The sequence below is a fragment of the Streptomyces lacaronensis genome, from assembly GCF_047337785.1.
GTDB lineage: Bacteria > Actinomycetota > Actinomycetes > Streptomycetales > Streptomycetaceae > Streptomyces > Streptomyces lycopersici.
Map to the genome: position 1 here is coordinate 1823484 of NZ_JBLHDK010000003.1, position 57671 is coordinate 1881154.

The following is a 57671-nucleotide window of genomic DNA, read 5'->3' on the forward strand; positions in this document are numbered from 1 at the left end:
CGAGGTCGGCGCGGGTGTGTGCCCGTACGTAGTTGTCGTCGTCGCTCTCGTCGAGGGAGGCGGCGAGCCGTACGGCGTCGTCCAGCAGCCCGACGACATGCGGGAAGGCGTCCCGGAAGAACCCGCTGATGCGCAGGGTGACATCGACACGCGGACGGCCCAGCTGGTCGAGGGGTACGGGTTCGAGTCCCGTCACCCGCCGCGAGGCGTCGTCCCACACCGGGCGGATGCCCAGCAGCCCCAGCGCCTCGGCCACATCGTCGCCGGAGGTGCGCATGGCGCTCGTCCCCCACAGCGAGAGGCCGACGGACTTCGGCCACTGACCGTCGTTGTCGGCGCGGTAGCGCTCCAGGAGCGAATCGGCGAGGGCCTGGCCGGTCTCCCAGGCCAGCCTGCTGGGCACGGCCTTGGGGTCGACGGAGTAGAAGTTGCGGCCGGTCGGCAGGACGTTGACCAGTCCGCGCAGCGGCGAGCCGGACGGCCCGGCCGGGACGAAACCGCCGTTCAGCGCGTGCACGGCGTGGTCGATCTCGTCCGTCGTGGCGGCCAGCCGGGGCACGACCTCGCGGGCGGCGAAGTCGAGGACCGCGGAGACCGCGGGGCGCTGCTCATCGGGCAGGGAGAGCACGGCCTTCTCGACGGCCTCCGGGGCCCATGCCGCGTCCTCCATCGCCTGGACCAGCGCACGGGCCCGCTCCTCGGCCTCGTCGGCACCGGTGCGGGTGGCGGCCGACTCGTCCAGGCCGAGCGCCTCGCGCAGACCGGGGAGCGCGGACGTACCGCCCCAGATCTGGCGGGCGCGGAGGATGGCCAGTACGAGGTTGACGCGCTCGGGGCCGGTCGGCGCGGCGCCCAGGACATGCAGTCCGTCGCGGATCTGGGCGTCCTTGACCTCGCACAGCCAGCCGTCGACATGCAGCAGGAAGTCGTCGAAGCCGTCGTCGTCCGGCCGCTGCTCCAGGCCCAGGTCGTGGTCGAGCCGGGCGGCCTGGATGAGGGTCCAGATCTGGGCGCGGATGGCGGGGAGCTTGGCCGGGTCCATCGCGGAGATGGCCGCGTACTCGTCCAGCAGCTGCTCCAGCCGCGCGATGTCGCCGTAGGAGTCGGCGCGGGCCATCGGCGGCACGAGGTGGTCGACCAGGGTGGCGTGGACTCGGCGCTTGGCCTGGGTGCCCTCGCCCGGGTCGTTGACCAGGAAGGGGTAGATCAGCGGCAGATCGCCGAGCGCGGCGTCGGGGCCGCAGGCGGCGGACAGTCCGGCGTTCTTGCCCGGCAGCCACTCCAGGTTGCCGTGTTTGCCCAGGTGGACCATGGCGTCGGCGCCGAAGCCGCCGTCCGTCCGCGCGGTGGCCATCCAGCGGTAGGCGGCCAGGTAGTGGTGCGAGGGCGGCAGATCGGGGTCGTGGTAGATGGCGATGGGGTTCTCACCGAAGCCACGCGGCGGCTGGATGACGACCAGGAGGTTGCCGCGGCGCAGCGCGGCCAGCACGATCTCGCCCTCGGGGTCGCGGCTGGTGTCCACGAACATCTCGCCGGGCGGTGGGCCCCAGTGCTCCTCGACCGCGTCCCGGAGCTCCTGCGGGAGCGTGGCGTACCAGCGGCGGTAGTCGGCGGCCGGGATGCGGACGGGGTTGCGGGCGAGCTGCTCCTCGGTGAGCCACTCCTGGTCATGGCCGCCCGCCTCGATGAGGGCGTAGATCAGCTCGTCGCCCTCGCCGGAGACCAGGCCCGGCAGCGCCTCCGGCCCTTCCTCGGGGCCCAGGTCGTAGCCTTCGGCGCGCAGCCGGCGCAGCAGGGCGACGGCGCTCGCGGGCGTGTCGAGCCCGACGGCGTTGCCGATCCGGGAGTGCTTGGTGGGGTAGGCGGAGAGGACGAGCGCGAGGCGCTTGTCGGCGGCGGGGATATGGCGGAGCCGGGCGTGTCGTACCGCGATTCCGGCGACGCGCGCGGCGCGCTCGGCGTCGGCGGCATAGACCGGCAGACCGTCCTCGTCCACCTCCTTGAACGAGAACGGCACGGTGATGAGCCGCCCGTCGAACTCGGGGACGGCGACCTGGGTCGCGGCGTCCAGCGGCGAAAGGCCCTCGTCGTTCTCCGCCCACGCGGCGCGCGGCGAGGTCAGGCACAGCGCCTGGAGTACGGGCACGTCGAGCGCGGTGAGCGCGCCCGCGTCCCACGCCTCGTCGTCGCCGCCCGCGGACGCCTCGGCGGGGCGGGTGCCACCGGCCGCGAGAACGGTGGTGACGATGGCGTCGGCCGCGCCGAGGGCCTCGATCAGCTCGGGTTCGGGGGCGCGCAGCGAGGCGACGAACAGCGGCAGCGGGCGGCCCCCGGCGTCCTCCACGGCGCGGCACAGGGCCTCCACGAAGGCGGTGTTGCCGCTCATGTGGTGGGCGCGGTAATAGAGCACCGCGATGGTCGGGGCGGCGGCGTCACCCGGGGCGGCCGCGTGGCCGGTGCGCTCCAGCGGACCCCAGGTGGGCGCGGGCGCGGGCGGTTCGAAGCCATGGCCGGTGAGCAGCACCGTGTCGGAGAGGAACCGGGCCAGCTGGTCCAGGTTGGCGGGCCCGCCGTGGGCGAGGTAGGCGTGGGCCTCGGCGGCGATGCCGACCGGGACCGTGGACGCCTCCATGAGCTGGGCGTCCGGGGCCTGTTCGCCGCTGAGGACCACGACGGGGAGGTCGCCCGCGAGCAGCGTGTCGAGCCCCTCCTGCCAGGCGCGGATGCCGCCGAGGAGCCGTACGACGACGAGTTCGACGCCGTCGAGCAGGCCGGGGAGGTCATCGAGGGCGAGGCGGGCCGGGTTGGCGAGGCGGTACGGCACCGGGCCCGTGGCGGCACGGGCGCTGAGCAGGTCGGTGTCGGACGTCGACAGCAGCAGAATCATGCGGCGCATGCCTTCCTCGGGGTCCGCGCCCCGGGCGGGTTGAAGACGGCGGCAGTTCCTGGCTCGCGCGTCCGCTGCCGTTCGGCAGCCGCCGCGCTCACAGTGGCGGGACCGCGCCGGATTTCCACCGGCTTCCTACCGTGAGTGCCGTCTTGTGTGTGTCGCGGGCCGGGACCGACCCACCGCTGAGCATAGTAAGCGTTGCTGACCTGCCACGGGGCGGCGCCTTCCGGCCTCCGTGGAGCCTGGCCGGGTCGGTGGGCCGGAGCGGATCGTCGGTATGCTCGCCGCCATGCCCCTCCCCCCGACAACCACCCCATCCGGGGACGAAACCCCCGTGCGCGGGCGCGATGACGCCTGTCCGGGCGCACTGCGGCTGCACCCGGCGGACGACGGTTCGCTGGCCCGGATCCGGGTGCCGGGTGGGCTGCTGACGGCCCGTCAGGCGCAGACACTGGGACGGGTGGCCGAGGAGCTGGGCGACGGGCGGCTGGACATCACCTCACGGGGCAACGCGCAGGTGCGCGGCCTGGCGGCGGGGTGCGGCGCGGAACTGGCGGCCCGGCTGCGGGCGGCCGGACTGCTTCCCTCGGACCGCCATGACCGGGTGCGCAACATCGTGGCGTCGCCGCTGTCCGGCCTGGACGGTGGTGGGCACGCCGATGTGGTGACGTGGGTACGGGAGTTGGACGGCGTGCTGTGCGACGAGGCATGCGTCGACACATTGGCGGGGCGCGGGGAATTGTCGGGCTTGTCGGGCAGGTTTCTGTTCGCGCTGGACGATGGGCGTGGCGATGTGGCCGCGTTGGACGCGGATGTGACATTGATCGCAACGCCAGGTGGTGGAGCGGTGCTGCGGGTCGGAGGGCCGCCGGCGGGTGCGGGGGTGGCGAGCGTCGCCGCGGGCGGGGCGGCCGCACGGGGTGATCTGTGGGTGCGGAGCGAGGACGCGGCGCGGGCGGCCGCGCTGGCCGCGGTGGAGTTCCTGGCGAGGGCACGGGAGAGCGGGACCCGGGCGTGGCGCATCCGGGAACTGCCCGGGCAACACGCCGTGACCGTCGATCGCTTGGCGGCCCGACTCGCCGACGCGGGCATCGACAGCGAGCCGCACCCGGGCGCGCCGGGCCCGCGCCCGCCGCAACCACCGCCCGCCCCCGGCCCGGTCCCCGGCCCGGACGGGCGCCACGCGCTGTCCGTCGCCCTCCCCCTGGGCCGGGTGAGCGCCGCGCAGTGGCGGCTGCTCACCGGGCTCGCCTCCCGGAGCGGGGCGGATGAGCTGCGTATGACACCCTGGCGCGGCGTGGTGCTCCCCGGATTCGCCCCGGACGACACGCGCGGCGCCTTGTCGGAACTGTCCGACGCGGGACTGGTGACCACGCCGGACTCGCCGTGGCTCGGGGTCGGCGCGTGTACGGGACGGCCCGGCTGCGCCAAGTCCCTGGCGGATGTGCGGGCCCACGCGACACGTATGGCCGCGGGCACGGCGCGCCAGGGCGCGCCCGATCCGCTGCCGGTGTACGTCTCCGGCTGTGAACGGCGCTGCGGCCACCCCGGGGGCCGCTGGGTGGACGCGCTGGCGACCGGCGACACGGACTATCGGGTCACCGTGCGCGGCGGCGCGAAGCGCGACGCGCCGGAGGCGGAGGACGGCGTGGAAGTGACAGCAGAGCAGTTGGCCGGCGCCGTTGCGGCGGCCCGTGGAACGACATGATCGAGGACACCGTGTTCGACTACGAGAAGGACGGGGCGGCCATCTACCGCGCGTCCTTTGCCACCATCCGCGCCGAGGCCGACCTCGGCGGGCTCCCCGCCGACGTCAGCCAGGTGGCGGTGCGGATGATCCACGCCTGCGGCATGGTCGACCTGGTCAAGGACCTCGCGTACACCCCCGGGGTGGTCTCCCGCGCCCGCGCCGCGCTGCGGTCCGGCGCGCCCGTGCTCTGCGACGCGCGCATGGTGGCCAGCGGGGTCACCCGCAAGCGGCTGCCCGCCGACAACGAGGTGATCTGCACCCTCTCGGACCCCGCCGTACCGGAGTTGGCGCGGCGCATGGGCACCACGCGCAGCGCCGCCGCGCTGGGGCTGTGGCGGGACCGGCTCGACGGGTCGGTGGTGGCGGTCGGCAACGCGCCCACGGCGCTGTTCCGGCTGCTGGAGATGATCGAAGAGGGAGGGGCGGGCGCGCCGCGCCCGGCCGCCGTGATCGGCGTGCCGGTGGGCTTCATCGGCGCGGCCGAGTCCAAGGAGGCGCTGGCCGGGCATCCGGCGGCGCTCGACCACCTGGTGGTGCACGGCCGGCGCGGCGGCAGCGCCATCGCCGCGGCCGCGATCAACGCGATAGCGAGCGAGGAAGAGTGAGCGAGCAGCAGACGGGCCGGCTCTACGGTGTGGGGCTCGGCCCCGGCGACCCCTCCCTGATGACCGTACGCGCCGTGGAGGTCATCGCCGCGGCCGACGTCATCGCGTACCACAGCGCCCGGCACGGGCGCAGCATCGCGCGCTCCATCGCCGAGCGCCATCTGCGGCCCGACCACGTCGAGGAGCGGCTGGTCTACCCGGTCACCACGGAGGCCACCGACCACCCGGGCGGCTATCGCGGCGCCATGGAGGAGTTCTACGCGGACGCGGCCGCCCGGCTCGCCGCGCATCTGGACGCGGGGCGCACGGTCGCGGTGCTCGCGGAGGGCGATCCGCTCTTCTACGGCTCGTACATGCACATGCACAAGCGGCTCGCCGACCGCTACCCCACCGAGGTCATCCCCGGTGTCACCTCGGTCAGCGCCGCGGCCGCCCGGCTCGGCACACCGCTGGTGGAGGGCGAGGAGGTGCTGACGGTCCTCCCCGGCACCCTGCCGGAGGAGGAGTTGACGGCCCGGCTGGCCACGGCGGACGCGGCGGCCGTGATGAAGCTCGGCCGGACCTTCCCGACGGTGCGCCGGGCGCTTGAGCGGTCGGGACGGCTCGCGGACGCGCGCTATGTGGAGCGCGCCACGATGAACGCGGAGCGGACCGCGCCGCTGGCCGAGGTCGACCCGGAGTCGGTGCCGTACTTCTCGATGGCGGTGCTGCCGAGCCGCGTGGACGCGCCGCGCGGTGACGACGGTGACGCGCCGAGCGGTGACGCCGGTGACGCGCCGCACGGTGACCGCGTAGACGCGCCGAGCGGTGCGTCGGGCCGCCCGGGTGAGGTCGTGGTCGTCGGCCTCGGCCCGGCCGGTCCGCTGTGGCTCACCCCCGAGGCGCGCGGCGAGCTGGCCGCCGCCGAGGATCTCGTCGGCTACACCACGTACCTGGACCGAGTGCCCGTACGGCCGGGCCAGCGGCGTCATGCCTCCGACAACAAGGTCGAGGCCGTACGCGCCGAGTTCGCCCTCGACCTCGCCCGGCGGGGTCGGCGTGTCGCCGTGGTCTCCTCGGGCGACCCGGGCGTGTTCGCCATGGCCACCGCCGTCCTGGAGGCCGCCTGCGAGGACCCCTACCGCGAGGTTCCGGTGCGGATCGTCCCCGGTATGACGGCGGCCCACGCGGCCGCCGCACGGGCCGGTGCCCCGCTCGGCCACGACTACGCGGTGATCTCCCTCTCCGACCGGCTCAAGCCCTGGGAGGTCATCGCCGAGCGGCTGCGCGCCGCCGCGGCGGCCGACCTGGTGCTCGCCCTCTACAACCCCGGCTCGCGCAGCCGTGTCTGGCAGGTGGGCAAGGCACGCGAACTCCTGCTGGAGCACCGCGCCCCCGACACGCCCGTGGTGCTGGGCCGCGACATCGGCGGCCCCGGGGAACGCGTGCGAATCGTCCGGCTGGCCGACCTCGACCCGGCCCAGGTCGACATGCGCACGATCCTCCTGGTGGGCTCCACCCAGACCCGCACGGTCCGCCGCGGCGACGGCACCGACATCGTCTGGACCCCGCGCCGCTACCCGGAGGCGTAACGCCCGGAGGGCTCCTGGCGCGGAGCACCCCGGCTCAGGCCAGTGTCGTCCGCAGCCAGGCGGCGGCTTCGGCGGGGGTTTCGGCCACCGGGACGCCCTGGGGGGCGGGTGGGCGGCGGATGATGACGACCGGGAGGGCGGCGGCGCGGGCCGCGGCGAGTTTGGGGGCGGTGGCGTGGGCGCCGCTGTCCTTGGTGACCAGCACCTCGACGCGATGGCGGCGCAGCAGCTCCGCCTCGCCCTCGAAAGTGAACGGGCCGCGGTCGAGGATCACCTCCATCCGGGGCGGGACTGGCGGCTCGGGCGCGTCGACCGAGCGGACCAGGAACCACTGCCCGGTCAGATGGGCGAAGGCGGCCAGGCCCATCCGTCCCGTGGTGAGGAAGATCCGCTCCCCCAGGCCGGGCAGCAGCCGCGCGGCCTCGGCCAGCGAGCCCGCCGAGTGCCAGCGGTCGCCCGGACCGGGTACCCAGCCGGGGCGGCGCAGGGCGAGCAGGGGAACATGGACGTCTGCGGCCGCCCGGGCCGCGTGGGAACTGATCGTGTCGGCGAAAGGATGGGTGGCGTCGATGACCGCGTCCACCTGGTGCTCGCGGAGCCAGCGGGCCATGCCCTCGGCGCCGCCGAACCCGCCGATCCGCACCTGCCCCACCGGCAGCCGCGGCGCGGCGACCCGGCCCGCGAGGGAACTGGTGACGCGCAGCGCGGGCGTGTCGGCGAGCTCCTCGGCGAGGCGGCGCGCCTCGGTGGTGCCGCCGAGGATGAGCACATGGCGCGCCGGTGCGCTGTTCATCGGGATCGGGTGCCTTTCGTCGTCCGTGCGCCCGTCATCGTATGCGCGGCGGCCCGCCCATGGCTGAGGCGGAGACGACGGCCAAGGCGACCGGGGGGCGGGGCGCGCAGCTGGAGCGGTCGGGGCTGCGGCACGGCTGGACCACCGGGGCGTGTGCCACCGCCGCGACCACGGCCGCGTACACCGCGCTGCTGGGCGCGGAGTTCCCCGATCCGGTGACCATCGAACTGCCCAAGGGACAGCGGCCCGCGTTCGCGCTCGCCGCCGAGGAGCTGACGGCGGACCGGGCCATGGCCGCGGTCGTCAAGGACGCGGGGGACGATCCGGATGTGACCCACGGCGCGCTGGTCAGGGCCACGGTACGGGGTCTGCCGCCCGGCAGCGGAGTGGTCTTCCGGGCCGGTCCGGGCGTCGGCACGGTGACCCGGCCCGGACTCCCGCTCGACGTGGGCGAACCGGCCATCAACCCCGTCCCGCGCCAGATGATGCGCGACCACATCGCCTCGGTCGCGGCCCGGCACGGCGGAACCGGCGACGTCGAGATCGAGATCTCGGTGGACCACGGCGAGGAGATCGCCCGCTCCACCTGGAATCCCCGTCTGGGCATCCTCGGCGGGCTGTCCATCCTCGGCACGACGGGCATCGTGGTGCCCTACTCCTGCTCGGCCTGGATCGACAGCATCCGGCGCGGGGTGGATGTCGCCCGCGCGGCGGGGCGCCGCCACGTCGCGGGCTGCACGGGCTCGACGTCCGAGAAGGTGGCGGTGGCCGTGCACGGGCTGCCGCAGGACGCGCTCCTGGACATGGGCGACTTCGCGGGCGCGGTCCTGAAGTATCTGCGCCGCCACCCGGTCGACCGGCTGACGGTCGCCGGCGGCTTCGCCAAGCTCTCCAAACTGGCCGCGGGCCATCTGGACCTGCACTCCTCCCGGTCCCAGGTGGACAAGGGCTTCCTCGCGGAACTGGCCCGCCGGGGAGGGGCCGACGAGGAGCTCACGGAGGCGGTGGCCACGGCCAACACCGGCCTGGAGACGGTACAGCTGTGCACCGCCCGAGGCGTCCCCCTCGGCGACTTGGTCGCGGCGGCGGCCCGCGACACGGCGCTCGGGGTGCTGCGCGGGGCGCCGGTGGCGGTGGACGTCATCTGCATCGACCGCGCCGGCACGATCGTGGGCCGCGCCGACCCGCGCGGCCCCGGGGGTGGCTGACCCCCGTACCCGGGCCCACCGCCCGCCGCCGGGGCGGGGCGCTCGTCGCCACCCGGGCCCACATGCCGCAGGGGCGCCGGTCGCGCTCACCCTGCGGGCCGTCGCGCGCGGTGTCGACGCCGTCGCCACTACGGACATGGCGCGCCGTGCGCAGTACGACACGCACGAAACCATGCACGGGTGCCCGCCGGGAGCGCGGGCCTCAGACGACGGGTGGGGAGCCGGGAGCGCAGGGGCGGGTTCTGGTCGGGGAGTAGAGGTGGCTGTCGGGGAATTGGGCGGCGGCCAGGGTTCGGCCGACGATGATGACCGCTGTGCGGACCACGCCTGCCGCCTTCACCTGGGGCGCGATGTCGTCCAGGGTGCCGCGCAGGACCAGTTCGTCGGGGCGGCTGGCCATGGCGACCACGGCGGCCGGGCAGTCGGCGCCGTAGTGCGGGAGGAGTTCGGCGACGACGCGGTCCACATAACGGGCGGCGAGGTGCAGGACGAGCAGGGCGCCGCTGCGGCCCAGAGTGGCCAGGTCCTCGCCGTCCGGCATGGGGGTGGCCTGCTGGGCGATGCGGGTGAGGATGACGGTCTGGCCGACGGTCGGGATCGTCAGTTCGCGCTTCAGCGCGGCGGCCGCGGCGGCGAAGGCGGGGACGCCCGGGACCACGTCGTACGGAACGCCGGCCGCGTCCAGGCGGCGCATCTGCTCGGCGACGGCGCTGAAGACCGACGGATCGCCGGAGTGGAGCCGGGCCACATCGTGGCCCGCCTCGTGGGCGGCGACCAGCTCGGCGGTGATCTGGTCCAGGTCGAGCTGGGCGGTGTCGACGAGGCGGGCGTCCGGCGGGCATTCGGCGAGGAGTTCACGGGGCACCAGGCTGCCCGCGTACAGACACACCTGGCAGCGGGACAGGGTCCGGGCGCCGCGCACCGTGATCAGGTCGGCGGCGCCGGGGCCCGCGCCGATGAAGTACACCGTCATCGTGTTTCTCCTTGTACGGCTTCGACGGATCCCTCGGGATCGGCGGCGTCCCCGCCAGGGCCTCGGGAAGCGAGCGGCTTGGTGGCGGACCACTGGGTGACCGGCATCGCCTGCCGCCAGCCGGTGAACGCCCCGACCGGGGCGGCGTGGGAGACGGCGAGGCGGACGAGGTCGCCGCCGTGGCGGCGGTACCAGTCGGCGAGCAGCGCCTCGGACTCCAGGGTCACGGTGTTGGCCACGATCCGGCCGCCCGGCGGCAGGGCCGCCCAGCACGCCTCCAGCACTCCGGGGGCGGTCAGGCCGCCACCGATGAACACCGCGTCGGGGGTGGGCAGTCCGGCCAGCGCGTCCGGGGCGGCGCCGGTGACGACGGTCAGACCGGGCACACCGAGCGCGGCGGCGTTGCGGCCGATGCGCTCGGCGCGCACCACGTCGCGTTCGACCGAGACCGCCCGGCAGGTGCGGTGGGCGCGCATCCACTCCACGGCGATGGAGCCCGAGCCGCCGCCGACGTCCCACAGCAGCTCCCCGGGGGCCGGGGCGAGCGCGGCGAGGGTGGCGGCCCGCACATGGCGCTTGGTCAGCTGGCCGTCGTGGTCGTACGCCGCGTCGGGCAGCCCCGGCGTGAGGGACAGCGGCCGGGCGCCGTCCGCCGGGGCGCAGTCGACGGCGATGACGTTGAGGGGGTCGCCGGGCGGGTGGGGCCACTCCTCGGCCGTACCCTCCACACGGCGCTCCCCCGCGCTCCCCAGCTGTTCCAGCACCCGCATCCGGCTCGGGCCGAAGCCGCGCTCCCCGAGCAACCCGGCCACCTCGGCGGGCGTGTCCGCGCCCGCGCTGAGCACGAGGAGCCGCCGTCCGGCGTACAGCTCACGGTTCAGCGTGGCCAGGGGGCGGCCGACGAGGCTGACCACCTCGGTCTCCTCCAGCGCCCAGCCGAGCCGCGCACAGGCCAGGGAGACGGACGACGGATGGGGCAGTACCCGCAGCCGCTCGGCGCCCAGCAGCTCGGCCAGGGTGCGGCCGATGCCGAAGAACATGGGGTCGCCGCTGGCCAGCACGGAGATCCGCCGCCCGGTGTGCGCGGCGAACAGCCCGGGAACGGCGGGGCGCAGCGGGGACGGCCAGGGCACCCGTTCACCGGGGCACTCCGGCGGCAACAGGCCCAGATGGCGCCGTCCGCCGATGACCACCTCGGCCGTGCGCAGCGCCTCGCGGGCGGCGGGGCCGAGCCCCTCCCAGCCGTCGGCGCCGATGCCGATGACGGTCACGGGGGGAGGCGGCGGCGGGCTCACGGTGGTCACTTTCGGGGTCGGGGACGGTTTCAGGGTCGGGGATGGTCCACGAAACTCTACTGACCTGCTACGACGCCCCCGCCCCCGGCTCCCGCTCCAGCCCGCGCTCCTCATGTTCCACGTTCCGCTCCGCCATCTGCTCCCGCTCCCGCTCGCGCTCCAGCTCGGCCAGCGCGAGCAGTTGCTCGACGGTCATGTCCTCGGGGATCGGCACCGGCGCCGGAGTCCGCAGCGGCGGCTGCCAGCCCTCGTCCGGGGCCCAGCGCCGTATGATCCGGGCCGGCGCCCCGGCCACCACGGCGTGGTCGGGCACCTCGCCCCGTACGACCGCGCCCGCCGCGACCACCACATTGCGGCCCAGCCGCGCCCCCGGCAGGATCACCGCGCCCGCGCCCAGCCAGCTGCCGGGGCCGATGTGGACGGGCGCGGAGCGTGGCCACTGACGGCCGATGGGCTGGTCAGGATCGTCGTAGGAGTGGTTGTCGCTGGTCACATAGACGTACGGGCCGCAGAAGACATCGTCGCCGAACTCCACGCTCACGGAGGCGATCACATGGCTGCCCCGGCCCAGCACCACGCCGTTGCCGATGCGCAGCACCGGTTCGGGGCCGAGGTCCACATCGGGCATCATGCCGGCGGTGAGGGTCACCTGCTCGCCGATGACGCAGTGCTCGCCGAGCTCGATCCACGGTTCGCCGAAGAGGGTGCCCTGGGGGAACGCCAGCCGGGTGCCGACGCCGATGCGGCCGAAGCGGTACGGGCCGGGGCGCTCGGCGGTCACCGCGCCGGCCCGCTGTACGGCGCGCCATCCACGGTGGACCAGACGGGAAGTGACACGTCCGCACCAGCCCCGCCAGGATGAGAACACGTTCTCCTTCTTCGGCATTCGCCCACCGTATCGACCCACCGGGAGAGCGTCCGCCTCACCCCGGCGTCCCGCGCCCGCTCCCCCGCCCCGGCGCCTCGCGCAGGACGCAGTCGCCGCACAACCCGCCGCCCGGCACCCGGTAGTAGAGACAGCAGGTGCGGCGCCGATAGCCGAGGGGCGCGGTGCTCAGGGCGCCGGCGTCGCTCAGCGGCGGGTGGTCGAGTTGGGCGCGCGCCAGCTCGACGGCCCGGTCCGCCGCCTCGGCGCGGCCGTGCGCCCGGCACCAGTCGTGCAGCACCCGCAGCGAACCGGCCAGTGCCGAGGCCGCGTTGCCCCACAGCAGCCGCCCCGAGACCCGGTACGCCCGCTCGACGGCGCGGTGCAGCGGCATCAGATGGACGAACGCCGCGGTGCCCAGCTGACCGGCGAGTCCTCCCGGTTCGCCCATCACGGTCGGCGCGCCGGGCCACCACAGGTCGTCGGGGGCGACACGCCCGGGGTTCCACCACAGCCGGTCGGGCCGGAGGTGGGGCACCGCGCCGGAGAGGGCCGCCGGGCCGAGCGCGAGCGACCACACCCGGGCGGCGAGCCCCTGGAAGACGAGCGAGGCCGCGACCCTCGGCTCATCGGTGCGCAGGCTCGCGGCGACCGCCTCGACACGGGCGCGCAGCACCGGTCCGGCGGCGCCCGTGCCGGTCAGCCGGTAGGCCTCACCGATCCGGGCGTACCCCTCCGCGCCCGGATCGCCGCCGCCGGTGCGCAGCGCGAAGAACGGCCCGACCCGCGCCGCGTCCGGCAGCGGCGCCTCATCCACCGTCGGCCGCGGCCTGAGACGCTCCACCGTCGGCCGGGCCCTGGAACGCCGCCAGCAGCCGGTCCGCCGCCAGCGTGGCCGTCAGCGCGCCCTCGCGGACCCGCTGCTCCAGCTCGGGCCCGAGCCGCCGCACCTCGGGGTGGGCGTGCAGCCGCGCGAGCAGCTGGTCGCGCACCATCGACCAGGTCCAGTCCACCTGCTGGTCGCGCCGCTTGGCGTGCAGCGCGCCCGTGGCCTCCAGCACCCGGCGGTGCTGCTCCAGACGCTCCCACACCACATCGAGCCCGGTGGACTCGCGGGCGCTACAGGTGAGCACCGGCGGGTTCCAGGGCGCGTCCGGCGGCTGCAACAGCCGCAGCGCGCCCGCCAGTTCACGGGCCGCCGACTTGGCGTCCCGCGCGTGCGGTCCGTCGGCCTTGTTGATGGTGACCACGTCCGCCAGCTCCAGAACGCCCTTCTTGATGCCCTGGAGCTGATCGCCGGTGCGGGCCAGGGAGAGCAGCAGGAAGGAGTCGACCATGTTGGCCACCGCGGTCTCGGACTGGCCCACGCCCACGGTCTCCACGAGCACCACGTCATGGCCCGCGGCCTCCATGACGACCATGGACTCGCGGGTGGCGCGGGCGACCCCGCCCAGCGTCCCGGCGCTGGGCGAGGGCCGTACGAAGGCGCCTGGATCGACCGCCAGCCGCTCCATCCGGGTCTTGTCGCCCAGGATGGAGCCGCCGGTGCGGGTCGACGAGGGGTCGACGGCCAGGACCGCGACCTTGTGGCCGACCCCGGTGAGCATGGTGCCCAGGGCGTCGATGAAGGTGGACTTGCCGACACCGGGCACCCCGCTGATGCCGATCCGCCGGGCCCCGCCGGTGTGCGGAAGCAGCTCGACCAGCAGCCGTTGTGCGAGGTCGTGGTGGTCGGGGCGGGTGGACTCGACGAGCGTGATCGCACGCGCGATATACGCGCGCTTGCCGTCGAGTACGCCCTTGGCGTACTCCTCGATGTCGATCGTCCGTGGCATTACAGCTCGTGGCCGAGGTCGGCGGCCAACTTCCGCACCAGGTCGTGGGCGGCGTCGGGGATGACCGTGCCCGGCAGGAAGACGGCGGCCGCGCCGGCCTCGTGCAGGGTCTGGACGTCCTGCGGCGGGATGACTCCGCCGACCACGATCGTGATGTCCTCGCGCCCCGCCTCGGCCAGCTGCTCGCGCAGCGCGGGCACCAGCGTGAGGTGCCCGGCCGCGAGCGACGACACGCCGACGATGTGCACATCGGCCTCCACCGCCTGCCGCGCGACCTCTTCGGGGGTCTGGAACAGCGGGCCGACGTCGACGTCGAAGCCCAGGTCGGCGAAGGCGGTGGCGATCACCTTCTGGCCGCGGTCATGCCCGTCCTGGCCCATCTTGGCGACCAGGATGCGCGGGCGGCGGCCCTCCTCGCGCTCGAACGCCTCGACCAGCGTGCGGGTGCGGTCCACGCCGGACGACGGTCCGGCCTCGTCTCGGTACACACCGGAGATCGTACGGATCTGGCCGGAGTGGCGGCCATAGACCTTCTCCAGTGCGTCGGAGATCTCGCCGACGGTGGCCTTGGCGCGGGCGGCGTCCACGGCCAGCGCCAGCAGATTGCCCTCCAGACCGGTGCCAGGACCGGATTCGGCGGCCGCGGTCAGGGCGCGCAGCGCGTCCTGGCAGACGGCCTCGTCGCGCTCGGCGCGCAGCCGCCGCAGCTTCTCGATCTGCTGGGCCCGCACCACGGAGTTGTCGACCGCGCGGACCTCGATCGCCTCATCGCTGTCCACCCGGTACTTGTTGACGCCGATCACCGGCTGGCGCCCGGAGTCGATGCGCGCCTGGGTGCGGGCCGCGGCCTCCTCGACGCGCAGCTTGGGGATGCCCGCGTCGATGGCCTTGGCCATGCCGCCGGCCGCCTCGACCTCCTCGATGTGCTGCCAGGCCCGCCGCGCCAGGTCGTACGTCAGCTTCTCGACGTACGCGCTGCCGCCCCACGGGTCGATGACCCGGGTGGTGCCCGACTCCTGCTGGAGCAGGATCTGGGTGTTGCGGGCGATGCGCGCGGAGAAGTCGGTGGGCAGCGCGAGCGCCTCGTCCAGGGCGTTGGTGTGCAGCGACTGGGTGTGGCCCTGGGTGGCGGCCATGGCCTCCACACAGGTGCGCGCCACATTGTTGTAGACGTCCTGGGCGGTCAGCGACCAGCCGGAGGTCTGCGAATGGGTGCGCAAGCTGAGCGACTTGGGGTTCTTCGGGTCGAACTGCTTGACCAGCTTGGCCCACAGCAGCCGCGCCGCCCGCAGCTTGGCGACCTCCATGAAGAAGTTCATGCCGATGGCCCAGAAGAACGACAGCCGGGGCGCGAAGGCGTCCACGTCCATCCCGGCGTCCATACCGGCCCGCAGGTACTCCACACCGTCGGCGAGGGTGTACGCCAGCTCCAGATCGGCCGTGGCCCCGGCCTCCTGGATGTGGTAGCCGGAGATGGAGATGGAGTTGTAGCGCGGCATCCGCTGCGAGGTGAAGGCGAAGATGTCGGAGATGATCCGCATCGACGGCTGCGGCGGATAGATGTAGGTGTTGCGGACCATGAACTCCTTGAGGATGTCGTTCTGAATGGTCCCGGCCAGCTTCTCGGGCGGTACGCCCTGTTCCTCGGCGGCCACGATGTAGAGCGCGAGCACGGGCAGCACCGCGCCGTTCATCGTCATCGACACGCTCATCCGGTCCAGCGGGATGCCGTCGAAGAGCTGCCGCATGTCGTAGATGGAGTCGATGGCCACGCCCGCCATGCCGACGTCACCGGTGACCCGGGGGTGGTCGCTGTCGTAGCCCCGGTGGGTGGGCAGGTCGAAGGCGACCGACAGGCCCTTCTGACCGGCCGCGAGGTTGCGGCGGTAGAAGGCGTTGGACTCCTCGGCGGTGGAGAAGCCCGCGTACTGCCGGATGGTCCAGGGCTGGTTGACGTACATGGTCGGGTACGGGCCGCGCAGATAGGGCGCGGCGCCGGGGTAGGTGCCCAGGAAGTCGACGCCCTCGAGGTCCTCGGCGGTGTAGAGCGGTTTGACCCCGATGCCCTCGGGGGTGTCCCACACCAGGTCCTCCACGCCCTTGCCCACGCCGTTCTGGAACGCGGCGGCCCAGTCACCGGAGCTGGGCACCGGGCCTTCGGCCGGTCCGTCCAGATCGACCGCCGAGAAGTCCGGGATCTTCCCGGGCTCCGTCGGAGAGCCCGTCATCACGCCACCCCCATGGTGTCCAGAGCCGAGGTGAGCACCTCGACCGCGTCGCAGCCCGCGAAGACGTATCCGTCCACCCCGGCCCGCTCGTACTCGTCCTGTTGTGCCCCCGGCCGTCCGGCCAGGTAGACCCGGGTCGCCCCGGCCGCCTTCAGCCGCTCGGCCACGGCGGCCGCCTCCTCCGCGTACAGCTTGTCGCTGGAGCACAGGCAGGCCACCCGGGCGCCACTGGCGGTGAACGCCTCGGCGACCGTCTCCGCGGTCACGGTGACCGGCTCGTGGACGGGCTCGATACCACCCGCCTGGAAGAGGTTGGAGGCGAAGGAGGCGCGGGCGGTGTGCGCGGCGGCGGGGCCCAGCGCGGCCAGGAAGATCCTGGGCCGGCCGCCCTCGGCCGCCAGATGGGCGTCGGAGCGGGTGCGCAGCGCCTCGTACGCCTCGTCGCGGCGCACCCTCGGCAGTCCGCCGCCGGGCTGCTCGGGCGCGGGGTCGCGCTCGACGGGCCGCTCGGCGAGGTTCGGGAACTCGCTGACGCCGGTGATCGGCTCCTTGCGGCGGGCGAGGGCGCGGCCGCGGCGCGCCCAGGTCTCCGCGAGCCGGTCGCGGACCAGCCCGGAGGCGAGGGCCGCGGCCATGCCCCCGGCGCGCTCGATCTCCTGGAACCAGGCCCAGGCGGCGCGGGCGACGTCGTCGGTGAGCTTCTCGACGTACCAGGAGCCTCCGGCCGGGTCGATCACCCGGGCCAGGTGCGACTCCTCCAGCAGGATCGTGGAGGTGTTGCGGGCGATGCGCCGGGCGAAGTCGTCGGGGAGTCCGATGGCGCTGTCGAAGGGCAGCACGGTGACCGCGTCCGCGCCGCCGACACCCGCGGCGAGGGTGGCCACGGTGGTGCGCAGCATGTTCACCCAGGGGTCGCGCCGGGTCATCATCACCGGAGAGGTCACCGCGTGCTGGCGCTGGGCGCGCGCCTCGGAGGGCGCGCCGCACGCCTGCGCCACACGCGCCCACAGGCGCCGGGCGGCCCGGAGCTTGGCGATGGTGAGGAACTGGTCGGCGGTGGCCGCGTAGCGGAACTCCAGCTGCGCGCAGGCGGCTTCGACGCTCAGCCCCTCCCCGGTGAGGGTGCGCAGATACGCCACGGCGGCGGCGAGGGAGCAGCCGAGCTCCTCGGCGGCCCCGGCGCCCGCCTCGTGGTACGGCAGCGCGTCCACGGCGAAGGCCCGCACCCCCGGGTGGTCGCGGTCGCAGGTCAGCGCGAGGTCGGCGGCGGCGGCCAGCTGTCCGGCCAGGCCCTCGTCGCGTCCGGTGCGGGCCGCGAGCCCCAGCGGGTCCGCGCCGAGGTTGCCGAGCGCGGCGCCGGGGGGCACCTCGCGGCCCGCGTAGAGCCGCAGCAGGGCGCGGGCGGCGTCCTCGAAGTCGGCGCCCGCGTCGAGGGCGACGGTGGCGAGGTCGAGATAGACCCCCTTCAGCGCCTCGGGCAGGGCGTCCACGGGCACCCCGGCCGCGCCGGCGGCGAGCCAGACCGAACCGGCGCCGTTCTCCAGGTCGGCGAGGATCGCCTGGTTGGTGCGCGCCGGATCGGGGTGGGCGTGACGCTGGCGCACGTCCCAGCCGGATACGGCGGAGCCCTCGGCCCGGCCGCCGCGCACGAAGGGCGCGAAGCCGGGGAATCCGGCGTCCTCAGGGGCGTCGTCGGCGGTGTAGAGGGGCTGGACGGTGATTCCGTCCTCGAGTGCGGTCGCGAGGGCCTCTTCGGCCTCGGCGCCCACGGCGTCCGAGGTGCCGGTTTTACGCAGCACGCCTTCGACGAGGTGGCGCCATTGGTCTCGCGTCACTTCCGGGAAATCGTCGGCTAGGGGAAGCCCGTCGGGCAGGACCGTCATAGGAGGAGGCTAGTGGGGTCCGCTGAAGCCGGAGCAGTGGTGAGGGCTGTGAGCTTACTCTCTAGTGATCTCAGGGGTGAGTCCTAGGGATTTCATGGGTAGCGCCGCATGGCACCCCGGGCACACAGAGGCCCGCCCGGTGCGACGGGGGATGCACACCGGGCGGGCTCAAAACCTTTTTACCGCATCGGCGGGGGGTTATGCATCAAAAACCTGTTCGCTTCCCCCGATCACCATGCGACAGGCAGCGAGATCAGGCCACGCGCGCGGATCGTCGGCCGCCACTGGAGCCGCTCCCTCGGGACGTCCAGCCGCAGCCCCGGGAAACGGCGAAGCAGCGCGGCCAGAGCGGTTTCCATCTCCATTCGGGCCAGCGGCGCGCCGAGGCAGTAGTGGATGCCGTGGCCGAGCGCAAGGTGACCGGACCGGCCAAGATGTGGATTGAACTCGTCCGGATCCTTGAACTGGGCCGGGTCACGGTGGGCCGAGGCCACCGACAGCAGCACGGTCTCCCCGGCGGGAATGGTCACCCCGCCGATCTCGATGTCCTCCAGCGGGAAGCGGCGGATCCCCAGCGCCGCCGGGCCCTCGTACCGCGCCAGCTCGTCGAACGCGGCCGCGAGACCGCTCGGATCCTCGCGCAGCTCCTGGAGGACCGTGGGGTGGTCGAGCAGGGTGAGCACCGCATTGGCGATGAGATGGACGGTGTTCTCGTAGCCCGCGAGGAGGATGAGGAAGGCGAGCGAGGTCAGCTCGTCCTCGCTGAGCCTGCCGCCGTCGCCGTCCCCGGTCTCGTCGTCACGGACCCGGATCAGATCCGAGAGCAGATCGTCCGCGGGCTCGGCGCGCTTCTTCGCGATCAGCTCGGTGTAGAAGCGCAGCATGCTGCCGACCGCTTCCTCCGCCGCCCGCGGCCGCGCCGGATCGGGCGTGATCAGGGCATCGCTCCAGGCCCGGAAGTCGCGCCGGTCGCGCTGCGGGACGCCGAGCAGATCGCAGATGACGATGATGGGCAACTGCCCGGCGTAGGCGGCCAGGAGGTCCGCGCGGCCGTCGGGCTCGATCGCGTCGAGCAGTTCCTCGGCGACCCGCCGGACCGGTTCGCGCATCTTCTCCACGCGGCCGGGGGTGAACGCCTTGACCACCAGCCGGCGCACCCGGGTGTGGTCCGGCGGGTCCATGTTGAGGAGATTGGCGTCGAGGGCGGGCGGCAGGGAGAAGCCGCTGTAGTTGCCCGGCGCGGCGTGGCGCTTGTCCAGTGCGAGGCGCGGATCGGCGAACAGCCGCCGCACATCCTCGTAGCGGGTCACCAGCCAGGCGGGGCGTCCGTCGGTGCCGGCGATCCGGTGGACCGGGCCGGCCTCGCGCAGCTTGGCCAGGGCCGGGTGGAGGTCCTCGATCAGCGGGGCGGTGTCAACGAGCTCCGGGCCGTCCGTTCCGGCGGCGTTCGCGGTGTTCTGCATGGCTCCCGACTCTAGGCCGTGGCGTCCCCGGTGCCTGGACGGGTGGGCCATTCCAGCCCGTCCAGGCGATGTACACGCGGGTGGTGCATGGTGGTGGCCGGGAGGCGGCGCCGGGGCTGAATCTCCCCGGCGCCGCCTGTGCCACGGGCGGCCCCGACCCCCGTCCAGGGCCACCTCGTCTGTGATTCCCCCGTTCACCGCCGCTGGGCGGCGGTCTCCTCTCTCAGTTCCGCGAGCACCTCGTCCACCAGCGGCAGGTGGTAGACGTCGGCGACGCGGGCCAGATGCTCGTGCTCCTCCACCAGTTCGGCCCCTGTCGTCACCACCACGCTGTCCGCCGCGGACTCCGGCACATGTCCGTCTGCTTGATTCAGCAAACCGCGTCTGAGCGCCACTGCCTCCACTACGGCAGCAAGTTGCCAATCGTCGAGTCGCGCCGCGCCGCCCTTGACATGCGCAATCTCCAGCGCGCGGGCCTCCACATGACGCCGTACGCCGCGCTGGACGTCCCGGATCTCCGCCATCTGACGGTTGGCCCGCCACTCCAGATCCGCGAACGGCCACCAGCCGGTCCAGCGGGACTGCCCCATGGACACCTCGGGGGCCTGCTCGGTGATCTCCCGCCACAGCGGCCGCAGCCTCCGGAAGCGGCGCCACGCGGAGGCCCGCGGGCCCACGGCGGGGATGGCGAAACCGGCCAGCACCAGGAGCGCCGCGACGGACGCGGTCAGCGGGGCCACTCCGTTGGAGAGCCAGTACAGCTCATGGCCCGCCCAGGAGAAGACGAAACCGATCAGCTTGCAGGCGCAGTACGCCAGTCCCAGCCAGCATCCGGCGGCCAGCACCCGCAGCCCCCGGGCCAGCCATGAGCCGCGCAGGCTGGCGGCATAGCGCGGGCACAGGATGCCGAGCCCCGCCAGACCGGCTCCGAAAATGGCCAGATACAGCACCAGGAAGAGGACCACTCCGGGGGCGTCGGCGTAGGCGGTGCTGAAGTCGCGGGGGTGCTCCACGGCGTCCGGGCGGCCCACCGCGAAGCCGACGACGGCCACCGTCCACGCCACCGCCACGGCGGCGACCACCGCACGGGGCGGCACCGCGGAGCCGGTCCAGCGCAGCAGCAGTACCAGGGCGCCGGTGGCGAACACCACGACGGAGGAGTACAGGAAGACCATGGCGAGATTGGCGACGCCCACCAGCCCGTCGAACCAGCGGTAGACGCTGGGCGCGGAGAGCAGGAACACGTTCGCCACGGCCGCGGTCATCACACACGCCAGGCCGAGATCGGCGTTGGCACGGTCGCGGAACCAGGCGCGGGCCTTGTAACCGGCCATCGCCCAGGCGGCGGCGCCGAAGCACAGATAGACGAGGTCAAACACCGGCGTCACCGCCCGGTTCACCGCGTACGCCATCGGTACGGTCCACCCCGTCGGTGCGCACATGGCGCAGCGCCGGGCCCAGCGCCGCGGCGAGTTCGGCCGCCCGGCCCCGGAGCGGCGGCCCGTGGTCCGGCGAGGTCGGCACCACACGCTCCATCAGGAGGGTGCCCAGCACCTCGGTCTCGCGCTCGGTGAGGTTGTCGTAAGCGTGGTGGCGGGCGAAGTCCGGGGTCATCCCCAGCCGGCGCATCGCGGTGGTCACATCGACCGACGGCGTCCACATCCGCAGCGCGTCCTCGGTGACCGCCGGGTCCTGCTCGTGTCCGAGCAGCAGATGGCCGATTTCGTGCAGCACGATATGGATCTGGTGCCAGGGGGACGTCCTGAGCTCGTAGAAGATCCAGTAGTCCTCGTCGGTGGAGGCGGTCATGCCCGAGACCACACCGCCCAGGCTCATCGGCACCAGATGGACGGGGCGTCCGACGCGGCGGGCCACGAGGTCGCACAGACCGGGCAGATCGGTCGAGGCGGGCAGCCCGAGCTCCTTGATGAGCTGCTTGCACCGTCGCCGTATCCGGCCCACTCGCATGCCTGTACCACCCTCGTTTCCGGTCCGCCGCCAGGAGGAGAACAGTTCCGGGTCATCGACGGCCATTCGTCGCCCCGCCGTCCGGACCGCCCGAACCGTCCGCCTCTCCGGCCCCGTTCGTACCGGGCGGCTCGGGCGGAAGGTTCATCTGCTGCCGGAACTGGGAGATGATCGTGGTGAGACTGTCCTGGACCTCTGGCGGGAGGCCCACGGAGCGCAGCGCGATGCTGCGGACCCGCTTGTCGCGCATGGCGACGAGGAACCGTACCTCCTCCTCGACCCGCTCCGCCTGCGAAGGCGACAGATCGCCCAGCAGATAACCGACGGGCACGGCGAAGAACTTGGCGAGCGCCCGCAGCACATCCGGGCTGGGGTTGGTGCGCCTGCCGTTGCGCAGCATCGACAGATACTGCTCGGTCAGGCTCACCCCGCCGTACTCCTCGCCGCGGGTGATCTCCTCGGCGACATACGCGTTGGTGTACGGCGCGCCCGGCGGGTGCATGGTGGTGAACAGGTAGTTGAGCCGGTCCGCCAGCGGGCTGCCGGCCGCGTCCGGTGACCTGTCGGCACCCGCTGCCATCTGTGCCCCCTCACGGCTGCTCCCGGGCTCGCACACCCTCACGGTTGGTTAAGGCGGACGACGCCGCGGGATGCATCCTGCCATGTGTCTCGCGGGGCACACCAGTCCGGTGCCGAATCGCGGGGGGCGGAGGACTTAACTACCAGTTGGTAGCTGAGCCAGAAGGGTGACCCGTCAGGGGAGGGAGGCGACCGGTCGACGGCCGGGATGTCCGCTTGTTGCCAGCGGCCGCGGCCGGGCGACCGGCGTCCTCCCTCGCTCTCAGCGCATGCGCCGGGCCATCAGTCCACGCTCTGGAGGATGTGCGGCTCGGCGAGGTCGTCCTCGTAACCGGCGAGCCGGATCGGCGCGGAACGCGCCCATACCTCCAGACTGCCCACCTCGGCGGCCTGCACGAACCGCCCGCTGTTATCGGCGCGCGCGTCGTCGCTCTGCGTTTGTTCGGGGGTCACCGCACACTCCCTCGTGTCGGCTGAACCGGATCTGTCGTCAGATTAACCAGCGCCTGAACGCTCCGCGCGCCGATTCTCAGGGAGTGGACAACGAGCCGCCGCCGGAACCGCGTTCCGCGCCCGGTGGCCGCGGGGGGCCATCCGTGGTGAGCTGGTACGTACGGGACCCACCGAACGCGTCTCACGTGGTGGACGGCGCGGCATCCCAGGCGACATGGCCGTCGGGGCGCACCAGGACCGTCCGCCGCCCCGCCCAGCCGTCGTGGGTGGTGGTCGGGCGCGCGGTCACGGCCCGTATCCGGTCCGGGCTCCCGGCGATCGCCCCGGCGGCGGCGAGTGCGTCGCCCGGTTCGCGTCCCGTATCGCCGTCCGCGCCGAGGCGGAGCAGTACGAAGCGCCCATCGGCCAGGAGCGGATACAGACTGGGCTCGGGCGCCCCGTCCAGCCCGAGGTCGGGGGCGCGGGTGCCGGTGAGCCGGTCGGCGGCGCCGTCCGCCGGATAGGCCACGTCCAGCGCGGAGAGCTCCCCGGCGAACTGCCGGTTCACCGCCGGATGGGCGGCCAGGAGCCGGCCGAACACCGAGCGCAGGGCCTGTGCGTCGGGCGTGTGCGTGGCGCCGAGCACGGTCTGGGCCTGGGTGTTCTCCAGCAGCGCGGCCCCCACGGGGTGGCGCTCGGCGTGGTAGGTGTCCAGCAGCCCGTCGGGCGCGCGGCCCTGGCACACCGCGGCCAGCTTCCACCCGAGGTTGAAGGCGTCCTGGAGCCCCACATTGAGGCCCTGGCCGCCCATGGGCATGTGCATATGCGCCGCGTCCCCGGCGAGCAGGACGCGGCCGTCGCGGTAGCGGGCGGCCTGCCGGGCGGCGTTGCCGAACCGGGACAGCCAGCGGGGTGCCCGCATCCCGAAGTCCGTGCCCGCGACCTGGCGCACATAGCCGCGCAGCTCCTCGAAGGTGAGCGGCCGGTCGGCGGGGATGGTGAGGGACTCCCTGGTGGAGCCCGCGATGCGGTGGTGCCCGTCGGCCAGCGGGACGATCAGGAAGCCCCCGTACTCGTTGTCGACCGAGGGGGCCGACGGCGGCGCGTCGAGCACCACATCGCCGAGGAAACCGGTGGCCGTGGTCCCGGTGCCGGGGAAGTCGATCCCGGCGGAGGTCCGTACGGCGCTCCCGGCCCCGTCACAGCCCACCACCCACGCCGCGCGCAGGGTGTACGTCCCGTCGGGGCCCGCCACGTCCACCTCGGCGCCGTCCGCGTCCTGGCGCACCTCCAGCGCCCGGTGCCGCCGGCGGATCTCCCCGCCCAGCGCCCGCAGCCGCTCCTCCAGCAGCTGCTCGGTGCGGAGCTGCGGCAGGACCAGCGTGTACGGGAAGCGGGTGTCCAGTACGGAGAAGTCCAGCCGGACTGGCAGCCCGCCGTAGTGCCCGGTGGGTACGGGCGTGCCCTCGCGGACGAACGGCTCGGCGAGACCGCGCATGGCCAGTACCTCCAGGCTGCGCGGGTGCAGGGTCAGCGCCTTGGAGTGCGGGCTGCGGGCGGCCGCGCGCTCGATCACGGTGACGTCCACGCCCACCAGCCGCAGCTCGGCGGCGAGGAGCAGCCCCACGGGTCCGGCCCCCACCACGACGACGTCGTTCACCACACCATCTCCCTCGCCCTGTTTCGATCCCGGGCCTCTTGATCCAGGATCAATGAACTGACCCCAGTAGACTTGATCCAGGATCAAGACGCAAGCGGAGGGAGAGCGACGGCATGGGCCTGGACCGCACTGCCGTGGTGACGGCGGCACTGGAACTGCTCGACGAGGCGGGGCTGGACAAGCTCACGATGCGCAAGGTCGCCGAGCGGCTGGGCGTGCAGCTCAACACCGTCTACTGGCACGCCTCCAGCAAGCCCCGGCTGCTGGAGCTGATGGCCGACGCGATGCTCGAGGGATGCGCCGACGCGCCGCTCCCGGAGCCCTGGGACGAACGGGCGCAGACGCTCGCCCACCGCTATCGCGCCGCGCTGCTCGCCCGCCGCGACGGCGCCCGGGTCGTGGCCGGGACGTATGTCGCCGAGGAGCACACCCTGCGCTTGGCGGACGCCATGACGGGCGCGTTCCTCAGCGGTGGCCACGGCCCCGCCGAAGCGGGCTGGCGGACCTGGTCGCTGGTGTACTTCACGCTCGGCCTGACCCAGGAGGAGCAGGCCGCCCAGGGCATCGGCGGCATGGAGCCGCTGCTGCGGGCGGCCACCGCCGAGCGCTTCCCCTCCCTCGCCGCGGTCACGGAACACTTCGGCGACTTCGAGCACCGCTTCCGGCATGGCGTCGGGCTGATCGTCAGGGGACGGGAAGCGAGCACGTAACCCGCCCTCCTCCGGGCCAGGAGATCCGAGGTCTTGCCGCGCCTGCGCTCATGCAGGCGCCATATCTGCCTCCCATACCCGCCGTCCATCCGATGTTTATGACGTCCGAGGGGTTCCGGTTCCGCCACGGGGGCTGCATCATGCCCGAGGGGTTCAGATTGTGGAACCTCAGGCATGTACGTGACCGCCGCCGCGTCCCGTCGCCCCCGCTGAAGCACGCCCGCACCCCGGTTCACACCCCTGGAGCGTCATGTCATCCGCACCCACCAGAAGGACCGTCGTCGGCACCGCCATGGCCGCGGGCGCCGCCGCCGGACTCGCCGGCCCGGCCACCGCGTACGCCGCCGAGCCGCAGACCCCCGCCGCGGCCGCCCGCCCCGCGGGGGACCCCTGGGCCACGGTCCTCGCCGACGCCGACATGGTGTGGCAGAAGATGCCGCAGACCTGGTACGAGGGCCCCTTCCTCGGGAACGCCCTGCTCGGCTCGGGCATCTACGCCGAGCCGGGCGACGGACACGCGGTGCGCTTCAACGTGCAGCACAGCGAGGTCCAGGACCACCGGCCGGAGTTCGGCTCCCTCTTCGGGCTCGCGCGGCTGCCCATCGGGTACTTCACCCTGGAGCCGGTCGGTGCCATCACCGCCGTCGACTGGCGGCTGCGGCTGCGCGACGCCGAGCTGACCGGGACCATCACCACCGACAAGGGCACGCTCACCCTCCGCGCCCTGGTGCACAACTCACGCTCCGTCATGGCCATCGAGGTGACCCCGAGCGCCGGTGAGGCCGCGTTCCGCTGGGTGTTCCACCCCGCCGAGGCCATCAGCCCGCGGGTCGACTTCAAACCCGTGCCCGACGGCTACACCGGCAACCCCCCGGCCGTCGTCGAGGACCACCACGGCGTCCAGGCCGCCGTGCAGCCGCTGCTCGCCGGCGGACAGCATGTGACGGCCTGGCGGGAGCGGACCCGCGCCGGGCGGCGGACGCTGTACGTCACCGTGGCCCACTCCCACCCCAAGCGCACCGCGCGCGATCGCGCGCTCAAGGACATCGAGTCCGCCTCGGCGCTCACCTACGACGCCCTCGCGCCCACCCATCGCGCCTGGTGGCACGCCTACTACCGGAAGAGCTTCCTCTCCCTCCCCGACGCCCGGCTCCAGCGCTTCTACTGGATCCAGCTGTACAAGGTGGCCGCGGCCGCGCGCGCCGACGCCCCCGTGATGGCCACCTCGGGCCCCTGGCTGGAGTCCACCCCGTGGCCCGCCACCTGGTGGAACCTCAATGTGCAGCTGGAGTACTGGCTGATCCACGGCTCCAACCACCTCGAACTCGACGCGGTGACACGGGCGCTCGGCGAATTCCGCGACAACCTCTCCAACCAGCTCGACGCCCCGTACCGCAAGGACTCGGCGGGCATCCCCCGGACCACCGATATCCATCTGGTCAACGGCGGCGCGGTGGCGAACGGCGGCTTCGCGGTCGGCATCCCCGGACAGGACCCGCCCACCCCGGAGGTGGGCAACCTCACCTGGGCGCTGCACAACGTGTGGCTGACGTACCGCCACACCATGGACGAGTCGGTGCTGCGCGATGTGGTCTATCCACTGCTGCGCAAGGCCATCGCCTACTACCTCCACTTCCTCACCCCCGGCAGCGACGGCAAGCTGCATCTGCCCGCCACCTTCTCGCCCGAGTACGGCGTCAACGCGCCCGACTGCAACTACGACCTGATGCTGCTGCGCTGGGGCTGCGCCACCCTCCTGGAGTCGGCCCGGACCCTCGGCGTCAAGGACCCCTCCGCGCCGCGCTGGCGGGAGGTACTGGCCAAGCTCACCCCGTACCCCGTCGACGAGAACGGCTTCATGATCGGCGCGGGGGTGCCCTTCGCCAAGTCCCACCGCCACTACTCCCATATGCTCGCCGTCTATCCGCTGTACGAGGTCACCTGGGAGGACCCCGCCAAGCGCGAGCTGATCGAGACCTCCCTCAACCACTGGGTCGGCTTCGAGGGCGCGCTCCAGGGCTACACCTTCACCGGCGCCGCCTCGATGTCCGCGCAGATGGGGCGTGGTGAGGACGCGCTGAAGTACCTGGGCGAGCTGATGCGCCGCTTCATCCAGCCGAACACCATGTACAAGGAGTCCGGCCCGGTCATCGAGACGCCGCTGTCCGCCGCGCAGTCGCTGCACGACATGGTGTGCCAGAGCTGGGGCGGGGTGATCCGGGTCTTCCCCGCGCTGCCCGCCGCCTGGGGTGAGCTGATGGTCCACGACTTCCGCACCCAGGGCGCCTTCCTGCTGAGCGCCGCCCGCGAGGACGGCCGGACCCGCTGGGTGCGGCTGCGCAGCGAGGCGGGCGCGCCCTGTGTCGTACGGCACTCCCTGGACGGGCCGATCGAGGTGCGGGACGGGCACGGGCGGCGGCTGCCGTACGAGAGCGTGGGCGCGGGCACGATCCGGATCGCGCTCACCAGGGGCCAGGAGGCGGTCATCACCGCTCGCGGCGACCGCCCGGATCTGACGGTCCGCCCGGTCGAAGCAGGCGAGCCCGCGCCGCGCTGGGGGCTCCCCGCGTCCTGACCTCCACCGCCTCCGGCGGTACGATCAAGGCCAACTGCCGGGGAGGATGGCGTGTGGCAGCTGGGGAGCCTCGAGACCGAGGTGATGGAGAGCGTATGGGCGGCGGACGGACCGGTGTCCGTGCGCCAGATCGTGAGCGCGCTCAACGGGCAGCGGTCCCGGCCCCTCGCGTACACCACCGTGATGACCACGATGGACAAACTGCACCGCAAGCGGTGGCTCACCCGTACCCGCGACGGACGACGCTATGTGTACGAGCCGAGCGCGAGCCGTGAGGCGTGCGCGGCCCGCATCATCACCCGTGTCCTGAACGACAGCGGAAGCCCTGAGGCGGTGCTGATGCATTTCGTGGGGCAGTTGGAGGCCAGCGGCTCGGCCGAGCTGCAGGCGGCCGTGCGCAGGGTACTGGCCACCGAGCAATGACCGGTGCCGCTCTGTTCGCCGGGTTCGTCCTGGTGTCGGGGGTCCTGGCGCCGCTGGCCCTGCGGGACGCCCGCTGGCCCGAGCGCTGGCCTCGGCTGGCCGTGGGGGCCTGGCTGGCCCTGGTGTGCACGGCCCTGTCCGGGGTCACGGCCCTCGGTCTCACCGCGGCGGCCCGTCTGGTGGGGTACGACACCTTCCTGGGGGTGGGACCCGGATGCTGGACCCTGGTGTGGGGGCGGCCCGGGTCCTGGGCCGTCGTGCCCATGGCGTTCGTGGCCCTGGTGGGGGTGTCGGCGCTGCCGGGCGCCGCCTGCGTGGTCGTGCTGGCGCTGGTGCGTGACGCGCACGGCCGCCGTGTGCATCTGGACGAAATGAACCGGGCCGCCGGTGAGCCGCCGCCGAGGCCGCCGGTGCGCGGCGCGGCGCCCCGGGTGCGCACCGTTGTGGTGGACGATCCCCGGCCGGCGGCGTACTGCCTGCCCGGGCGCGGCGGCCGGATCGTGGTGACCAGCGGCGCGCTGCGGGTGCTCTCGGCGGTCTCGCTCGCGGCCGTGGTCGAACATGAACTCTCGCATCTGCGCGCGCGTCACCAGCCGATGCTGGTCGCGTTGGCCGCCCTGGAGCGCCTGCCGCGCTGGGTGCCGCTCCTGGCGGCGGCGCGGCCTGCCGTGGCGCGTTTGGTGGAGATGGCCGCGGACGACGCCGCGGCGCGCCGCTACGGACGGGGCGCGGTGGCCCAGGGGCTGGCGCAGCTCGTCGCGGCGTCGGTGCGCTCGGTCCGGTTGCAAGCGGCGGCCCGGGACGTGGCGCTGCGGATCAACCGTCTGAGCGGCCGCCACCCCGCCACGGGCCCCTGGCAGTGGGTGGCCCTGACCTCCGGGCTCGCGATGACGGCCATCGGGCCCGTGGCGCTCACGGCCGGTCTCTGGCTGCTGTGTTGCTGACGCCGCGCGCCGCTCCGGGCGGGCCGGCGGGACATCCCCGGGCCCGTCCGGTGGATCATCGCGCCGATGACATCAGCGACCGGCGCCGCGGGGCCCGCGCCGCCTGGTGCGAGGGGCGCCGCCCAGCGGTGACCGGGGGCGCCGCGCCAGGCGTCGCGGGCTCGCGAAGCCGGGCAGCGCTCAGCCCGCCCGGACGGTCTGGGTGTGGAGCAGTCCGCTGCGCAGGGCGATCGCGACGGCCGTGGTGCGGTTCTGGCAGTTGAGCTTGGCCAGGATGCTGGCCACATGACGCTTGACGCCATGCTCGGTGATGCCCATGTCGCGGGCGATCTGACGGTTGCTCAGCCCCTGGGCCAGGGCGCACAGCGTCTGCGTCTCACGTTCGGTGAGCCGGGGCCTGCGGACCTCACCGCCCGTCGAGCCGGAGGCGAGGTGGAGGATGTGGCGCATGGTCTCCGGGGCAACGGCCACCGTGCCGCGCCCGCGCGCGGTCAGCACCTCCGGCGCCGCGGGGCCGCTCAGGTCCTCGGCCCGGACCACCGCGTCGGCGAGCACACCGTCGACCGCGCCGAGCCGCCCTTGCGCCAAGGAGCTGAGCACGAGGACGACATGGGTGCCCGGATCGGCCAGCAGCGGAGCCAGTAAGGACAGCTCCGGCAGGTCGACCGCCGAGGACAGCACCAACGTGAGCGGCCGAGTCAGCTGATCGGCGGGCACATGGGCCACGGATGCCGTGGAGGTGACCGAACCGGCGCGGCCGTCGGCCTCCAGCAGCCGTCTGAGCAGGGCCCGGGAGGCGGGTTCGGGATCCACCAGAAGGATCCGCTGACTGTCCGTTAATTCACTACAAGGATGCCCTTGCACATGTCCTCCCCGTCTGCGCGGCGACCCCCGGCCGCGTCAGCGGGAACTACTATTGATCACCGTAGTTCCGATGTCAAGGGTCCTGTGGTATGTGCCGGGGCCACGTGGGCGGCCGCGACGCCGCGCCGAGGCCGCCGCACGGGGGCGTTCAGTGGGCGAAGACGGGCCCCTGGGAGGGGTCGGGACGTCCGCGCGGCAGCAGCGTCACGCCGATCAGCGCCGCCGCCGCGGAGATGACCGCACAAGCGGTGAACGCGTGGGAGAAGCCGTCCGCCGAGGGCACGGCGCCGCCCCCGCCCTCCAGGCTTCCGCCCGCGACGGCGGCCACCACCGCGATGCCCAGGGCGGAGCCCAGCTCATGGAAGGTGTTCACCAGTCCCGAGGCCAGGCCCGCGTCCTGGTGTTCGATGCCGTTCATGGCGCTGGTCGTGGCGCAGACGAAGCCCGCGCCCAAGCCGAGGGCCAGCAGGAAGAATCCGGGCAATACGTCGGTCCAGACGTCGCCGTCCCGCCGCACTCCGCTGAGCAGTACCGCACCGATACCGCCCAGGACGAAACCGGTCGCCGCCGTGACCCGCCAGCCCAGCCGTCCCACCGCCTGCGACCCCAGATGCGCGCCGACGGCGGTGGCCAGCGCCACGGGCAGGAAGGCCAGCCCGGTGCGCAGGGCACTGAGCCCGAGCACATGCTGGAGATAGAGCGAGCACAGGAAGAAGCCGGAGATCAGCACTCCGGAGGCGGCGAGCATCACCAGACTGCCGCCGATCAGGGGGCGCCGGGCGAACACCGGCAGCCTCACCAGCGGCGCCGCCACCCGTCGCTCCACCAGGACGAACAGCGCGGCGCAGACCAGCGCGGCGGCCAGCGGTATCCAGCCGGCGGGGGCACCGAAGCCATGGCTCCGCGCCTGAACAAGCCCGTAGATGAGCAGCGCCGGGGCCGCGGTCATGGTCAGCGCGCCGAGCGGATCGACACCGGCGGACGCCTCCCCGTGGCCGCCCGCGGCGGTGTGCCCTTTCAGCAGCAGGGGAACGGCGACGAGCACCGCCGATCCGATGGGGACGTTGATGAAGAACACCCACTCCCAGCCGGGCCCGGACACCAGCAGCCCGCCGAGCAGCACGCCGAAGGCCGCGCCGGTGCCGCCGATCGCCGCCCATACGCCGAGCGCGCGGTTGCGCTCCGGTCCGTGGAACATCGAGGTGACCAGGGCCATCGCGGCCGGCGACAGCAGGGCGGCACCGACCCCCTGAGCGGCGCGTGCGGCGATCAGCGTGCCACCGCTCCCGGCCAACCCGGACATCAGGGAGGCGGCTGTGAACACCGTCAGGCCCACCAGGAACATGCGCCGCCGCCCGAAGAGATCGCCGATGCGGCCGCCGAGCAGCAGCAGACTGCCGAAGCACAGGGTGTACGCGGTGACGATCCAGGTGAGAGCGGCCGGGCTCAACGAGAGCTCCTCCTCGATGACGGGGAGGGCCACGTTGATCACGGTCACATCGACGATCAGCATGAACTGCGCCATGCACAGCAGCGCCAGCATGAGCCAACGACGCGGATGCGGAGGACCCGGGGGGTGCCCGCCGTGGTGATGCCCCGCCTCGGGGGCCTCGGTGGGCGCATGGCTGTCGTTCACCGACGACTCCTCATCTCGAACAGCGTTGTCAGACTTACCATAGCCGCAATGTCTTGTAACTTGAACACCACTGTTCGAGTTATGGGTTGTCCGCGGACGCGGACGGGTCATGCGTCAGCCCTCGCGCGTCCCGAGCCTGGCCGCCAGCCGCGCCACCGTCGGGTTCTCGAAGAGGTCGCTCGGCTGCAGGCCGATACCGCGCGCCCGAGCCCGCCGGGCGATCCGGGTGGCCAGCACCGAATCGCCTCCGAGGTCGAAGAAGTCGTCCCCGGCCGCCACCGGATCGACCCCGAGCACCTCGGCCCAGATCTCGGCCAGCGCACCCTCCAGGCCGTCACGCCCGGCCCCGGCCGCCGGCGGCTCCGGGCCGGCCGCGACCGCCGTCGGGACGGGCGGCACCGCCGCGGCCGGGCGGTCCGGGTACGCCGACTCCGTCCAGTGCCGCACCCGGCGGAAGGGATACCCCGGCAGCGAGACGGGGCGCTCATGCCCGGTGCGCAGCGCCGACCAGTCGACCTCCGCCCCCGACTCCCACAGCGCGCCTACGGCCCGCAGCAGTGCCTCCTGGTCCCCCGTCTCCTCCCGGGCGTGCCGCATCGCGCACACCGCCCGGTGCCCGCCGGTCCACGCGGCCGACCGCCGGGCCGCCGAGGTGAGCGCACGCCCCGGCCCCGTCTCCACCACCACTCCTGCCGTGGCTTTCAGCAGGGTGGCCGCACATGCCGACCACCGCACCGCGCACCGCAGTTGGCGTCCCCACCGCCGCGGGTCCATGGCCTCGGCCGCCGTCATCCACTCCCCGGTGAGGTTCGACACCAGGGGCACCGAGGGGGCGTGCAGCGGGACGCGGGCCGCGTGTTCGGCGAACCGCTCGGCCGCCTCCTCCATGGCCGACGAGTGGAACGCGTGCGCGGTGCGCAATGCGGTCACCTCCACACCGCGCCCGTGCAGCCGGTTCGCCAGCCGTGCCACCGCCGGCTCCGGGCCGGTCACCACGGTGGCCTGAGGCTCGTTCACCGCCGCGATCTCCAGCCCGGTGCCGTCGATCATCTCGGCCGTCGTATCCTCCGGCAGGCGCACCGAGAGCATCGCGCCCGGCGGCGCCGAGCGCATCAGCCCGCCCCGGACGGCCACCAGCCGGACCGCGTCGCCGAGTTCCATCACCCCCGCGAGGCAGGCCGCGGTGAATTCCCCCACGCTGTGGCCACCGAGCGCCGAGGGCCGGATGCCGAACTCCTCCAGGGTGCGCGCCAGCGCGTACTCCACCGCGAAGAGCACGGGCTGCGCCACATCGGTGCGGCGCAGCCACTCCTGGCCACCGCCGCCGAGCACCGCCTCCCGCACGTCCAGATCCGCCTCGCCCGCGAACAGCCCAGCGCAGTGGTCCAGATGGCGGCGGAACGCTCCCCCGCCCGCGTAGAGCCCCGCGCCCATCCCCGGGTACTGCGCCCCCTGCCCCGGGAAGAGCAGCGCGACCGCGGGCGGCTCCGCCGGTGCGCGGGCCCCGGCGCGGTCCGTGCGCAGCGCCTCGGCGGCGCGGTCCGGACGGTCCGCGACGACCGCCGCCCGATGAGCGAAGACCCCGCGCCCCTCGGCGAGGGTGTACGCCGCGTCCGCGAGGTTCGTCCCCGGCCCCAGGGCGTCGGCCAGGGCCTCGCGGGCATCGCGCAGCGCCTCGGCGGTACGGGCGCTCAGCAGCAGCACCCGCGGCCGCCCGTCATCGGGCGGCCGCACCGGGACCGGCGCCGCCTCCAGTACCACGTGGGCGTTGGTGCCGCCGACCCCGAGCGAGCTCACCCCGGCCAGCGGCGGCAGGGCGCCGGACCAGGTGCCGGTCTTCGCGGTGATCTCGAAGCGACCACGGTCCAGGGCGAGTTCGGGGTTGGGTTCACGGAAGTGCGCGGTGCCGGGGAGGGTGCGGGTCTCCAGGGCGACGACGGTCTTGATCAGACCGACGATCCCGGACGCCGCTTCCAGATGCCCGATATTGCCCTTGACGGATCCGATGAGGCAGGGTGTGTCGCGATCGCCGCCGGGGTCCAGGGCCCGCCGCAGCGCGTCGAATTCCACCGGATCGCCGAGCGGGGTGCCGGTGCCGTGGGCCTCGACATAGCCCACCCGTTCCGGGGCGGCTCCGGCCACCGCGAGCGCCTCGGCGACCACGGCCGCCTGCATGGTCACGCTGGGGGCGGTGAAACCCATCTTCAGCGAGCCGTCGTTGTTGACCGCGGTCCCGCGGATCACGGCACGGATCCGGTCCTGGTCGGCGAGCGCGTCGGAGAGCCGTTTGAGCACGACCACTCCACCGCCGCTGCCGAACACCGTGCCGGAGGCGGCCGCGTCGAAGGGCCGGCAGGAGCCGTCCGCGGACATCATCGAGCCGGGTTCGTGGAGATAGCCCACCCGGTGCGGCACCTTCACCGCCATACCGCCGGCCAGGGCCATATCGCTTTCTCCGCACAACAGGCTCTGGCAGGCCAGGTGCACCGCCACCAGGGAACCCGAACAGGCGGTCTGCACGGTCAGCGCGGGACCGTGCAGATCCAGGGCGTGCGCGACCCGGGTGGCGAAGAAGTTGGGGTCGGTGAGGGTCAGGGCGTGGATCAACTCGGTCGAGGTGCCCGCGCCCAGGAAGTCGGCCGGGTCCCGGTGGGAGAGCAGGTGGTAGGCGAGATAGCCGCTGAACGAGGGTGCGCCGAAGACGCCCACCGCGCCGTCCAGCCGGGCCGGGTCGTATCCGGCGTCCTCCAGGCCGTGGACGCACGCCTCGAGGAACAGCCGCTGCTGCGGATCCATGGCCGCCGCGGTGCCGGGCGGCAGTCCGAAGTACTCCGCGTCGAACTCGGCGTAGCCGTCGAGCACCGCGGCCCGGCGCACATAGCCGGGCTGCTCCAGCACCGGCTCGGGCACCCCGGCGGCCCACAGCTCGTCCTCGTCGAGGTCCTCCAGGCAGTCGCGTCCGGCGCACAGGTTGTCCCAGAAGCCGGCGATGTCACGGGCCATGGGAAACCGCCCGGCCATCCCGATGACCGCCACCGCCTCCGGGTCCGCTCCTTGGTCTTCAGGTGCTCCGGTCGTCATGTCGTCCTCCCCGTCGGTCCTGCCTTCTGCCACGAGCGGTGCGGATGGTGCGGGTGGTGCGGGAGCGGCCACGGTGTGCCGCGTCCCCCATCTCCTTGGCAGGGCCGGTTCTCTCCTGGACGGGGCCGGTGGTTCCCCCGGTCCCCCGGCCCTCGCCGGCGGGGCCCTCGTCGAGCGCCGCCCGCACCGCGTCCGCCAGCGCGGCCCCGTCGGCGCCCTGGAGCAGCCGGGCGACGGGGAGATCCACGGCGAAGTCCTCGCGCAGCGCGTTCTTGATCCGCACGGCGGCGAGCGAGTCCAGTCCCAGACGCACCAGCGGGCGGTGCGCTACCTGGTCCGGGTCGGTGAAGCCCAGGACCTGGCCGATCCGGCGCAGCACCCTGGTACGCACGGCCTCCCGGCGCTCGTCGGCGGACATGGTGTCCAGGGCCGTCCGGTCGAACGCCTCGCCCTCGGCGGCCTCCGGCGTCGTCAGCGCCGAGAGGAAGAACGACCGGGCCGCCCGCGGATGGGCCGCGGCGAATTCGCCGGAGGAGAGCCGGGCCACCCCGGCCTGCCCGGCGCCGCGCGCGAGCAGTTCCTCCAGCGCGGCGAACCCCTCCCGCACGGTGAGCTTGCCGAACCCGGGGACGTCCCGGTCGCGCACCATGCCGATTCCGCCCCACGGGCCCCAGTTGACGGCGAGGGCGGGCCGTCCCTCCGCGCGGCGCAGCGCGACGACGGCGTCCAGGAAGGCGTTGGCGGCCGCGTAGTCGGCCTGGCCGGGCGAGCCCGTGAGCGAGGCGAGCGAGGAGTAGCCGATCCACCAGTCCAGGTCCAGGTCGGCCGTGGCCCGGTGCAGCCGCCATGCCCCGTCCGCCTTCGGCGCCCAGACCCGGCGCGACCTGGCGCCGTCGGCGTCGGTCACCATGGCGTCCTCCAGCACCGCCGCGGCGTGCACCACACCGCGCAGCCGCGCCCCGTGGGCGGCCACCGCCGCCGTCATCCGCTCGGCGGTCCCGGCCTCGGCCACGTCGCCGGTGATCACGACCACTCGGGTGCCGAGCGCACGGATACGGTCCAGCTCGCGCCCGGCGTCGGGGCCCGGTGCCCGGCGGCCGCCCAGCACGACCAGGCCGGCGCCGCGCTCGGCGAGCAGCCCTGCGGTGGCCAGGCCCAGGCCCCGGGTCCCGCCGCTGATCAGATAGCCCCCGCCGGGACGAACGAGGGACGGGGCCCGGCCGGCCGGAGCCGCCGGGGCCCGGGGGACGAGCCGTGCGGCGTGGCGGACCCCGCGCCGCCAGGCCACCTCCTCCGGGCCGCCCGGCGCCAGGAACTCCGCGGCGGGCGGAAGCCCGGAACCGTCCAGGTCGACGACGCGGGCCCGGAGTTCGGCCCGCTCCAGGCGCAGGGTGCGGACCAGTCCGCACAGCGCCGCCTGGACCGGGTCGGGGCGGTCACCGGACGCCACCGGAAGCGCCTCCTCGGTGAGGACGGTGAGCGGGGGCGGGGCCGTACCGGCCGCCTCGTGGGCCCGCAGCAGACCGCGGACCAGTGTGATCAGCACCCCCGCCCGTTCCCGGGCCGACGCGGGCGTGGCCTCCGGGTCCGGTGAGCCGCCCCAGGCGGCCAGCAGCACTCCGGCCGGGGACTGTCCGCCGGCCCCGGCCGCGTCCGTCCACGGTTCGTCCCAGTCGACGACATCACAGGGCGCCCCGGCGGAGACCAGGGCGGCGACGAGGGTCTCGCGCCGGGGGTCGTGGACGCCCGTGTCGGCGAAGAGCAGCAAGCGCCCGGTGTTCTCCACCGGCGCGGGCGGGGGCGCGAGCTCCCAGCGCGGGGCCAGCAGCAGCGCCTCCACGTCGACGGGGAGGTCCTCCTCGCTCACCGGGGTCAGCCGTACCCCCCTCAGCTCGGCGACGGGCCCGCCGTCCCGGTCCAGGACGTCCACGTCCGCGAGCAGGCCGGGCCCGGCCGGGCCGTCCGGCCGCAGCCGGACCCGGGAGCCGCCCGTCATCCGCGGGTCTCCCAGGACGCGCAGCCGCTCCATCCCGGTGGGCACGACGGTGCCCCCGGCCCCCGGCGGCAGCAGCGCGCCCAGTCCGTGCAGGCAGGCGTCGAGTACGGCGGGGTGGAAGCGGAACCGTGCGTCGGACGGCAGGTCGGCGGCGGCCCGCAGTTCGGTGACCGCCTCGGTGCCGTCCGAACGGACGTCCGCCAGGGAAGCGAAGGCCGGGCCGTGCCACTGGCCGAGGGCGCGCAGGCCCGCGTAGATCTCCTCGGGGGTGTGGGCGACGCGGGGACGGCCGGACGGCTGCCCGGCCACCCCACGCCCGGCGGGATCGCTCCCGGTCGCCGGGCGCCGGGCGGCGCCCGCCCCGTGCCGGCTCTCGGCGGCGGACACCCGCGCGGTGGCCAGCGTCACGGCGGTGCCCGCGCTCCCCGTCACGATCTCCACAGTGCCGGCGGGCCCGTCGGCGCTCTCCTGAAGGCTGGTGGTGACCGTGGCCGTCCCGGAAAGCGGCAGCAGCCGCGCGAAGACCAGATCGGCCACCTCCACCGCCCCCGGCGGCGCGTCGAACGCCTCGCAGGCGGCGGCCAGCGCCATCTCCGCATAGCCGGTCCCCGGCAGCACCGCGGCGCCGTGCACGCGGTGGTCCAGGAGCCACGGCAGCCGGTCGGGCCCGATCCGGCTCTGCCACACATGGCGGACGGGGGTGCCCGGAAGGGTGATGCGAGCGCCGAGCAGCGGATGCGCCGGGGAGTCCACCGGTACGCGGCGGGGGCGGGCGAAAGTCTGGTGCTGCCAGGGGTAGGAGGGAAGTTCGGCCGGCCGCCCGGGGGGCTGCACGGTTTCCCAGTCCAGCTCGCCCCCGCCGCAGTGCAGGGCCGCGGCCGCGTCCAGCAGCGCGGTCCGCTCCGGTGTGTCGCGGCGGAGCGTGCCGTGCACGACGATCCCGCCGTCCTTCCCGCCGTCCGTGCCGTCGGCGAGCGTCTCCAGCAGCGACTGGGCGACCACCGGATGCGGGGAGACCTCCAGGAAGATCCGCCGTCCGTCCTCCGCGGCCGCCCGCACCGCCTCCACCAGCCGCACGGGACGCCGCAGATTGACGGCCCAGTACGCCGCGTCCAGGCCTGGCCGTGCCCTGGGGTCGCTCAACGCGGTGCCGTAGAAGGGAAGCCGGGGCTCATCGGGCGCCGCCAATCCGTCCAGCAGCCGGGTCAACTCGCCCAGCACCGGATCGACGAGCGGGCTGTGCGCGGCGATCCGTACGCCCGGTACGAGCCGGGCGAGCAGCCCCTCCTCCCGGCAGGCCGCCACGAACTCCCGTACCGCCGCCGGGTCGCCGGCCACCGCGCAGGCCCGGGTCGAGGCGTGCACGGCGACCGAGATGTCCGCACGGCCGGCGAGCCGGTGGCGCACCGCGTCGGCGTCCAGTTCCACCAGCGCGGTCTCGCCGGCCCCGGCGAGCCGCTCCTCCATCAACCGGGAGCGGCGGCAGACCACCCGGGCCCCCACCGCCGCGGTGAGCACCCCGGCGGCCACGGCCGCGGCGATCTCGCCCATGGAGTGGCCGATGACGGCGCCGGGGGTGACACCCCGGGCGCGCCAGACCGCGGTCAGACCCACCTGCACGGCGTAGACGGCGGGCTGCACCTGGTCCATGCCCGCGTCCACCAGGCCCGGTTCGGTGATCAGGGCGCGCAGCGAGTGGCCGTTCTCCGCCCGTACGACCGGTTCGAGGGCATCGATCACCGCGGCGAACGCGGGCTCGTCCGCCAGGAGCCGGGCGCCCATGCCGTCCCACTGCGAGCCGTGCCCGGAGAAGACGAAGACCGGCCGCTCCCCCTCGGTGTCTCTCGCCACGCCCCGGGCGCGACGCGGTCCGGGCCCGGGGTCCTCCGCCGCCTCGCGCAGCAGCCCGGTCAGCGTCGCACGGTCCGCGGCACGCAGCGCGAGTCGCTCCGGAAGATGCTCGCGGCGCAGCGCGAGGGTGTGCGCGACATCCGTGAGCGGTGTGTCGGCGCCGTCGCCGGTGAGCCAGTCGGCGAGCCGGGCGGCCATCTGCCGCAGGGCCGCCGGGGAGCGCGTGGAGAGCGGGAAGAGCAGTTCCCGGTGTGTCATCGATTCCTCACCCTCTCGCGGCGAGGAGCCGCTGATCGGCCGGCCGCGGTGCGCGTGCCGCCGGTGTCCGTGGCGGGCGCCTCCACGAGCACCGCGTGGGCGTTGGTCCCGCTGAATCCGAAGGAGCTCACCCCGGCGGTGCGCGGCCGCTCGCCACGCGGCCACGCCACGCCCCGGTCCACCACCGTGAGCCCGAGGTCCGCCAGGGGGATGCGGGGATTGGGCCGGGTGTGGTGGAGGGTGGCCGGGATGCGCTGGTGGTGCAGTGCCAGGGCGCATTTGGCGAGCCCGGCGAGCCCGGCCGCCGCCTCGAGATGTCCCAGGTTCGACTTGACCGAGCCGATCCGCAGCGGATCGCCGGCGGTACGGTCCCGGCCGAGGGCGGCGCCCAGGGCGCCCGCCTCGATGGGGTCGCCGAGCGGGGTGCCGGTGCCGTGGGCCTCCACATATCCGGCCGCCGCGGGGTCCAGTCCGGAGCGCTCCCACACCTCACGGATCAGCGCTTCCTGGGCGGCGGGGCTGGGCGCCATCAGGCCGTTGGAACGGCCGTCCTGGTTGACTCCGGTGGCGCGCACCACCGCCAGCACCCGGTCGCCGTCGCACAGCGCGTCCTCCAGGCGCCGGAGGACCGCCACCACACACCCCTCGCCCCGCACATAGCCGTCGGCCTCGGCGGCGAAGGGTTTGCACCGGCCGTCCGCCGACAGCACTCCCGCTTCGGTGAAGTTCACCGTCACGCCGGGCGACAGCAGCAGATTGACCCCGCCGACCAGCGCGGTGTCACAGTCCCCGGCGAGCAGACCCCGCACCGCCAGATGCAGCGCGACCAGGGACGAGGAACAGGCGGTGTCCACGGTCAGGCTCGGGCCCCGCAGATCGAGGACGTAGGACAGCCGGCCCGCGATCACGCTCAGGGCGGCCCCGGTGCCGGTGCGCGCGGTGATCGACGGCAGATCCTCCAGGGTGTGCCGCCCGTGGTCGTCGCCGCAGGCGCCGGCGTAGACACCGGTGCGGCTCCCGGCGAGCCGGCCGGGCGGCAGCCCGGCGTGTTCCAGCGCCTCCCAGGCGACCTCCAGCAGCAGGCGTTGCTGCGGATCCATCTCCGCCGCCTCCGCCGGGGAGATGGAGAAGAATCCGGCGTCGAAGCCGTCCACGGAGTCGAGGAACGCGCCGTGCCGGACGGCCCGGTCGACCGCGGCGGCGTGTCCGGGCGACAGTGCCCGGTAGGCGTCCCAGCGCCCTTCGGGAATCTCGCCGACGACATCGCCGCCACGGCACAGCAGAGCCCACAGCCGTGCCGCGGAGTCCACCGTGCCGGGCAGCCGGCAGGCGAGGCCGACGAGGGCGACGTGCCCTTCGTCCCGTTCCGCACCGGCGGCGGCCGCCGCGGGTCCCGCGGTGTGTTCCGGCCCCGCGTCCCCGGCCAGATGGCGGGCGAGACGCCGGGCGGTGGGGTGCTCCCACAGCACGGTGGGCGACAGGGTCCGGCCGAGCTCCTCCTCCAGCTCGCCCGAGAGCGCGACCGCGTCACGCGAGGTGTAGCCGTAATGCTCGAAGGGCAGGTCCGGGTCGATCCGCTCCTCGGGCAGTCCGCCGTGGAGCGCGACATACCGGACGATCAGGTCGAGCAGTTCATCGCTCACGGCGCCGTCGTCCCCTCCCCGGCCGCCGCCCGCGCGGCCGGTGCGGTGGGCGTACCGGCGCGTTTGAGCGACCCGTCCTCGTACCGGTCGCGGCAGGCGGTGCGGCGCACCTTGCCGCTGGTGGTCTTGGGCAGACAGCCGCGGCGGATGAGCACCACGTCCGCCAGTTCCAGGGAATGCCGGGCGAGGACGGCGGCCCGGATGGCCGTCCGTACCGCCTCCTGGTCCCCCGCCTCCCGTTCGCGGTCCAGCTCGGCGACGACCACGACCCGCTCCCCCGCGTCGTCCAGCAGACCGACCGGGAAGGCCGCGACATGGCCGCGGCGGACGGCGGGCGCCGCCTCCTCGACGGTCAGTTCCAGGTCCACGGGGTGGTGGTTGCGTCCGTCCACCACGATCAGGTCCTTCAGGCGGCCGGTGGGATACAGCTCGCCGTCGCGCAGGAAGCCCAGGTCTCCGGTGCGCAGCCAGGTCCGGCCGTCGTCGCCGTCCGGGTGCGGCCGGGCCCGGAACACCGCGGCGGTGCGCTCGGGCCGGTTCCAGTACCCGGCGCACACATTGGCGCCGCGCACCCACACCTCGCCGACCCCGTCCTCCGCCACGGGCTCGCCGGTGCGGGGGTCGACGATCCTCAGCTCCTGGTCGGCCGGGGTGCCGCAACCCACCACGCGGTATCCGCCGGTGTCCCCCTCGGGCAGCGGGCGCACCCGGTCGGCGGCGAGCTCCTTGCGGTCCACGGTGAGGACCCGGGCCGGCCCGGGCCCGCTGAGGGTGACCGCGAGGGTCGCCTCGGCGAGTCCATAGCCGGGGCTGTGGGCGCGTGCCCGGAAGCCGTAGGGGGCGAACGCCTCGGTGAAGCGCTCCAGAGTGGTGGCGCGTACCGGCTCCGAGCCGTTGACCAGGCAGCGCAGCGACGACAGATCGAGCCCCTCGCGGTGCCGCCCGGCGACGCGGTTGACGCACAGGTCGAGCCCGAAGTTCGGGGAGACGGTGTGGGTGGCCCGGTGCGCGGTCAGCGCGCGCAACCAGCGGACGGGCTGCTGGATGAACGCGAACGGGGCCATCAGCACCGCCGGAGTGCCGGTGATCAGCGGCACGGCGACGGTGAACAGCAGCCCCATGTCATGGAAGAACGGCAGCCATCCCACGATTTGCGCGTCGTCGCCGATGTCCAGGCCGCGGGCGAGCTGGGCGACCCCCACGGCCAGGTTGCGGTGGGTCACCAGGACGCCGGCCGGGGCGCGGGTGGAGCCGGAGGTGTACTGCAGGTACGCGGTGTCGTCCGGCCGCGCGGGGGCGGGCGGCGCCGCCCCGTCGGCCCCGGACGCGTCGACCGCGTCCACGCACACCACCTCGGGCCGCCCGGCCGCCGCCCCCGCGTCACCGGCCAGCAGCCCCCGTACGGACTCCTCGTACGGGCGGGTGGTCAGCGCGACGCGCGGGGCGCAGTCGGCCATGGCCAGCAGCGGCCGGTCGTCCGGGCGGAGCGACTCGGGCGCGTACAGCGGTACGGCCAGCACCCCGGCGTACAGGCAGCCGAGCAGAGCCACCACGTAGTCCGCGCCGTGCGGGCACAGGATCGCGGCCCGTTCGCCGGGCGCGGCGAGGGAGCCGAGCGCACCGGCGATCGCGCGGGCGCGCCGGTCGAGGCCGCCGTAGGTGAGTTCGGTGGTGGTGCCCGAGCGGTCGGCCGCGTAGTCGACAAAGGTCATCACCGTGGTGTCCGGTCGGCGCAGCGCGGCATCACGGACGGCCTCGGCCAGCCCTGGGGCGGTGTCGGGCGGAACGGCAGGGGTCACGGGTCTCCTCCGTGTTCGGTGGTCGGGTCGCCGCGTTCAGGGGCGGGTGGCGGGGAGGGGCCGCGGCACGGCGGTGCCCCGCACATAGGGGGTGTTGGTGGGGTAGCGGGGCCAGGGCCGCAGGATCTGCTCGACCCGCACCTGGAAGCCGTTCTTCCCGAGGATGGTCAGCAGCCGGCGGTTGGCATGGCAGCCCCCGGCGACCCGGCGCCACAGCGGGGCCAGGAGGTCCTGGGTCAGGCCGACCGCGCCGGACGATCTGACGTGCTCGAAGAAGACCAGCTGCCCACCGGGTTTGAGAACCCGCCGGATCTCCGCCAGCGCGGCGTCCGGGTCGAGGACCGTGCACAGCACGAGGGTGCACACCACGTGGTCGAAGGTGTCGTCGGGCAGGGGCAGCCGCTCCGCCCAGGCGTCCACGACCTCCACGGCCGACGGCGCGGTCCGGGCCCGCTCGGTCAGCCGCCTGCGCATCTCGCTCGCGGGTTCCACGGCGACCACGTCGTCCGCGCTGGTGTAGTACGGGAGGTTGGCCCCGGACCCCGCGCCCACCTCCAGGACCCTGCCCGTCAGCCCGCTGAACATCGCGGTGCGCAGCGGCCGGCCCCATTTCTCCTCGGCGCGCCGCGTCATCGCGTCGTAGGCGCGGGCGAAGAGCCGCCCGCTGCGGCTCTCCAGTTGCCGATTGGTGCCGGTGGCGGTCATGACGGAAACCTCCTGTGGGTGATGTCGATCGGCGCTCCGGCGGGCACGGGGGTGGGGAAGTGTCCGTCCAGGCAGGCGGTGCAGGTCTCAGCGGCGTCCGCGCCCACCGCCCGGAGCAGCGCGTCCAGCGGCAGGAACGCGGCGCTGTCGCAGCCCAGCCGGTCCGCGAGCCGCTCGTCCGGCTCGCCCGCGGCGAGCAGTGTGTCGCCGCGCCCGGTGTCGATCCCGTAGAAGCAGGGCCAGCGGTGCGGGGGCGAGGCGATCCGCAGGTGGATCTCCCGCGCCCCGGCCTCCCGGACCAGGTCGGTGACGACGGACACGGTGGTGCCGCGGACCAGCGAGTCGTCCACCAGCACCACGGACCGGCCCGCCACCGCCGCGGGGACCGCGGACAGCTTGGCGCGCACCGCCGCCTCGCGTTCCCTCCCGGTGCCGCTGATGAAGGACCTGCCGACGCCGTGGTGGCGCAACAGCCCCTGCGCGGTGGGCAGTCCGGCCCGCCAGGCGTAGCCGTCGGCCGCGACCCGCGCGGTGTCGGGAACGGCGACCACCACCGGGTCCACCGCATCGGACGGCGGCGGGGCGTACACGGCGAGGGCCTGGCCGGCCGCGTAGCGCGTGGTGTGGACGCTGCGGCCGCCGATGCGAGAGTCGGGGCGGGCGAAGTACACATACTCGAAGAGGCAGGAGGCGCGCCGCGCCCTGGGGGCGGCGAGCCGGTTGCTGCGGATTCCGGTGGTGTCGGCCTCCAGCACCTCGCCCGGCTCCAGTTCACGCACCAGCCGTGCCCCCACGGCGGTGAGCGCGGCGGACTCCGAGGCCAGCAGCCAGGTGCCGCTCCGCCGGCCCAGGCACAGCGGCCGGAAGGCATGCGGATCGCGCACGCCGTACAGCCGGTGGCCGTCGCTGAGGACGAGCGAGTACGCGCCGGTGACGGCGGGCAGCACCGTGTGCAGGGCAGCGGCCGGGGTGAGGGCGCCCCGGGTCATCGCCGTGTGCAGCATCCGGGCGAGCAGCGCGGTGTCCTGCTCACCGGGCTCGGCCACGACCCCGTGGGCGCGGGCGGTCTCCTCGATGCCGATGAGCGTGCCGTTGTGCGCCACGGCGAGGGCGCCGCGGCCGGAAGGCCCCACCACGACGGGCTGGGCGAGCGTGGCGTCGTCCGCTCCGGTGCCGGAGGTGGCGTAGCGGACGTGGCCCACGGCTCCGGATCCTGCGGGCAGCCCGTGGAGGCCGGGGAAGACGTCCGCGACGCGGCCGGCCCCCGCGCGCCGCACGATCCGTCCGTCCTGGCAGCCGGCGATGCCCGCGCCCTGCTGACCGCGGTGCTGGAGGGCGGTCAGCATGGCGCGCACCAGCGGCGCGGCGTCGCCGTCCGCTCCCCAGGCCCCGGCCACTCCGCACGCCTCGCGGGGCTTTCCGTCCGGGTCGCTCACGGCGCCCCGTCCTCGTCCGCCACCAGCCAGCGCTCGAACGAGGCGAGATCGGGCAGCACCACGGAGGAACAGGCCAGGACCGCGAGGTTCTGCCGCATGGGGGTGATGGCGACGACGGTGGTCCCGGCCCGGTGGGCGGTGAGCATCTCGGCGGCGGTGCCCATGCTCGGCTCGTGGCCCGGCAGCCAGGCCACGCACACATCGCTGTCGGCGGCGAGGAAGGTGAGGCGGTGGAAGGTCTCGATGAGCGGCAGGAGTTCGGGGGCGAGCCGGTCGCGGTGCACCTCGGGGGTGTCGGCGAGGGCCGCGTGAGCCTTTCTGATGACGTCCTCGTCGGCGCCCAGCCACTGACGCATCAGCACGATCGGATCGTGCACGGTGGCGTCCGGGTGGTGGGCGAGGATGAGGGTCCGAAGCCGCTCGCGGTAGCTCTGGTCGGCCAGTTCGTCACCGGTGCGGCCGCCTTGCATGAGCCCGGCGAGGAAGTACGAGCGCGCCCCGGGCGGGCGTCCGCCGGTCATGCGTCCTCCAGCGAGTAGTGGGGGACCACGGTGGTGGCCGGGGCATGCGTGTCGTACAGGGCGGCGGCCTCGAGAAGGTGGCTGATGACCTCGCCGGGGCCGGTGCGCACGGCCTCGGCCACCCGTTCGACCTCGCGGTCGAAGGCGGCGCTGCCCCAGGCGCTGACGGCGCCCTGGTTGTCCCGGGCGATCAGTGCGGTGCGGTCGGCGAGGGAGCCGCGCGGCCGCCCGGAGAAGGGCAGGACGACCTCGGTGAGCTCGTCGTCCCCGGGGTGGACGGCGCGCAGGGAGAGATTGTTCTGCTCGGGGTGGAGCAGCAGCCGGCGCACCAGCGGGGCGGGGACCGGGAGTTCGGTGACGGTCTGTCCGGAACGCATGGTGTAGGCCCGGTGGGTGACGGTCTCGGCCAGGCGCGGGCTGTAGCGCAGGTACCGCAGCCGCAGGGTGCCGTCGGCGGGCCGCCACAGGGCGCGCAGGGTGGAGGGCGCGGGTGTCCCGTCGGGGCGGTGGCGCAGCGGATAGGCGTCCGATTCCGCGTGTACGGTTCCGTCCACCGCCTCGGACCGGACCAGCCGCAGCGGGGTGCGGTGCAGCAGATAGGGGTCGAGGACGGTGAGGGTCTCCCCGTCGTCGTACAGCGCGCAGACGTGCCGGCCACCGACGCGGTACTCCGCTTCGGTGCCGGTCCGCGTCGCCACCCGGCCGCCGGCCTCGAAGGTCTGCCAGGCGCAGGCCGTGCCGAAGCTCTCCGGTGCGGGCCCCGCGCCGTAGTGGGCGTGGAACTGGGCGGCGCTGTTGTACGGGACCCCGGTGAGGATCTCGGTCAGGACGTCGGAGTACACCCGGTGGTCGGATGTGCGCTTGGTGGCGGGAGCCGCCATGTGCGGGCCTCCTGGGAGAGTGGGCGGGTCAGGGGGTGGAGGGCCAGCCGCCGGCGGGGGCCGGTCCTCCGCGCACGCCGAGGCTGGTGAGCAGGTAGGCGACCAGTTCGCCGCGGCGCGGTATGAGGTAGAAGTGGTCACCGCGCATGGCGCGCAGGGTGAACGGGCCGGTGGTGTACGAGCGCCAGCCCTCGGCGTGCCGTGTGGTGACTCCGGTGTCCTCGGTGCCCACCACGGCGGTGACCGGGCAGTCGAGCGGCGGGCCCGGCCGGTAGCGGTAGCACTCGATGAGCCGGAAGTCGGCCCGGACGGCGGGCAGGAGCAGATCGCGGGTGGCGGCGTCGTCGAAGAGGGCGGGGTCGGTGCCGCCGAGTCTGCGCAGTTCGGCGACGAGTTCGGCCTCCTCGCGCCGGTGGATGTCGCCGCGGCGGGTGTCGGCGGGGGCGGGATGGGCGGAGACGAACAGGCCGTGTACCGCGCCGGGGTCGCGTGCGGTCAGCCTGCGGGCGGTCTCGAAGGCCACCGCGGCGCCCATGCTGTGCCCGAAGAGCACGGTGGGCGCCTCCTCGGCACCGTCCCGCGCGGCCTCGGCCATCGCCTCGGCGAGCGGCTCCGCCAGCTCGTCCATGCGGTCCACCGGGGATTCGTCGACGCGGTCGTCGCGGCCGGGGTACTGGGCCGCCACGAGTTCGACGTCCGGGGGCAGGGAGCGCAGCCAGGGGTAGAAGAAGCGCGCGGCGCCTCCCGCGTGCGGAAAGCACACCAGGCGCAGCCGGGGCCGGCGGCGCGGCCGCGGTATGCGCAGCCATGCGGTCCGCGACCGCGGGGCCCGGGTGGTGTGGCCGTCGCTCATCGCCCCTCCCCGCCCCCGCGCAGGGCCGTCGCGATCCCGGCCACCGTGGGGTGGCGCAGCAGATCCCGCAGCAGGGCGTCGAAGAGGACCGTCCGCGCCTCCGGCAGCTCCCGCCGGAGCCGGCCGACGAGTTGGGCGGCGAGCAGCGAGTCGCCGCCGAGGGCGAAGAAGTCGCCGTCGCGTGCGACGGGGCCGTCGCCCAGCACGGCCTCCCACTGGGCGGCGAGCCGTCGTTCCAGGTCGTCGCGGGGTGCCTCCCCGGTGCGTCGGGCGGCCTCGCCGGAGCCGGAGAGCCAGGAGCGCACGGTCTTCCGGTCGACCTTGCCGTTTGCGCTGAGCGGGATGGCGTCGACCGCTTCGAGGTGGGCCGGGATCATGTAGTCCGGGAGGCGTTCGGCCAGGTGGTCGAGGACGTCGGCGGTGACGACCTCCGTACGGTCGCCCTTGAAGGTCGCGGCGATCAGGTGCTGGCCGAGTCCGGACAGCGCGTCATCGCCGTCGCCGGGGAGCGCGAAGACCGCCTGGGCGCCGGCCGCGGTGAGCAGTTCCCGCCACTGGGCGAGGTCGAGGAAGGTCTGGTCGAGCCCCCGGCGGAGGTCCTCGAAGTCGCCCTCGTCGTGGTGCGCCTGGCCCTGGTCGAGGCGGACCAGGAACTCCATCGAGGTCATCAGCTCGTGGCGGTCCGCGGTGAGTTCGGTGAAGACGAGCCAGCCCCCGGGGGCCAGCAGTTCGCGCAGCCGGTCCAGTGTGTGCCCGATGTGCCGCGCGTTGTGCAGCACGTTGGCGGCGACGATGAGGTCGAAGGACTGCGGGCGGTATCCCTGCGCGCGGTGGTCTTCGTTGATGTCGAACAACCCGTAGCGCATCCAGGGGCGATCGCCGAAGCGCGCCTGGGCGGCGTTGAGGAAGAAGCGGGACACATCGGTGAAGAGGTAGTCGGGTTCGGCGGCGGCGAGCGCGGGCACCAGCTCCTGGGTGGTGGCCCCGACCCCGGCACCGATCTCCAGCACCCGCAGCGGGCGGTGGGGCGGTGTACCGGCGGCGAGCCGAGCGGCGACGGCCGCGGCGGCGCGGTTGAGATAGCGCACGATCAGGTTGTCGGCGAAGGCCGCCTGCGCCGTCTCCAGCTGCCCGTCGGGGAAGAGCAGCCGCACCTGGTCGAGGTCGCCACGCAGCAGCTCCGGCAGCCGCTCCATGCTGGTGCGGAAGAGGGCGAGCACCGGTGCGGGCCACAGCCCGCCGCCGTGCCGCTCGTGCTCGTCGATGTCCGCCCAGGCCCGGTCGAGTGCTTCCCCGCAGGCCGGGGCCGGATCGAGGAGGCGGCCGGTGCCGGGGTCGCGGGTGACCATGCCCGCCGCCTCCAGCGCGGTGAGCCAGCGGCGCACCACCCGCTGGTGGCGGGGGACGGTGCCGGTCCTGCGCAGTACCTCCTCGGCGGTGGGCGGTGCGGCACCGGGGGTGAAGGCGCCGAGCCGGTGCAGGGCGGCGGCCATCGCGGTGAGCGCGGCCCGGCTCAGCAGCCGCCCGGACCGGTCCAGCTCGCTGCGGCGCCCCGGCGGTACGACGCGGCGCCCGGCGGCGGCCCCGGCCCGCTCCAGCTCCGCCACGGTGGCCGCGGCGCGGGCACCGGGCTCGGCCGGTGTTCCGGTGACGACGGCCGCGATGCGCCGGTCCGCGGCCCGCTTGCCCACGACGGTGGCCACGGCGCCACCCACCAGGGGGTGGGCGAGCAACGCCGTCTCGATCTCGGCGAGTTCGATGCGATGACCGCGCACCTTGACCTGGAAGTCCTCGCGGCCGAGGAATTCGATGGAGCCGTCGGGCAGCCGCCTGCCCAGATCGCCGGTGCGGTAGAGCCGTTCACCGGTGTCGGGGTGGCGGACGAAGCGCTCGGCCGTGCGCTCGACGTCGCCGAGATAGCCCAGGGCCAGCCCGGTGCCTCCGATCCACAGCTCACCGGGGACGAGGTCGGGGCGGGGGCGCATGGCGGCGTCGAGCACATGGAAGGTCTGGTTGGCGAGCGGGGTGCCGTACGGGATGCTCCGCCAGTGGGGTGGCACCTGCCCGATGGGGTGGTGAATGGACCAGATGGCGGCCTCGGTGGCGCCGCCGAGACCGATGAGCCGAAGGCCGGGCACCCGGGCGCGGACCGCGTCGGGCAGGGTGACGGGAATCCAGTCGCCCGACAGCAGTGCCAGCCGCGGCGACGGCAGCCGCAGCGAGGGATCGCCGTCCAGGTAGTGCAGGAGCATCTGGAGCTGGGCGGGCACCGAGTTCCACAGCGTGATCTCGTGGCGCCGGATCAGCTCGGCCCAGTGGGAGGGGTCGCCGCGGCGTGCGGCGGCGGGCAGCACCAGAGTGCCGCCCGCGCCGAGCACCCCGAAGATGTCGTAGACGGACAGATCGAAGCCCAGGGCGGCGAGTGCCAGGGCGCGGTCGCCGGACCCCACCTCATAGCGCCGGTTGATGTCCTCGACGGTGTTCACGGCGGCGCGGTGGCTGATCATCACGCCCTTGGGGCGACCGGTGGAGCCCGAGGTGTAGATGACATACGCCAGATCCTCGGGGCCGGTGGGCGGCTGTGGCGGCGGGCCCTGGTGCGCCGCGGGCTCGAGGGTGTCCACGGCGACGGTGCGCACCCCCGGTGGCCATTCCGCGGACAGCAGCCAGGACTGGGTGAGCACATGGCGCACGGTGGCGTCCTCGAACACGGTCGCCCGCCGTGCCGGGGGCTGGTTGGTGTCGACGGGCAGATAGGCGCCGCCTGCCAGCAGGACGCCCAGGACGGCGGCGATCTGTTCCCATCCCTTGTCCATGACCACGGCGACGGGCCGGCCGGGTGCGCAGCCGTCCGCGCGCAGGGCGTCGGCCACGGCGGTGGCCCGGCGCAGCAGTTCGCCGTGGCTCATGCTCCGGAGGGTGGTGCCCTCCTCCCAGCGCAACGCCTCCCGTCCGGGGTCGCGCAGGGCGGCCTCGACGGCGGCCTGGTGGAGAAGCCGGCCGGACTCGGGGGCCGCGGTGGCGTTGACGCGGCGGTGGACCTCCAGCTGACGGCCGGGGACGAGGGACGGCACAGGGCCGTCCCAGGCGCCGACGTCCTCGGCGAGCCGCCGCACCAGCGTCCCGTAGACCTCGAACATCGCGTCGAGCACCCCGTCCGGAAAGAGTTCGTCGACCGCGTCCCAGGCCAGCAGCAACCCGCCGTCGTCCTCGTAGACCTGGTGGTCGAGCCACACCTGCGGGGTCTGGGAGAGCATCCAGCCGAATCGTCCCAGGGTGGTGCGGAACTCCTCGCCGACGAACTCACCGCCGAACGGGCCGCCGAGGTTGCAGGCGAAGACGACGGGGGCGGTGGCCGGTTCGTCCGGGCGGGCCCGCGCGAGGTCGCGGAGCACCTCGACGGCGGAGTACCCGGCGTGCGCGACGTCCTCGCCCAGCCGGTTCTGGACCCGTTCGGCCAGCGTTGCGAAGGGGGCCCGGTCGGAGGTGTCGACCTCGACCAGCACCAGATTGGTGAAGTCGGCGACAAGCCGGTCGGCGTCCGGGTGGAGCGGCCTGCGGTCGAAGAGCGGGAGGTTGAGCACGAACCGCTGCCGGGTGCTCCAGGCGCCCAGCACGGCGGCGTACGCGGCGGCGAGCCCCACCGCGGGGGTCACGCCGTGGGCACGGGCGTGGTCGGCGAAGGCACGCCACGCGACGGGGCCGAGCCGGTGGACGCGCCGGGTGAAACGGCCGCCCTCGACATCGGCGGGGTCGGCGGCGAGGGGGAGTTGAGGGCCGCCGGGCAGGTCCTCGATGCGGGCGCGCCAGTACGCGCGGTCCTTGTCGCGGCGTGCGGCGCGGTCGGCGTCGAGGTCGGTGAGATAGCGCCGGAAGGAGTAGTCGCGCTGCCGGTCCGCCACCGTGCCGGGGTCGTTGTAGGCGCGGGCCAGGTCGGTGAGGAGGATCTGGACGCTGAGGACGTCGGCGATGAGCAGGTCGATGTCGAGGTGAATGCGGGTGGCGCCGCCGGGGAGCCGGGAGAGCCGCACGTCGAACAGGGGGCCCGCGGCGGCGTCGAACCGGCGGTGCGAGAGGGTCTCGCGCACCCTCCGCAGCTCCTCCTCGACCCGCTCGGGCACCTGATCGCCGAGGTCGAGGACGGTGAGTCCGGGCCACGGTGAGTCCGGCTGGACCCGCTGGGTGCCGTCGTCCAGGAAGACGGCCCTGAGCATGTCATGGTGGACGATCAGCTCCCGGACGGCGGCCTCCAGCCGCCCGGGGTCCACACCGTGCCCGTCGAACTCGACATAGGCATGGCAGCCGTTGCCGCCCAGCGGCCGGCCGTCCTGGCGCCCGATCCAGTACGCCTGCTGCACAGGGGTGAGGGGGAACGGCCCGTCGTCCTCAGCCGCGGTGGCGCGGGGCGCCGGCCGCCCGGTGGTACATCGGTCCCCGGAAGCCGCCGTGAGCTGCCCGGAGAGCAGCTTCGACCAGGCGGCCAGGGTGGGGCGGCGGGCCAGCGCGGCGAAGTCCACCTCCGCGCCGGCCGCCCGCCAGCGTCCCACCAGGGCCATGGTGCGGATCGAGTCCAGACCGCGGCTGATCAGGTTGTCCCCGGCGGCGAGGGAGGCGGGCGGCAGACCGAGAACGTCGGCCACCGCTTCGCGCACCCGGTGGTCGACGGACGGGGCGTCCTGCGTCATGGCAGTTCCTTTCGAAGCCATTTCGAAATTCCGCCCCACCCGATTTATCGGCGACATCGAGTGGGGTCATCCGACGGTTTGGCGCTTCGTCAACCTACGACACCGCATCACCGAAACAAAGAGAGGTAACCGAAAGGCCAATACCCGCCGAACCCATGTCCCGGTAACGCCACTGAATACGGATATAACACCCCAACTCCCCAGCAAACGTTGCCTTTAATTTATCAGGAGTTAACCATTCCGTTATTGACACAATGCGCCTCGAATATGCCAGCCTTTACAGCATCGTCAACCCTGTTGAACTTCCTCCAATGCCCCTCAGATTTCCTTGTGCGCGAGGAGTGCGATTTCCCGTGGACCTGGCTGGATGGCCCGAAGAGTTCGCCGAGCGGTATCGCCGCGCCGGATATTGGGAGGGGCGGCCGCTGGGCGCCTTCCTCCCCGAGCACGCCCGTACCGATCCGGAGGCCACCGCCGTGGTGGCCGGCGAACGGCGGCTGACCTACGCGGAACTGGACCGCCGCGCCACGCGTCTGGCCGCGGGCCTGGCGGGCATCGGCATCCGGACCGGCGACCGGATCGTGGTCCAACTGCCCAACACCCCGGAGTTCTTCGTCCTGCTCTTCGCCGCGCTCCGCATCGGCGCGGTGCCGGTGCTGGGTCTGCCCGCCTACCGCCGGAGCGAGGCCGTGCACCTGTGCCGGCACACCGATGCGGTCGCCTACGTCATCCCGGACACCGACCCCGGCACCGGCACCGACCCCGGCACCGCGACGGGCACCGGCTTCGACTACCGGTCGCTGGCCCGGGAGGTTCGGGCCGAGGCGCCCGCCCTGCGCCATGTCCTGGTCGCGGGCTCCCCCGGCCCCTACACCGCACTCGCCGAGGTCGAGCGGGCCGGGGCCGAGGCGCCCCTCACCGCACCGTTTCCCGCGCCGGATCCGGCCGGCCCCGCGCTGCTGCTGGTCTCCGGCGGCACCACGGGACTGCCCAAGCTCATCCCGCGAACCCATGACGACTACGCCTACAACGTGCGGGCGAGCGCGGAGGTCTGCGGACTCGGACGCGACAGCGTGTATCTGGCCGCGCTCCCCGTGGGCCACAACTTCGCCCTCGCCTGTCCGGGCGCCCTCGGCACCCTGGCGGCGGGAGGCACCGTCGTGCTCAGCGCCTCCCCCAGCCCGGAGACCGTCTTCCCGCTGATCGAGCGGCACCGGGTGACCATCACCGCCGTCGTGCCACCGCTGGCCGCCCTGTGGCTGCAGGCCGTCGACTGGACCCCGGCCGACCTCGGCAGCCTGAGGCTGCTCCAGGTGGGCGGGGCCCGGCTCGCCCCGGAGGTGGCCCGGCGCATCCGCCCGGTGCTCGGCTGCGCGCCGCAGCAGGTGTTCGGGATGGCCGAGGGGCTGCTGAGCCTGACCCGGCCCGGTGACGACGAGGAGCACATCGCAACCACCCAGGGCCGCCCGCTCAGCCCGGACGACGAGATCCGGGTCGTCGGCCCGGACGGCCACGACCTGCCGCCGGGAGAGGTGGGCGAACTGCTCACCCGCGGCCCGTACACCCTGCGCGGCTACTACCGCGCGCCCGAGCACAACCGCACGGCCTTCACCGCGGACGGCTTCTACCGCACCGGGGATCTGGTGCGGCTGCTACCCGACGGCGCACTCGTCGTGGAAGGGCGCAGCAAGGACCTCGTCAACCGTGGTGGTGACAAGGTGTCCGCGGATGAGGTCGAGGGCCATTTGCGCGCCCACCCGGCGGTGCTCGACGCGGCCGTGGTCCCCGTACCGGACCGTTTTCTCGGCGAGCGCACCTGCGCCTGCCTGGTGCTGCGCGAGGGTCGCTCCGAGGTCGGCGAGCCCGGCCTCGGCGCCTTCCTCGAACAACGCGGTCTCGCCCGGTACAAGTACCCCGACCTGGTCCACCTCGTCGACGCCCTGCCGCTGACCGGGGTCGGCAAGGTCGACAAGCGCGCCCTGGCCCGGCTCGCGGCGGACGCCGCCCAATCGCCCGCCTGACCCGCCGACGACCCCGCCCAGAAGGAGATCGTATGAACGCCGTCCGGCCCCGCCTCCCGCGCTCCGCGCGCATCGTCCCCTACTCCGGAAGCCCCGCGCAGGCCGCGGCGCGGCTCGCCCGGTCCGGCCTCCACGACCAGTACGTGGTCTACGAACGCGACAACACCTGGTGGTACGCGGGCGGTTCGCGGGCGACGCTGTCCGTGGACCGGTCCCGGGTGACACTCCGCCAGGGGGACACGCTGCTCCACGAGCGCTGGGACACAGAGCCGCTGACGGCCGTGTCGCGGCTGCTCGCCACCCTGCCCTTCGACCGCTGGCGCGCCTACGGCTGGGCCGCGTTCGAACTGTCGTACGCGCTCGGCGGGGAGGCGGACGCACCGGACGGGGCTCTCGCCGCGGCGGCCGAGGAGCCGCTGCTGCACCTTGTCGTCCCGGCGGTCGAGGTGTGCTTCTCCGGGGACGGCGCCGAGGTGCGATGTACCGGCGCCGAGGACGCGGACGCCGTCCGCGGGGCGCTCGCGGGGCCCGATCCGGCCGGGTTCCCGGAGCCGTCCGGGAACGGGGCGCCGACGGCGCTCGCGCTCGACCTCGGCGACACCGCCCCCGGCGCCTATCACGACGCCATCGCGCGGGCCGTCTCCGCCATCCGCGACGGCCAGCTGCAGAAGGTGATCCTCTCTCGCACCGTCCCGGTCCCCCAGGACGTGGACCTGGCGGCGACCTACCTCGCCGGACGCGCGGTCAACTCCCCCGCCCGCTCCTTCCTGCTGCGGCTGGGGGGCATCGAGGCCGCGGGCTTCAGCCCGGAGACCGTCGTGGAGGTGACCCCCGACGGACGGGTGTCCACTCAGCCGCTGGCCGGCACCCGGGCGCTCACCGGCCACCCTGCCGCCGACGCCGAGCGCCGGGCCGAACTGCTCACCGACGCGAAGGAGGTCTATGAGCACGCGATATCGGTCCAGGTCGCATGGGAGGAGATGACGGCCGTCTGCCAGGACGGCTCGGTGCGCGCCGAGGAGTTCATGGCGGTCAAGGAGCGCGGCAGCGTCCAGCACATCGCCTCCCGGGTGACCGGGCTGCTGCGCGGCGACGCCAGCGGTCCGTGGTCCGCGCTCGCCGCCGTCTTCCCCGCCGTGACCGCCTCCGGTGTGCCGAAGGCGGCCGCGTACCGGGCGATCCGCCATCTGGAGCGGGAGCCGCGCGGCCTGTACAGCGGCGCGGTGCTCACCGTCGACAGCGAGGGGGCCATGGACGCGGCGCTGGTGCTGCGCACGGTCTTCCGCAGCCGTGGCCGCACCTGGCTGCGAGCGGGCGCCGGAGTGGTGGCGCAGTCCCGGCCCGAGCGGGAGTTCGAGGAGACCTGCGAGAAGCTGCGCAGCGTGTCCCGGTCGCTGGTGCCCGCGGCGGTCGCGGGCGGCCGGCCGGACCGGCCCGCCCTTTATTCCTAACATCCCTGTTCGACCTGACGGGGCTCCGGGCTACCCTAAAACCCGAACACCACTGTTCAACTTAAGGAGTGGTCCGTCATGCCGTCGTCGTCCTCCCCGCCCCCGCCCGCCGCCGGCGCGGCGCCGTCCGACGCGGCGGGGCACCCACTGCGCTGGCTGATCCTGGCGGTGCTGTGCCTGAGCCTGCTGATCGTCGGGCTGGACGTCACCGTGCTGAACGTGGCCCTGCCCACTCTGGTGAGCGAGCTCGGCGCGTCCACCAGCGAACTGCAGTGGCTGGTGGACATCTACAGTCTGATGGCGGCAGGACTCATGCTTTTCGCGGGCAGCCTCGCCGACCGGTTCGGCCGCAAGCTCATCTTCCTGTCCGGTCTGGTGCTCTTCTCCGGCGCCTCCGCCACCGCCGCCTACGCCGACAGCACCACGAGCCTGATGGCCGCCCGAGGCGTGATGGGCGTCGGGGAAGCGCTCATCATGCCCGCGACGCTCTCCATCATCGGCAGCGTCTTCGCCGACCCCGCCGAGCGGATGAAGGCCATCGGACTGTGGTCCGCCATGATCGGCGTGGGGCTGGCCATCGGCCCGCTCGTCGGCGGCTGGATGCTGGGCCGGTTCTGGTGGGGCTCGATCTTCCTGATCAATGTGCCGATCGGCGGCCTCGCCCTGCTCATCGCGCTCAGGATCGTGCCGAATCCGCGCGCCGCGACCACCCGCGCCCTCGACCTCGCCGGGGCGCTGTTGTCCGTCCTGGGCATCGGAACGCTGCTGTGGGCGATCATCGAAGGCCCCGTCAAGGGGTGGTCGTCCGTCCCCGTCCTGGCCGGCTTCGCGGTGGCCGCGGTACTGCTGTCCGCGTTCCTCGCCCGGGAGCGCACCGCGCGCGAACCCATGCTGCCGCTCACCATCTTCGCCCACCGCCGCCTGGCCGTCGGCAATGTCCTGGTGCTGCTCGGACTGTTCTCCCTGCTCGGAGCGCTCTTCGTGCTCGTCCAGTATCTGCAGTTCGTCCTCGGCTACGACGCGAGCGAGACCGGACTGCGGATCGCCCCCACCGCCCTGGTCATCCTGATCGCCGCCCCGCTCGCCTCGTTCCTCGGCGGGCGGCTGGGCACCCGCTGGCTGGCCGCGATGGGCCTCGCCTTCGCCGTTGTCTCGCTGATCCTGCTCGCGACGACCGAGGACGGGGACGGCTACGGGCGGCTGCTGGCCGCCATGCTCTTCCTCGGCTTCGGCGCGGGGTTCATCATCGGCCCCACCAGCGACGCCATCGTCGGCTCGCTCCCCGAGGACGACCTGGGCGTCGGGTCGGCCACCAACAGCGCCGCCGTCCAGCTCGGGGCCGCCCTCGGGGTCGCCGTCCTCGGCAGTCTGCTGTCGAGCACCTACCGCGCCGAGCTGCGGGACGGTGTGGCCGCGGACGGGGTACGGCTGCCACCCGCGGTGATGCACCACGCGGACGACTCGGTGGGGGCCGCGCTCGCCGTCGCGGCGGAGCTGCCCGCCCGGGCGGGCGGGGCGGTCGCCTCGGCGGCCCGCTCGGCGTATGTGTCCGGTATGGGGCCGTCCATGTTCACCGGAGCGGCGGTGGCCGCCGTCGGCATCGTCGTGGCGCTGGTGTTCTTCCCGCGGGGCAGCGTCCAGCAGCCGCCCGGGACCGGGCGGGAGTCCGCCGAGGACACCGCGGCCGAGGATCCACAGTCCCGTGTCCGGCGCTGACCCCCGCAGCCGTCGCACGGTGCCCGGTGCGCCACCAGTCCCCCGGCCGGTGGCGCGCCCCGCGCCGGCTCCGGATGCCGCACGGGTGGAGGAGGTGGCATACGCTCCCCCCATGGCCACGCCCTCACAAGCCCGCCGTACCCCGGCCACCGACCGTGCCGAGCCCCGCCGCCGCGCCGATGCCGAGCGCAGCATCACCGCGATCGTCACCGCCGGACTCGACTGCTTCCGCCAGGACCCCGGGGTGAGCATGACGGCGGTCGCCAAGGCGGCGAAGGTCAGCCGGGTCACGCTGTACGCCCACTTCCCGTCCCGCGAGGCCCTGTTGGACGCGGTGCTGGCGCACTCCCTCGACCAGGCGGACGCCGCACTGCAGGCCCAGCACCTCGACGAGGGGCCCGCGGACGAGGCGTTCTCCCGGCTGGTCCGCTCCTGCTGGCGGATTCTGGACCGGCATGCCTTCCTGCTCACCGCGTCGGAGGGGGTCATCACCCCGGCCCGGCGGCGCAAGCACCACGAGAAGGTGCTCGCGCGCGTCGAGCGGCTGGTGGCGCGCGGACAGGAGGAGGGCGTCTTCCGCACCGATCTCCCGCTGTCCTGGCTGGTGACCACCTTCTACAGCCTGCTGCATTCGGCGGCGGCCGAGGTCGAGGGCCGACGCCTCAAGGCGGCGTCCGCCCCCGATGTCCTCGACCGTACGCTCTCCTCCGCCTTCCGCCGCTGAAGACCGCCCTCCCCGGTCCGCTTTCAAGAGCGGTCCGCGTTCAGGAATTCACAACAGACCGAACTGGGAAAGCGCCTCGGCCAGGTTCCAGTAAAGGCTCTCCCGCTGGATCAGACCGTCCGCCGAGAATTCATAGAGAGTCGCCCCGCGCACCGAAAAGCCTTTGCCCTCCGCCGCCGCGGCGAGTTCCGGAGGAATTCCGTCCAAGGCGCCCCGGAGCGTGCCGGACAGGGTCCAGCGCGCCGCTGCGAAGTGGTCGTGGGCAAAGATCCGCGCCACCTCCATATGGGTGTCCGGGATCGCGGCGACCCACTGCCGAAACCCCGCTTCCAACTGGTCACGACCCTTCCATACGGTGCCAAGCGGCATGTCCTCGGAGGACGCGTCCTCGGCGAAACAGGCCACCCACGACTCGACGGCACCCCGGTTGAGGGCGTCGAAGCAGGCGTGGAGCAACGCCGCCCGGGCGTGGTCGGTGTCATTTTCCCGTACACGCGGCATGAATTCTCCCCCGGATCGACTCGTCGGGAAATCCCAGCACCCCACAATAGCCGTGTGAACATGATGAATTGAAGAGCTCGGCACGGGAATTCCCCGGCTCTCCGTATTCCCTCTCCGGCTGCCCGGCCGCGCGCCGCGGCCGCCGAGGAGTTCGAAGGACGCGTGCCGACCGCGGATCCGGGATACCCATCACGCATGAGACGCATCAGTGACTTCGACCGCCGGCTGTTCGCGCGGGTCGCGGACAGTCGGCTCCGCGGTGCCCATCCGCTGCTGCCCCGGCTCAGCCGGGCCGCCGACCACGGCCGGCTGTGGTTCGGCACGGCCGGAGTGCTCGCCACGGTCGGCGGCCGCACCGCGCGGCGGGCCGCGCTGCGCGGTGTGGGCTCGCTCGCCGCC

41 protein-coding genes and 1 riboswitch (2 of these 42 cut by a window edge) are annotated in these 57671 nt (G+C 73.9%); of the genes, 13 read left to right on the top strand and 28 right to left on the bottom strand.

What is annotated here, in order from left to right:
• A protein-coding gene (cobN, locus tag ACMTAK_RS07975; protein ID WP_413812824.1) for a cobaltochelatase subunit CobN crosses the window boundary here: on the bottom strand, positions 1-2887 show its 5' portion. Its footprint begins 758 nt before the window's first position; only the first 2887 of its 3645 coding nucleotides appear in the window; it begins with the start codon at positions 2885-2887; its stop codon lies off the left edge, out of view.
• Between the two features lie 52 nt (positions 2888-2939).
• A riboswitch (cobalamin riboswitch) is annotated at positions 2940-3025 on the bottom strand.
• 154 nt (positions 3026-3179) lie between these two features.
• On the opposite strand from cobN, the gene cobG reads away from it, so the two are divergent.
• Genes cobG through ACMTAK_RS07990 form a run of 3 tightly spaced genes read left to right on the top strand, consistent with a single transcriptional unit; the run spans position 3180 to position 6816 of the window.
• Positions 3180-4598: a precorrin-3B synthase gene (gene cobG / locus ACMTAK_RS07980; RefSeq protein ID WP_413805528.1), complete on the top strand. Its 1419-nt coding sequence runs from the start codon at positions 3180-3182 to the stop codon at positions 4596-4598.
• Positions 4595-5245: a precorrin-8X methylmutase gene (locus tag ACMTAK_RS07985; protein ID WP_413805529.1), complete on the top strand. Its 651-nt coding sequence runs from the start codon at positions 4595-4597 to the stop codon at positions 5243-5245. The genes cobG and ACMTAK_RS07985 overlap by 4 nt, the downstream gene beginning before the upstream one ends.
• Positions 5242-6816, top strand: a complete 1575-nt coding sequence (locus ACMTAK_RS07990; RefSeq protein ID WP_413805530.1) for a precorrin-2 C(20)-methyltransferase — start codon at positions 5242-5244, stop codon at positions 6814-6816. The genes ACMTAK_RS07985 and ACMTAK_RS07990 overlap by 4 nt, the downstream gene beginning before the upstream one ends.
• 34 nt (positions 6817-6850) lie before the next feature.
• Here ACMTAK_RS07990 and ACMTAK_RS07995 read toward each other — a convergent pair whose 3' ends face one another.
• Positions 6851-7609 (bottom strand): cobalt-precorrin-6A reductase, encoded by a 759-nt coding sequence (locus tag ACMTAK_RS07995; protein WP_413805531.1) that lies wholly within the window; start codon positions 7607-7609, stop codon positions 6851-6853.
• A gap of 59 nt (positions 7610-7668) precedes the next feature.
• Here ACMTAK_RS07995 and ACMTAK_RS08000 point away from each other — a divergent pair, with 59 nt between their 5' ends.
• Complete coding sequence (locus ACMTAK_RS08000; protein WP_413805532.1) at positions 7669-8817, top strand: cobalt-precorrin-5B (C(1))-methyltransferase; 1149 nt, start codon at positions 7669-7671, stop codon at positions 8815-8817.
• Positions 8818-9019: 202 nt separating this feature from the next.
• Here ACMTAK_RS08000 and cobM read toward each other — a convergent pair whose 3' ends face one another.
• From cobM to ACMTAK_RS08065, 13 genes are all read right to left on the bottom strand, one after another.
• On the bottom strand, positions 9020-9790 hold the full coding sequence (gene cobM, locus ACMTAK_RS08005) for a precorrin-4 C(11)-methyltransferase (RefSeq protein ID WP_413805533.1): 771 nt from the start codon (positions 9788-9790) through the stop codon (positions 9020-9022).
• The gene (gene cbiE, locus ACMTAK_RS08010) at positions 9787-11061 is read right to left on the bottom strand and encodes a precorrin-6y C5,15-methyltransferase (decarboxylating) subunit CbiE (RefSeq protein WP_413805534.1); all 1275 of its coding nucleotides are present in this window, start codon (positions 11059-11061) and stop codon (positions 9787-9789) included. Before cbiE ends, cobM begins: the two co-directional genes overlap by 4 nt.
• Positions 11062-11152: 91 nt before the next feature.
• Positions 11153-11971, bottom strand: a complete 819-nt coding sequence (locus ACMTAK_RS08015; protein ID WP_413805535.1) for an acyltransferase — start codon at positions 11969-11971, stop codon at positions 11153-11155.
• Between the two features lie 37 nt (positions 11972-12008).
• The gene (locus ACMTAK_RS08020) at positions 12009-12767 is read right to left on the bottom strand and encodes a (2Fe-2S)-binding protein (protein WP_413805536.1); all 759 of its coding nucleotides are present in this window, start codon (positions 12765-12767) and stop codon (positions 12009-12011) included.
• Positions 12760-13785: a methylmalonyl Co-A mutase-associated GTPase MeaB gene (meaB, locus tag ACMTAK_RS08025; RefSeq protein WP_413805537.1), complete on the bottom strand. Its 1026-nt coding sequence runs from the start codon at positions 13783-13785 to the stop codon at positions 12760-12762. The genes ACMTAK_RS08020 and meaB overlap by 8 nt, the downstream gene beginning before the upstream one ends.
• Complete coding sequence (gene scpA, locus ACMTAK_RS08030; protein WP_413805538.1) at positions 13785-16013, bottom strand: methylmalonyl-CoA mutase; 2229 nt, start codon at positions 16011-16013, stop codon at positions 13785-13787. The genes meaB and scpA overlap by 1 nt, the downstream gene beginning before the upstream one ends.
• Positions 16013-17896 (bottom strand): methylmalonyl-CoA mutase small subunit, encoded by a 1884-nt coding sequence (gene mutA / locus ACMTAK_RS08035; RefSeq protein WP_413805539.1) that lies wholly within the window; start codon positions 17894-17896, stop codon positions 16013-16015. Before mutA ends, scpA begins: the two co-directional genes overlap by 1 nt.
• A 230-nt stretch (positions 17897-18126) precedes the next feature.
• The gene (locus tag ACMTAK_RS08040) at positions 18127-19359 is read right to left on the bottom strand and encodes a cytochrome P450 family protein (RefSeq protein WP_413805540.1); all 1233 of its coding nucleotides are present in this window, start codon (positions 19357-19359) and stop codon (positions 18127-18129) included.
• Between the two features lie 194 nt (positions 19360-19553).
• Complete coding sequence (locus ACMTAK_RS08045; protein WP_413805541.1) at positions 19554-20771, bottom strand: MAB_1171c family putative transporter; 1218 nt, start codon at positions 20769-20771, stop codon at positions 19554-19556.
• Positions 20731-21393: an ImmA/IrrE family metallo-endopeptidase gene (locus ACMTAK_RS08050; RefSeq protein ID WP_413805542.1), complete on the bottom strand. Its 663-nt coding sequence runs from the start codon at positions 21391-21393 to the stop codon at positions 20731-20733. The genes ACMTAK_RS08045 and ACMTAK_RS08050 overlap by 41 nt, the downstream gene beginning before the upstream one ends.
• Positions 21380-21907 (bottom strand): helix-turn-helix domain-containing protein, encoded by a 528-nt coding sequence (locus tag ACMTAK_RS08055; RefSeq protein ID WP_413805543.1) that lies wholly within the window; start codon positions 21905-21907, stop codon positions 21380-21382. The genes ACMTAK_RS08050 and ACMTAK_RS08055 overlap by 14 nt, the downstream gene beginning before the upstream one ends.
• Positions 21908-22188: 281 nt before the next feature.
• Positions 22189-22359 (bottom strand): hypothetical protein, encoded by a 171-nt coding sequence (locus ACMTAK_RS08060; protein ID WP_020866352.1) that lies wholly within the window; start codon positions 22357-22359, stop codon positions 22189-22191.
• A gap of 181 nt (positions 22360-22540) precedes the next feature.
• On the bottom strand, positions 22541-23998 hold the full coding sequence (locus ACMTAK_RS08065; RefSeq protein ID WP_413805544.1) for an FAD-dependent monooxygenase: 1458 nt from the start codon (positions 23996-23998) through the stop codon (positions 22541-22543).
• 113 nt (positions 23999-24111) lie between these two features.
• Between ACMTAK_RS08065 and ACMTAK_RS08070 the strand changes: the two genes are divergently transcribed.
• The 4 genes from ACMTAK_RS08070 to ACMTAK_RS08085 all read left to right on the top strand — a co-directional run bounded on the left by ACMTAK_RS08070 (position 24112) and on the right by ACMTAK_RS08085 (position 28650).
• On the top strand, positions 24112-24708 hold the full coding sequence (locus ACMTAK_RS08070; RefSeq protein WP_413805545.1) for a TetR/AcrR family transcriptional regulator C-terminal domain-containing protein: 597 nt from the start codon (positions 24112-24114) through the stop codon (positions 24706-24708).
• 250 nt (positions 24709-24958) lie between these two features.
• Positions 24959-27283 carry a glycosyl hydrolase family 95 catalytic domain-containing protein gene (locus ACMTAK_RS08075; RefSeq protein ID WP_413805546.1) on the top strand — a complete coding sequence of 775 codons (2325 nt, stop codon included), beginning with the start codon at positions 24959-24961 and terminating at the stop codon, positions 27281-27283.
• Positions 27284-27334: 51 nt separating this feature from the next.
• The gene (locus ACMTAK_RS08080; protein WP_413805547.1) at positions 27335-27706 is read left to right on the top strand and encodes a BlaI/MecI/CopY family transcriptional regulator; all 372 of its coding nucleotides are present in this window, start codon (positions 27335-27337) and stop codon (positions 27704-27706) included.
• Complete coding sequence (locus ACMTAK_RS08085; protein WP_413805548.1) at positions 27703-28650, top strand: M56 family metallopeptidase; 948 nt, start codon at positions 27703-27705, stop codon at positions 28648-28650. The genes ACMTAK_RS08080 and ACMTAK_RS08085 overlap by 4 nt, the downstream gene beginning before the upstream one ends.
• A gap of 180 nt (positions 28651-28830) precedes the next feature.
• On the opposite strand, the gene ACMTAK_RS08090 is transcribed toward ACMTAK_RS08085, so the two are convergent.
• From ACMTAK_RS08090 to ACMTAK_RS08145, 12 genes are all read right to left on the bottom strand, one after another.
• On the bottom strand, positions 28831-29463 hold the full coding sequence (locus tag ACMTAK_RS08090) for a helix-turn-helix transcriptional regulator (protein ID WP_413805549.1): 633 nt from the start codon (positions 29461-29463) through the stop codon (positions 28831-28833).
• Positions 29464-29662: 199 nt separating this feature from the next.
• Positions 29663-31150: an MFS transporter gene (locus tag ACMTAK_RS08095; RefSeq protein ID WP_413805550.1), complete on the bottom strand. Its 1488-nt coding sequence runs from the start codon at positions 31148-31150 to the stop codon at positions 29663-29665.
• Between the two features lie 114 nt (positions 31151-31264).
• Entirely contained in the window at positions 31265-34231 is a 2967-nt protein-coding gene (locus ACMTAK_RS08100; protein ID WP_413805551.1) for a type I polyketide synthase, read from the bottom strand.
• Complete coding sequence (locus ACMTAK_RS08105) at positions 34212-38336, bottom strand: SDR family oxidoreductase (protein WP_413805552.1); 4125 nt, start codon at positions 38334-38336, stop codon at positions 34212-34214. Before ACMTAK_RS08105 ends, ACMTAK_RS08100 begins: the two co-directional genes overlap by 20 nt.
• The gene (locus ACMTAK_RS08110) at positions 38333-39979 is read right to left on the bottom strand and encodes a type I polyketide synthase (RefSeq protein ID WP_413805553.1); all 1647 of its coding nucleotides are present in this window, start codon (positions 39977-39979) and stop codon (positions 38333-38335) included. Before ACMTAK_RS08110 ends, ACMTAK_RS08105 begins: the two co-directional genes overlap by 4 nt.
• Complete coding sequence (locus tag ACMTAK_RS08115) at positions 39976-41778, bottom strand: fatty acyl-AMP ligase (protein ID WP_413805554.1); 1803 nt, start codon at positions 41776-41778, stop codon at positions 39976-39978. The genes ACMTAK_RS08110 and ACMTAK_RS08115 overlap by 4 nt, the downstream gene beginning before the upstream one ends.
• Before the next feature lie 36 nt (positions 41779-41814).
• Positions 41815-42483 carry a class I SAM-dependent methyltransferase gene (locus ACMTAK_RS08120; RefSeq protein WP_413805555.1) on the bottom strand — a complete coding sequence of 223 codons (669 nt, stop codon included), beginning with the start codon at positions 42481-42483 and terminating at the stop codon, positions 41815-41817.
• Positions 42480-43919: an amidophosphoribosyltransferase gene (purF, locus tag ACMTAK_RS08125; protein WP_413805556.1), complete on the bottom strand. Its 1440-nt coding sequence runs from the start codon at positions 43917-43919 to the stop codon at positions 42480-42482. The genes ACMTAK_RS08120 and purF overlap by 4 nt, the downstream gene beginning before the upstream one ends.
• Positions 43916-44440, bottom strand: a complete 525-nt coding sequence (locus ACMTAK_RS08130; RefSeq protein WP_413805557.1) for a hypothetical protein — start codon at positions 44438-44440, stop codon at positions 43916-43918. The genes purF and ACMTAK_RS08130 overlap by 4 nt, the downstream gene beginning before the upstream one ends.
• Positions 44437-45321, bottom strand: coding sequence for a hypothetical protein (locus ACMTAK_RS08135; protein ID WP_413805558.1), 885 nt, complete (start codon positions 45319-45321; stop codon positions 44437-44439). The genes ACMTAK_RS08130 and ACMTAK_RS08135 overlap by 4 nt, the downstream gene beginning before the upstream one ends.
• Before the next feature lie 28 nt (positions 45322-45349).
• Entirely contained in the window at positions 45350-46174 is an 825-nt protein-coding gene (locus ACMTAK_RS08140) for a thioesterase II family protein (protein ID WP_413805559.1), read from the bottom strand.
• Positions 46171-50859: a non-ribosomal peptide synthetase gene (locus ACMTAK_RS08145; protein ID WP_413805560.1), complete on the bottom strand. Its 4689-nt coding sequence runs from the start codon at positions 50857-50859 to the stop codon at positions 46171-46173. The genes ACMTAK_RS08140 and ACMTAK_RS08145 overlap by 4 nt, the downstream gene beginning before the upstream one ends.
• A 353-nt stretch (positions 50860-51212) precedes the next feature.
• Here ACMTAK_RS08145 and ACMTAK_RS08150 point away from each other — a divergent pair, with 353 nt between their 5' ends.
• The 4 genes from ACMTAK_RS08150 (at position 51213) to ACMTAK_RS08165 (ending at position 56771) form a co-directional block, all read left to right on the top strand.
• Positions 51213-52880 (top strand): (2,3-dihydroxybenzoyl)adenylate synthase, encoded by a 1668-nt coding sequence (locus ACMTAK_RS08150; protein ID WP_413805561.1) that lies wholly within the window; start codon positions 51213-51215, stop codon positions 52878-52880.
• Between the two features lie 32 nt (positions 52881-52912).
• A complete protein-coding gene (locus ACMTAK_RS08155) occupies positions 52913-54331 on the top strand; it encodes a salicylate synthase (protein WP_413805562.1) in 1419 nt (472 codons plus the stop codon).
• Positions 54332-54409: 78 nt separating this feature from the next.
• Entirely contained in the window at positions 54410-56047 is a 1638-nt protein-coding gene (locus ACMTAK_RS08160; RefSeq protein ID WP_413805563.1) for a DHA2 family efflux MFS transporter permease subunit, read from the top strand.
• 112 nt (positions 56048-56159) lie between these two features.
• Positions 56160-56771, top strand: a complete 612-nt coding sequence (locus tag ACMTAK_RS08165) for a TetR/AcrR family transcriptional regulator (protein WP_413805564.1) — start codon at positions 56160-56162, stop codon at positions 56769-56771.
• A 48-nt stretch (positions 56772-56819) separates the two neighbouring features.
• On the opposite strand, the gene ACMTAK_RS08170 is transcribed toward ACMTAK_RS08165, so the two are convergent.
• Positions 56820-57272: an ester cyclase gene (locus ACMTAK_RS08170; protein ID WP_413805565.1), complete on the bottom strand. Its 453-nt coding sequence runs from the start codon at positions 57270-57272 to the stop codon at positions 56820-56822.
• A gap of 195 nt (positions 57273-57467) precedes the next feature.
• On the opposite strand from ACMTAK_RS08170, the gene ACMTAK_RS08175 reads away from it, so the two are divergent.
• Positions 57468-57671, top strand: the beginning of a protein-coding gene (locus ACMTAK_RS08175) for a bifunctional phosphatase PAP2/diacylglycerol kinase family protein (RefSeq protein ID WP_413805566.1). 1413 nt of this gene lie beyond the right edge of the window; the window shows 204 of its 1617 coding nt (coding positions 1-204); its start codon is at positions 57468-57470; its stop codon lies beyond the right edge, outside the window.

What these genes read in the sequence shown, in the direction of transcription:
- cobG (WP_413805528.1), top strand. Translation starts at nt 3,180, where the DNA reads ATGCCCCTCCCCCCGACAACCACCCCATCCGGGGACGAAACCCCCGTG.
- ACMTAK_RS07985 (WP_413805529.1), top strand. Translation starts at nt 4,595, where the DNA reads ATGATCGAGGACACCGTGTTCGACTACGAGAAGGACGGGGCGGCCATC.
- ACMTAK_RS07995 (WP_413805531.1), bottom strand. Translation starts at nt 7,609, where the DNA reads ATGAACAGCGCACCGGCGCGCCATGTGCTCATCCTCGGCGGCACCACC.
- ACMTAK_RS08000 (WP_413805532.1), top strand. Translation starts at nt 7,669, where the DNA reads ATGGCTGAGGCGGAGACGACGGCCAAGGCGACCGGGGGGCGGGGCGCG.
- cobM (WP_413805533.1), bottom strand. Translation starts at nt 9,790, where the DNA reads ATGACGGTGTACTTCATCGGCGCGGGCCCCGGCGCCGCCGACCTGATC.
- ACMTAK_RS08015 (WP_413805535.1), bottom strand. Translation starts at nt 11,971, where the DNA reads ATGCCGAAGAAGGAGAACGTGTTCTCATCCTGGCGGGGCTGGTGCGGA.
- meaB (WP_413805537.1), bottom strand. Translation starts at nt 13,785, where the DNA reads ATGCCACGGACGATCGACATCGAGGAGTACGCCAAGGGCGTACTCGAC.
- scpA (WP_413805538.1), bottom strand. Translation starts at nt 16,013, where the DNA reads ATGACGGGCTCTCCGACGGAGCCCGGGAAGATCCCGGACTTCTCGGCG.
- mutA (WP_413805539.1), bottom strand. Translation starts at nt 17,896, where the DNA reads ATGACGGTCCTGCCCGACGGGCTTCCCCTAGCCGACGATTTCCCGGAA.
- ACMTAK_RS08040 (WP_413805540.1), bottom strand. Translation starts at nt 19,359, where the DNA reads ATGCAGAACACCGCGAACGCCGCCGGAACGGACGGCCCGGAGCTCGTT.
- ACMTAK_RS08045 (WP_413805541.1), bottom strand. Translation starts at nt 20,771, where the DNA reads ATGGCGTACGCGGTGAACCGGGCGGTGACGCCGGTGTTTGACCTCGTC.
- ACMTAK_RS08050 (WP_413805542.1), bottom strand. Translation starts at nt 21,393, where the DNA reads ATGGCCGTCGATGACCCGGAACTGTTCTCCTCCTGGCGGCGGACCGGA.
- ACMTAK_RS08055 (WP_413805543.1), bottom strand. Translation starts at nt 21,907, where the DNA reads ATGGCAGCGGGTGCCGACAGGTCACCGGACGCGGCCGGCAGCCCGCTG.
- ACMTAK_RS08070 (WP_413805545.1), top strand. Translation starts at nt 24,112, where the DNA reads ATGGGCCTGGACCGCACTGCCGTGGTGACGGCGGCACTGGAACTGCTC.
- ACMTAK_RS08075 (WP_413805546.1), top strand. Translation starts at nt 24,959, where the DNA reads ATGTCATCCGCACCCACCAGAAGGACCGTCGTCGGCACCGCCATGGCC.
- ACMTAK_RS08085 (WP_413805548.1), top strand. Translation starts at nt 27,703, where the DNA reads ATGACCGGTGCCGCTCTGTTCGCCGGGTTCGTCCTGGTGTCGGGGGTC.
- ACMTAK_RS08100 (WP_413805551.1), bottom strand. Translation starts at nt 34,231, where the DNA reads ATGACGACCGGAGCACCTGAAGACCAAGGAGCGGACCCGGAGGCGGTG.
- ACMTAK_RS08105 (WP_413805552.1), bottom strand. Translation starts at nt 38,336, where the DNA reads ATGACACACCGGGAACTGCTCTTCCCGCTCTCCACGCGCTCCCCGGCG.
- ACMTAK_RS08120 (WP_413805555.1), bottom strand. Translation starts at nt 42,483, where the DNA reads ATGACCGCCACCGGCACCAATCGGCAACTGGAGAGCCGCAGCGGGCGG.
- ACMTAK_RS08130 (WP_413805557.1), bottom strand. Translation starts at nt 44,440, where the DNA reads ATGACCGGCGGACGCCCGCCCGGGGCGCGCTCGTACTTCCTCGCCGGG.
- ACMTAK_RS08135 (WP_413805558.1), bottom strand. Translation starts at nt 45,321, where the DNA reads ATGGCGGCTCCCGCCACCAAGCGCACATCCGACCACCGGGTGTACTCC.
- ACMTAK_RS08140 (WP_413805559.1), bottom strand. Translation starts at nt 46,174, where the DNA reads ATGAGCGACGGCCACACCACCCGGGCCCCGCGGTCGCGGACCGCATGG.
- ACMTAK_RS08145 (WP_413805560.1), bottom strand. Translation starts at nt 50,859, where the DNA reads ATGACGCAGGACGCCCCGTCCGTCGACCACCGGGTGCGCGAAGCGGTG.
- ACMTAK_RS08155 (WP_413805562.1), top strand. Translation starts at nt 52,913, where the DNA reads ATGAACGCCGTCCGGCCCCGCCTCCCGCGCTCCGCGCGCATCGTCCCC.
- ACMTAK_RS08160 (WP_413805563.1), top strand. Translation starts at nt 54,410, where the DNA reads ATGCCGTCGTCGTCCTCCCCGCCCCCGCCCGCCGCCGGCGCGGCGCCG.
- ACMTAK_RS08165 (WP_413805564.1), top strand. Translation starts at nt 56,160, where the DNA reads ATGGCCACGCCCTCACAAGCCCGCCGTACCCCGGCCACCGACCGTGCC.
- ACMTAK_RS08170 (WP_413805565.1), bottom strand. Translation starts at nt 57,272, where the DNA reads ATGCCGCGTGTACGGGAAAATGACACCGACCACGCCCGGGCGGCGTTG.